Origin of the sequence: endosymbiont of Galathealinum brachiosum (genome assembly GCA_003349885.1) — a bacterium.
Taxonomy (GTDB): Bacteria; Pseudomonadota; Gammaproteobacteria; order SZUA-229; family SZUA-229; genus SZUA-229.
On the sequence record QFXC01000003.1, the window covers coordinates 115,344 to 173,014 of the forward strand.

At 39.7% G+C, this 57,671-nt stretch carries 41 protein-coding genes (2 of these 41 cut by a window edge); 22 read left to right on the plus strand and 19 right to left on the minus strand.

Going from position 1 to position 57,671, the window contains the following annotated elements:
* The 7 genes from DIZ80_01915 to DIZ80_01945 all read right to left on the minus strand — a co-directional run.
* Window positions 1-575: the 5' portion of a hypothetical protein gene (locus DIZ80_01915; protein ID RDH85706.1), read on the minus strand. The gene continues 124 nt to the left of window position 1, outside the view; 575 of the gene's 699 nt are visible here — the first part of the coding sequence; it begins with the start codon at window positions 573-575; the stop codon falls past the left edge of the window.
* A gap of 236 nt (window positions 576-811) precedes the next feature.
* Entirely contained in the window at window positions 812-1,387 is a 576-nt protein-coding gene (locus DIZ80_01920) for a hypothetical protein (GenBank protein ID RDH85707.1), read from the minus strand.
* 16 nt (window positions 1,388-1,403) lie between these two features.
* The gene (locus tag DIZ80_01925; protein ID RDH85708.1) at window positions 1,404-1,970 is read right to left on the minus strand and encodes a nucleotidyltransferase family protein; all 567 of its coding nucleotides are present in this window, start codon (window positions 1,968-1,970) and stop codon (window positions 1,404-1,406) included.
* A complete protein-coding gene (locus DIZ80_01930; protein RDH85709.1) occupies window positions 1,967-2,977 on the minus strand; it encodes a hypothetical protein in 1,011 nt (336 codons plus the stop codon). Before DIZ80_01930 ends, DIZ80_01925 begins: the two co-directional genes overlap by 4 nt.
* A gap of 10 nt (window positions 2,978-2,987) precedes the next feature.
* On the minus strand, window positions 2,988-5,204 hold the full coding sequence (locus tag DIZ80_01935) for a twin-arginine translocation pathway signal protein (protein ID RDH85710.1): 2,217 nt from the start codon (window positions 5,202-5,204) through the stop codon (window positions 2,988-2,990).
* A 12-nt stretch (window positions 5,205-5,216) separates the two neighbouring features.
* The gene (locus DIZ80_01940; GenBank protein ID RDH85711.1) at window positions 5,217-5,672 is read right to left on the minus strand and encodes a hypothetical protein; all 456 of its coding nucleotides are present in this window, start codon (window positions 5,670-5,672) and stop codon (window positions 5,217-5,219) included.
* Window positions 5,673-5,852: 180 nt separating this feature from the next.
* Window positions 5,853-6,767, minus strand: a complete 915-nt coding sequence (locus tag DIZ80_01945) for a hypothetical protein (protein RDH85712.1) — start codon at window positions 6,765-6,767, stop codon at window positions 5,853-5,855.
* Between the two features lie 153 nt (window positions 6,768-6,920).
* On the opposite strand from DIZ80_01945, the gene DIZ80_01950 reads away from it, so the two are divergent.
* From DIZ80_01950 to DIZ80_01960, 3 genes are all read left to right on the plus strand, one after another.
* The gene (locus DIZ80_01950) at window positions 6,921-8,621 is read left to right on the plus strand and encodes a methyl-accepting chemotaxis protein (protein ID RDH85713.1); all 1,701 of its coding nucleotides are present in this window, start codon (window positions 6,921-6,923) and stop codon (window positions 8,619-8,621) included.
* Window positions 8,622-8,832: 211 nt separating this feature from the next.
* Entirely contained in the window at window positions 8,833-9,921 is a 1,089-nt protein-coding gene (locus DIZ80_01955; protein RDH85714.1) for a two-component system response regulator, read from the plus strand.
* Between the two features lie 50 nt (window positions 9,922-9,971).
* Complete coding sequence (locus DIZ80_01960) at window positions 9,972-14,750, plus strand: hypothetical protein (GenBank protein ID RDH85715.1); 4,779 nt, start codon at window positions 9,972-9,974, stop codon at window positions 14,748-14,750.
* 80 nt (window positions 14,751-14,830) lie between these two features.
* Here the strand turns inward: DIZ80_01960 and DIZ80_01965 are convergent, their stop codons facing one another.
* The 3 genes from DIZ80_01965 to DIZ80_01975 all read right to left on the minus strand — a co-directional run bounded on the left by DIZ80_01965 (window position 14,831) and on the right by DIZ80_01975 (window position 19,035).
* On the minus strand, window positions 14,831-15,538 hold the full coding sequence (locus DIZ80_01965) for a hypothetical protein (protein ID RDH85716.1): 708 nt from the start codon (window positions 15,536-15,538) through the stop codon (window positions 14,831-14,833).
* A gap of 74 nt (window positions 15,539-15,612) precedes the next feature.
* On the minus strand, window positions 15,613-16,437 hold the full coding sequence (locus DIZ80_01970; protein RDH85717.1) for a Stp1/IreP family PP2C-type Ser/Thr phosphatase: 825 nt from the start codon (window positions 16,435-16,437) through the stop codon (window positions 15,613-15,615).
* Between the two features lie 12 nt (window positions 16,438-16,449).
* Window positions 16,450-19,035 (minus strand): serine/threonine protein kinase, encoded by a 2,586-nt coding sequence (locus DIZ80_01975; protein RDH85718.1) that lies wholly within the window; start codon window positions 19,033-19,035, stop codon window positions 16,450-16,452.
* A gap of 592 nt (window positions 19,036-19,627) precedes the next feature.
* On the opposite strand from DIZ80_01975, the gene DIZ80_01980 reads away from it, so the two are divergent.
* The 6 genes from DIZ80_01980 to DIZ80_02005 all read left to right on the plus strand — a co-directional run bounded on the left by DIZ80_01980 (window position 19,628) and on the right by DIZ80_02005 (window position 28,285).
* On the plus strand, window positions 19,628-20,887 hold the full coding sequence (locus DIZ80_01980; protein RDH85719.1) for a hypothetical protein: 1,260 nt from the start codon (window positions 19,628-19,630) through the stop codon (window positions 20,885-20,887).
* A 129-nt stretch (window positions 20,888-21,016) separates the two neighbouring features.
* The gene (locus tag DIZ80_01985; protein RDH85720.1) at window positions 21,017-21,826 is read left to right on the plus strand and encodes a hypothetical protein; all 810 of its coding nucleotides are present in this window, start codon (window positions 21,017-21,019) and stop codon (window positions 21,824-21,826) included.
* Window positions 21,823-23,286 carry a hypothetical protein gene (locus DIZ80_01990; GenBank protein RDH85721.1) on the plus strand — a complete coding sequence of 488 codons (1,464 nt, stop codon included), beginning with the start codon at window positions 21,823-21,825 and terminating at the stop codon, window positions 23,284-23,286. Before DIZ80_01985 ends, DIZ80_01990 begins: the two co-directional genes overlap by 4 nt.
* Before the next feature lie 296 nt (window positions 23,287-23,582).
* Window positions 23,583-24,884, plus strand: coding sequence for a porin (locus tag DIZ80_01995; GenBank protein ID RDH85722.1), 1,302 nt, complete (start codon window positions 23,583-23,585; stop codon window positions 24,882-24,884).
* Between the two features lie 30 nt (window positions 24,885-24,914).
* A complete protein-coding gene (locus DIZ80_02000; protein RDH85723.1) occupies window positions 24,915-25,649 on the plus strand; it encodes a hypothetical protein in 735 nt (244 codons plus the stop codon).
* A gap of 17 nt (window positions 25,650-25,666) precedes the next feature.
* Window positions 25,667-28,285: a hypothetical protein gene (locus DIZ80_02005; protein RDH85724.1), complete on the plus strand. Its 2,619-nt coding sequence runs from the start codon at window positions 25,667-25,669 to the stop codon at window positions 28,283-28,285.
* 162 nt (window positions 28,286-28,447) lie between these two features.
* On the opposite strand, the gene DIZ80_02010 is transcribed toward DIZ80_02005, so the two are convergent.
* From DIZ80_02010 to DIZ80_02035, 6 genes are all read right to left on the minus strand, one after another.
* The gene (locus DIZ80_02010) at window positions 28,448-29,320 is read right to left on the minus strand and encodes a MipA/OmpV family protein (protein RDH85725.1); all 873 of its coding nucleotides are present in this window, start codon (window positions 29,318-29,320) and stop codon (window positions 28,448-28,450) included.
* 42 nt (window positions 29,321-29,362) lie between these two features.
* On the minus strand, window positions 29,363-31,420 hold the full coding sequence (locus DIZ80_02015) for a hypothetical protein (GenBank protein ID RDH85726.1): 2,058 nt from the start codon (window positions 31,418-31,420) through the stop codon (window positions 29,363-29,365).
* Window positions 31,414-31,698, minus strand: a complete 285-nt coding sequence (locus DIZ80_02020) for a hypothetical protein (protein ID RDH85727.1) — start codon at window positions 31,696-31,698, stop codon at window positions 31,414-31,416. The genes DIZ80_02015 and DIZ80_02020 overlap by 7 nt, the downstream gene beginning before the upstream one ends.
* Window positions 31,699-32,366: 668 nt before the next feature.
* Complete coding sequence (locus DIZ80_02025) at window positions 32,367-32,621, minus strand: hypothetical protein (GenBank protein ID RDH85728.1); 255 nt, start codon at window positions 32,619-32,621, stop codon at window positions 32,367-32,369.
* 105 nt (window positions 32,622-32,726) lie between these two features.
* Entirely contained in the window at window positions 32,727-34,304 is a 1,578-nt protein-coding gene (locus DIZ80_02030; protein RDH85729.1) for a cytochrome C, read from the minus strand.
* A gap of 18 nt (window positions 34,305-34,322) precedes the next feature.
* Window positions 34,323-35,213, minus strand: a complete 891-nt coding sequence (locus DIZ80_02035; protein ID RDH85730.1) for a pyridine nucleotide-disulfide oxidoreductase — start codon at window positions 35,211-35,213, stop codon at window positions 34,323-34,325.
* A 202-nt stretch (window positions 35,214-35,415) separates the two neighbouring features.
* Between DIZ80_02035 and DIZ80_02040 the strand changes: the two genes are divergently transcribed.
* The 6 genes from DIZ80_02040 (at window position 35,416) to DIZ80_02065 (ending at window position 42,512) form a co-directional block, all read left to right on the plus strand.
* Window positions 35,416-36,720, plus strand: a complete 1,305-nt coding sequence (locus tag DIZ80_02040) for a 4Fe-4S ferredoxin (GenBank protein RDH85731.1) — start codon at window positions 35,416-35,418, stop codon at window positions 36,718-36,720.
* Window positions 36,721-36,729: 9 nt separating this feature from the next.
* Window positions 36,730-38,718, plus strand: a complete 1,989-nt coding sequence (locus DIZ80_02045) for a hypothetical protein (protein RDH85732.1) — start codon at window positions 36,730-36,732, stop codon at window positions 38,716-38,718.
* A gap of 140 nt (window positions 38,719-38,858) precedes the next feature.
* Complete coding sequence (locus tag DIZ80_02050) at window positions 38,859-39,971, plus strand: hypothetical protein (GenBank protein RDH85733.1); 1,113 nt, start codon at window positions 38,859-38,861, stop codon at window positions 39,969-39,971.
* A 47-nt stretch (window positions 39,972-40,018) separates the two neighbouring features.
* Window positions 40,019-40,414 (plus strand): hypothetical protein, encoded by a 396-nt coding sequence (locus DIZ80_02055; protein RDH85734.1) that lies wholly within the window; start codon window positions 40,019-40,021, stop codon window positions 40,412-40,414.
* On the plus strand, window positions 40,399-41,922 hold the full coding sequence (locus DIZ80_02060) for a hypothetical protein (GenBank protein RDH85735.1): 1,524 nt from the start codon (window positions 40,399-40,401) through the stop codon (window positions 41,920-41,922). The genes DIZ80_02055 and DIZ80_02060 overlap by 16 nt, the downstream gene beginning before the upstream one ends.
* Window positions 41,923-42,110: 188 nt before the next feature.
* The gene (locus tag DIZ80_02065; GenBank protein RDH85756.1) at window positions 42,111-42,512 is read left to right on the plus strand and encodes a response regulator; all 402 of its coding nucleotides are present in this window, start codon (window positions 42,111-42,113) and stop codon (window positions 42,510-42,512) included.
* A 41-nt stretch (window positions 42,513-42,553) separates the two neighbouring features.
* On the opposite strand, the gene DIZ80_02070 is transcribed toward DIZ80_02065, so the two are convergent.
* A complete protein-coding gene (locus DIZ80_02070; protein ID RDH85757.1) occupies window positions 42,554-43,192 on the minus strand; it encodes a DNA-binding response regulator in 639 nt (212 codons plus the stop codon).
* Between the two features lie 391 nt (window positions 43,193-43,583).
* On the opposite strand from DIZ80_02070, the gene DIZ80_02075 reads away from it, so the two are divergent.
* Complete coding sequence (locus DIZ80_02075; GenBank protein RDH85736.1) at window positions 43,584-43,967, plus strand: response regulator; 384 nt, start codon at window positions 43,584-43,586, stop codon at window positions 43,965-43,967.
* 62 nt (window positions 43,968-44,029) lie between these two features.
* Here the strand turns inward: DIZ80_02075 and DIZ80_02080 are convergent, their stop codons facing one another.
* Window positions 44,030-44,674: an SCO family protein gene (locus DIZ80_02080; protein RDH85737.1), complete on the minus strand. Its 645-nt coding sequence runs from the start codon at window positions 44,672-44,674 to the stop codon at window positions 44,030-44,032.
* A 33-nt stretch (window positions 44,675-44,707) separates the two neighbouring features.
* A complete protein-coding gene (locus DIZ80_02085; protein ID RDH85738.1) occupies window positions 44,708-46,399 on the minus strand; it encodes an amino acid ABC transporter substrate-binding protein in 1,692 nt (563 codons plus the stop codon).
* Window positions 46,400-46,705: 306 nt separating this feature from the next.
* Between DIZ80_02085 and DIZ80_02090 the strand changes: the two genes are divergently transcribed.
* From DIZ80_02090 to DIZ80_02115, 6 genes are all read left to right on the plus strand, one after another.
* A complete protein-coding gene (locus DIZ80_02090; GenBank protein ID RDH85739.1) occupies window positions 46,706-51,919 on the plus strand; it encodes a hypothetical protein in 5,214 nt (1,737 codons plus the stop codon).
* 75 nt (window positions 51,920-51,994) lie between these two features.
* Window positions 51,995-53,257, plus strand: coding sequence for a hypothetical protein (locus tag DIZ80_02095; GenBank protein RDH85740.1), 1,263 nt, complete (start codon window positions 51,995-51,997; stop codon window positions 53,255-53,257).
* Between the two features lie 22 nt (window positions 53,258-53,279).
* On the plus strand, window positions 53,280-54,659 hold the full coding sequence (locus DIZ80_02100) for a hypothetical protein (GenBank protein RDH85741.1): 1,380 nt from the start codon (window positions 53,280-53,282) through the stop codon (window positions 54,657-54,659).
* Window positions 54,660-54,677: 18 nt separating this feature from the next.
* Entirely contained in the window at window positions 54,678-56,477 is a 1,800-nt protein-coding gene (locus tag DIZ80_02105) for a hypothetical protein (GenBank protein ID RDH85742.1), read from the plus strand.
* A 109-nt stretch (window positions 56,478-56,586) separates the two neighbouring features.
* Window positions 56,587-57,081: a hypothetical protein gene (locus DIZ80_02110; GenBank protein RDH85743.1), complete on the plus strand. Its 495-nt coding sequence runs from the start codon at window positions 56,587-56,589 to the stop codon at window positions 57,079-57,081.
* Window position 57,082: 1 nt separating this feature from the next.
* On the plus strand, window positions 57,083-57,671 hold the start of the coding sequence (locus tag DIZ80_02115) for a hypothetical protein (protein ID RDH85744.1). It continues 1,115 nt past the right edge of the window; the window shows 589 of its 1,704 coding nt (coding positions 1-589); its start codon is at window positions 57,083-57,085; its stop codon lies beyond the right edge, outside the window.

A 57,671-nucleotide genomic window follows, 5' to 3' on the forward strand; every position in this document is an offset into this window, starting at 1 on the left:
GTATTGTTTTCAGTATTTGCAACACCAGATGCACCTGTACCACTTTGACCAAGTGGGTCGCCGGGAATACCGGGTGCTCCTGGAGCACCGCCACCATTAACTATTTCATCATTCACTTCTGTGCCAGCATCATATCCGTTGAGGTAGTAAGTGTAAGTGCCAGCTTCAACTGGAATTGCTAATGAATCCAGCCCGACAAACCCGTCATTAGTGGGTAAAATCATGGCGGCTACAGAAAGATGAGTATTAATTTCCTGAGTAGATAATTCTAAACTAACGCTTTGTCCTGGCGCCATCAAACCATCAGCCGGGTTCGCATTAATATCAGCAGTAACTGCGGTTAAATCACTTACCAGACCGGAAATATCACCCCCTTCAGCCATTGCTTGAAGACTCGCGGAAGCAGATGTATTGATTTCAAATATATGCTGGTCAGAAGCGTGCGCGCTAAAAATAAGTGGTGTAAAATGATTACCGTGAGTCAGGTTTGTAAAGGTAATGTTTAAGTCCTGTGCCGATGCATTGCCAATTGAGACGGCAGTTACTGCCATGGCTAGAAGTAGTTTCTTGTTCATATCGATTCCTTGTTATAGTTAGATAGTTACAGCAAGGATATGTTGCACTTGAAATATCAACCCAAAATCACAGAAATCTCACGAAAGTTTAACATTTGATGTTTATCTGGATTTTATATAATCGACTGATATCTGATTGAAAATGAGCCGGTAATGATGAGGTGTAGAGATACTCTAGAAATTCAGACTATATAATGGTTCGGGAATAGATAATATTATTGAATCAGGTCAGTAAATTAATCACAGCGTGGGTCACTATTTTGTGTCCAACGAATTAAAAAATCTGGAACAGGTAGTGAATCACAGCCATGGTCCTGTTCGCAAATCATATCCCATTCAGGTTCGGCTTTCTGGTGACATTCGAAACAGTTTCCTCCAAATTTATTAATTACCTGAGTTGTTCCCCTGACTTTTATTTTCGAACCCTCTTCTGAAACATCCAGTTCAAAGAACTCCCAGTCATTTGTTTTTGGGCTCCAGCCATTATGATGTTTGATCATAACTTCGGCAGGAATTAACTGTACGATAGAGCCGGGTGGATATTTGGCTCCATTTTTAGAATTTGCAGCTATTATGGTTGCGTCTAAATTACCCAGAATGTTTCCAACAAAAAAACCGCGGACAGGCTGCATTTTTTTCAGGCAAACAAACGTATCTTTAGTAACTGTAATAGCTTTTTTAGGGTCAGTTATATTTTTTTCTACATAAGCGGGTGTTTCGTTTTCAGCACTAAAAATAGCGCAACCTGCATAACTTAATGGCCATAAGAAAATCAGTAATATGGTTGTCTGCTTAATAAAGTGTTCAATCATATAATCTTGCCTGTTATCAATTTATATCGCTTATTGTATCTATATCTTTGATTATGCCTGCGTCATTGACATCAATAAGCTTCAGATATTTCTTATTATTTTTTATTATGTCCCTTGCTCCTTTATCATTACATAATTCAGCCAGTTCAGGAAAAAAATGTTTGCTGAATAAAACAGGGTGACCTCTCTTTCCCTTATAAGTTGGAGCAATGATGCATTTATTGTTATTTAACTGTTGAGATATGCTGTTAATCGTTTCAACTTTAATAAAGGGCATATCGGCCAGAGCAATTAAGCAGGCGTCTGTTTTTTTTATTTCATTAATAGCGCAGGCAATGCTGCTACCCATGCCATTATGAGATCGGGTATTTGTTATAACGGTATAATGGTTGTTAGTAAATAATTTTAGTAGTCTGGTTGAGTCTGGACTAATGACAGCAATGCTATGCGGGCAGGCCTGTAATAATGTTTCTGCTGCCTGTAATGCGATGGTTTTACCATTATCCAGAACGTGTATTAGTTTGTTTGTGCCAAACCGGGTGCTCTGACCTGCCGCTAGTAGAATGCCGGTTATTTTACTCATGCAACATTAATATTATTTTGTGCAATCTGGCTTTTGCCATCATTCGATATATTTACAGATAAATTTCTGTTAGCAGTAATATCCGCCATAATTGAAACAGCAATTTCTGCAGGTGTGTGGCTACCTATTGGTAAACCAACTGGAGCGTGTAACTGTTTTATCTGCAGTGGTGAGAGCTCCAGTTCTGCCAGACGTTTACGACGATTATCATTATTGCGTTTTGAGCCAAGTGAGCCTACATAAAAACAGTTAAGCGTTAAGGCTTCTAATAGAGCCATATCATCAAGTTTCGGATCGTGAGTGAGGGTTAATACGATTGAGCGTTGGTGGTTACTTATTTCTTTAACGGCATCATCAGGCATTATTTTAATTAGTTCTATTTCTTTTAACGGCCAGGCTATTTGATATTCTTCTCTCGGGTCACATACAATAATATGATAATTGAGCATCAAACCAATTTGTGCCACGTATTGTGATAAATGACCCGCACCAATTAGTAGTATTGTCCAGGCAGGGCCAAATACTTTTTTAATCGTATTGTCGTGATAACTAAACTCATCTGTAGCACTGGCCGGGTGCAGGCTAACTTCACCTGTGTTTAAACATACACGTCGACAAACCAGCTGACCTTTGTTTATTTTATTTATAATCGTTTCAAGTTGTAATCTGTTTTCTAACTGCTCAACTAATAATTCGATCCTGCCACCACAGGGCAAACCTGAGCGTTCAGCCAGCTGGTTATTGCTACCATAGGCAAGGGTAGTGGGGTGGTTGTTTTTTTCGTTATTTGTTAGTTGGTTTTGTTTAACTCTACTGAGTAAATCTTCTTCAATACAACCACCAGAGACAGAACCGGCGTGTAGTCCATCACTACGTATAATCATTAGTGAGCCGACCGGTCTGGGTGATGAACCCCATGTTTTCAAAACAGTGATGAGTGTGATCTGGTGACCCTGTTTCAGCCAGTTGAGAGCGGTTTGTAATATTTCCTGATCACTGTCGAGCATTTTCTCTTTCCTAAACGTTTTGAGGTAACGGAAGTTGATAATATCGTTTACCCGTAACAGCATACAATGCATTGGCTACTGCTGGTGCAATAACTGGAGTAGCGGGTTCACCTACACCACTGGGTGGCAGTGATGATTTTATAATATGTACTTCAACAGAAGGCATCTGATTTAAACGTAATACAGTGTAATCATGAAAGTTAGACTGTTCAACCAGACCGTCCTTTAATGTTATTTTACTCGTAAGGGCCGCGGACAAGCCATAACCCATTCCACCTTCCATCTGTGCACGAATCACATCAGGGTTAACCGCTACACCGCAGTCAACTGCAATAATGACCCGGTCAACACTAAAACTACTGTCATCATGCACGGTAACTTCAGCTACCTGAGCAACAAATGTATTAAACGATTCGTGTACTGCTATACCGCGGCCACGACCTTTTTTAAGCGTTTTATTCCAGCCCGCTTTTTCTGCGGCCAGTTCCATTACCGCCAGATGACGGGGGTGCTTTTTCAGCAATTCACGCCGAAAGGAAAATGCATCCTGTTTTGCTGCACTGGCAAGTTCATCAATAAATGTTTCAACAGAAAATGCTGTGTGCGTTGAACCTACTGAGCGCCACCACTGAACCGGTACGGGTAATACGGGAGTATGTAAATCAACCTTTATGTTATCAATGGTATAGGGAATGTTCGCAGCACCTTCTACTGATGTTCCATCAATGCCATCTTTAATTAACCCGCCTTCAAATGCGGTGCCAGCTATAATTGATTGCCCGACAATGCGGTGTTGCCATGCAACAGGATTACCTTTTTTGTCGAGCGCCGCTTTTAGTGTGTGGTAATAAAGCGGGCGATAATAACCATTTTGCGTATCATCTTCCCTTGACCAGACTAACTTAACAGGGGCTTTACCATTTATTGCTTTAGCAATAGTAGCCGCTTCTACAATATAATCAGAGTGAGGGTTTCCACGTCGGCCAAATGAGCCACCGGCGAAGAGCATATTGATTTTTACCTGTTCAGGTTTAATGCCAAGTGTTTTAGCGACTGCAAGCTGATCCAGTGTCTGTATCTGAGCACCATTCCATATTTCTACGCCATTATCATTAATCTGAATAACACAGTTCATTGGTTCCATTGTGCCATGGGCAAGATACGGGTATTCATAACTTGCTTCTAAAACTGTCGCGGCATTTTTAAAAGCCAGTTTTATATCACCATCTGCCCTTGCAGACAGACCTTCTTTTTTTGCCAGTTGTTTATAGTTGTCGAGAATTTCATCACTACTCTTTTTAAATGCCTGAGTGTTGTCCCATTCAATCGTTAAAGCGTCACGGCCTTTTTTAGCGTTCCAGTAATTATCTGCAAGCACAGCTATGCCATTAGGTATCTGTACTACATCAGATACACCTTTTGTTTTTCTGGCTTTATCTGCATTAAAAGATTTTACGTTTGCGCCAAAGCGGGGTGGGTGAGCGACCACTGCGGTTAGCATTCCGGGTAATTTTATATCCTGTGTATAAATAGCTTTACCATTCGTTTTTCCCCGGCTGTCTTTTCTGTGTAGTTTGCTACCAATAAGAACAAAATCGTCCGGATCTTTTAACAGTACATCTTCTGGAACGGTCTGATGTGATGCGGCTTTAGCTAACTCGCCAAAACTGGCAGACTGGTTTGAGGTGTTATGAATGACACGCCCCTGTTTAACGTCAATATCATTTTCTTCAACCTGCCATTGCTGAGCGGCCGCACTCACTAACATGTGACGTGCAGTAGCACCGGCTTTGCGCATTTGTGTATAGGCATTTGCAATGGCAGTACTACCACCTGTGCCCTGAGTCGGGCCCCAGAATAAATTGTTATAGAGTTTGGCATCAGCCGGAGCGGCTTCATATTTAATCTGACTCCAGTCTGCATCCAGTTCTTCTGCAACCAGTGTGGCCAGGCCCGTGTGGCTTCCCTGACCCATTTCAAGATGTTTCATTATTACCGTAACCGTATTGTCTGTGCCAATGCGTACAAATGCATTTACATCAAATTCTTCGGTTACATCAACAGCAATTTTGTCACCCGCAATTCCCGGGCCGGCTTCTACGTTACTGCCTGATTTGTCATTACATCCGCCCAGATACACTCCTAGAGTTAAACCTGCACTAACGGTTGCGCCTTTAATTAAAAAGTTACGACGACTTACATTAATTACATGATTATCTTTACTCATTTCAGCGATCCTTTATGCGAGAGTTTTAGCGGCCTGATGTATGGCAGCACGAATACGTACATAGGTATTACATCTACATATATTGCCAGACATGGCAGCATCAATGTCTTTATCGCTGGGGCTGGGGTTATGGGTAAGTAAATCGATGGCCTGCATAACCTGACCGGACTGACAATAGCCGCACTGGGCAACATCAAGGTCTTGCCATGCATCCTGAACAGCTTTGGCAGGGCTGGAGCTTACACCTTCTATGGTTGTTATTTTTTTGTTCTCTACTGCACTGACAGGGGTAACACAGGAACGAGTTGCAATGCCATCCACATGCACCGTACAGGCTCCGCACTGTGACATTCCGCAACCAAACTTGGTGCCGGTTAGATTAACTACATCACGAATAGCCCAGAGCAATGGCATGTCGGGCTCGACATCCAGAGTATGGCTTTTGTTATTGATAGTGAGTTTGATCATTTCCAGCTCCTTTGTCATTTGATGCGTTTGAGTTTAGCAGGTAATTAAGTTGATTGTGATGAGTTGAGACAGGGCATGGAGCTTTTAACAATAATACTGTCGATTAATACAGGTTTAAATATGGTATTTTCAGGTTATTATCTGATGCTGAAGGTGTTTAATACATGAGGTAAGAAATAACTATTCGGTATCTTTCCAGCCTTTATCCCAGGGGGCTTTTAACCAGTTCATAAAATGTTTGAAGAAACCGGCTTTTTTCTTTTTGGCTTCAGTTTCATTTTCTATATTTTCAACAGTTTCTTCTTTAGGTGGATTGATAATTACTTCCACTTCTTCAACCACCTGTGGGGCACCGGATAATTCAATGCTTTCATACATGATAGGCATTTCTTCAAGAGACTTTCCAGATTCGAAATGATCTGAATTATTTTTTAATTCAGATTTTATTTCGGATAGAATTTTTTTAACTTCTTCAGGGCAGTCATCCTGTTTTAATAAAACATTAACGTCAGACTGTAAACTACTCATATCTTTTTTAATTAAATTACGACATTCACCTTCTTTAACTTCCAGCGACATTATCTGATTTTTAATGAACGATTCAGGTACCGGCAGGTTGAAAGCATTTACCAGCGCTTTACGGGTTTTAAGTGTAATACGTAGCGTAATGGATGCCTGTGATTTCTTTTTGAAACTATTTACAAAATCATGGTAGTCATCTTTTAAGGCATCTGTCAGTTTAGTACCTGTCGCACCCAGTTCCTGCTCAAGTAACTCATTACTCTTTTGTGAAATTTCCAGCACATGTTTAATATCACGATCTATTTTTACATCTGTTGCAGACAGGGTGTTTTTAAGTGTTGTAGTGGGTTTTTCTTTCAGACTTTCCGTAAGTGTTTTGAATTTTGTAACTATCTTTTCAGGAATTTGAGCTGCTGATTTGCCCATTAGAATAACGGATTGTAATCCCTGATGCAGTTGATGAAGCATACTGGTGAGTTTGACCAGTTTCTGTAATGCAGCACGTTTCTGCTTGATGATTTCAAGGTCGGTAGTATGGCTTTGACGGTTAATACCACCCTGTAATTGTGACATGTATAAAAGCTCTTAAATTAATCGATAATATGAATATAGTTGATAGTTATCATAAAATGAGTCAGTTCCTGAGAATACGGCAGTTTGTTGTCATTTCTTAATAAATAACACCTATAATACACAAGATATAGATAAAATTAAATCGAGAAATTTATGGCTGTTTTAAATAAAAATAGTATTTTCTGGCGTTTATTTATTCCATTTATTGTTATTTATATAATCGGTATTCTCATTGCTTTTATTTATATTCCCCGCCTTCTTGAACAGAATGTTATACAGAATGCAGTAGTGACTGCTGAGAATAATGTCAAACAATTCAAAGTGCTACGTAAGTATTATGTCAATAACGTTATAAAAAAAGTACTTAAGGGTTCAGATTTAAAACCTTCTTTTAATCATCAGGAAGATCCTGGTGCTGTTCCATTACCAGCCACTTTGATTCATGATCTGAGTGAGTTATTAACAGAGGCCGGTACCAGTCTTAAATTATATAGTGCATATCCATTTCCAAACCGGGCTGGCAGAGAAAATGACCAGTTTGGCAATGATGCATGGGCTGCTTTATCCATTGATACGGGGCAATCATTTGTAAAAGTGGAAAATATTGCTGGCATTACAAATGTCAGGGTGGGTATTGCAGATACTATGGTGAGTAGTGCCTGTGTCAGTTGTCATAACAGTCATCCACTAACACCAAAAAATGACTGGCAACTGGATGATTTGCGCGGTGTTCTTGAGATTAATATACCTATTGATGATCAACTGGCCGCAGTCAATCAGGTAAGTATGCTGGTTGTAAGCGGAATCATTATTGCAGCACTTATGTTTATGGGAATCTTTTTCTTTACTTACCAGATGTTTATTCAGAAAAAGCTAACCGATATCAATGAAGCATTATCGGATATTGCTGAGGGGGATGGTGATTTAACCAAGCGGATAAAAGTAGAAGGTAAGGATGAAGTTAGTTTAATCGCTGGATCATTTAATCTATTTATTGAGAAGCTACAAATTATTATTAGAGATCTTAATAGTTATACCCTGAATTTATCTGCAGCAGCAGAACAGGTGTCGATAATATCAGAACAAACGAACACAAGTTTGCAGGATCAGCATATGCAAACAGATCAATTGGCAACAGCGATGAATGAAATGACCGCAACCGTACAGGAAGTGGCCCTGAATGCTCAAACTGCATCCCACAGTGCAGAAACAGCTAAAACTCAGACATCAGAAGGCTTCAACATAGTTAAACAGAGTATTACGCAAATTGATTCACTTGCGACTAATATTACAACAGCAGCGGAAGCAATTAAGCAGCTTGAGAAAGACTCTGAAATCATAGGTGGCGTATTAGATGTTATTAAGGGTATTGCAGAACAAACTAATTTGTTGGCTTTAAATGCTGCTATAGAAGCTGCAAGAGCTGGTGAACAGGGCAGAGGTTTTGCGGTTGTTGCAGATGAAGTGCGAACCCTTGCTTCAAGAACTCAGGAATCAACCAGTGAAATTGAACGTATGATTCAGCAACTGCAATCGGCATCAAAAAATGCGGTCGTTGAAATGGGAAATAGCCAGGAAAGCTCAAGTGCTGGAAAGCAAAAAATGGCAGAGGCGGGTTCCGCATTATCAAAAATTCAGGATGCGGTTGATTCTATTTCCGAACAGAACTTACTGATAGCAAGTGCGGCGGAGGAGCAGAATAATGTAGCAGAAGAAATTAACCGTAATGTGGTAACAATCAATACGGTTGGTGAGTCTACTGCCGAAGGGGCCAAACAAACGTCAGCATCAAGTATTGATCTGGCTGATATTGCAAATAAGTTACAGCAATTAGTTCAGCAGTTTAAGGTTTAATTGTTAAGCTAGAAATAGTTAGTTTATTGAAAAGATCTGCTTTTAACGAGAGTCAGAGTGATGAGTTCTGGATTATCAAGGGGGAGCTCTGATGTGTCTGATTCCTCAGGTTGAGTATCATAGAATGCCCTGTCATTGTCGCAGATCAGTCACAAATAAGTGAAATTTAACCTAAAATACCTGTATACCTTTAAATAAGCAGACATTTTGTATGGGTGATAAAACAATACTGATTGTTGATGATGAATCCACTAACTTAACAGTTCTAAACATGACTCTTGACAGTCATTACCGTGTTCGCGCTGCCAATTCGGGCGAACGGGCATTGCAGATTGTTAATTCAGATCCTCGCCCTGATTTAATACTGCTTGATATTATGATGCCGAAAATGGACGGTTATGCGGTGTTACAGAAATTAAAGTCGGATGAAACGACTCGTGATATTCCGGTTATTTTCTTTACTGCCATGGATAGTGAAGAAGAGGAAGAAAAAGGTCTGGCCATGGGTGCAGTTGATTATATTACCAAGCCAATCAAACCAGCAATATTACTTGCCCGTGTTAAAACACACTTAATGCTCAAACAGGCTCAGGATTTTCTCAATGACAAGAATGATTATCTTGAGGCGGAAGTTTCTCGTCGTATGCAGGAAAATCAACTTATTCAGAATGTGAGTATTCGGGCGCTGGCGCACCTGGCCGAGATTAGAGACCCGGAAACCGGTGACCATATATTACGTACCCAGTCATATGTGAAGGTACTGGCAAAACAGTTACAGGGAAATTTTCGCTTTAGCAATACCATTACTGATCATTACATTGAACTATTAACCAAATCGGCTCCACTGCATGATATTGGTAAGGTGGGTATTCCGGATAATGTATTGCTTAAACCCGGCTCACTGAATGAAAAAGAGTGGGCCATTATGAAAACCCATGCTGAGATGGGTGCACGTGCGATTGAACATGCAGAAAAAGATGTTGATGAGTCGGTTGAATTCCTGGGGTTGGCGAAAGAAATTGCGCATTGGCATCATGAACATTGGGACGGTAATGGTTACCCCGATGGACTGGCAGGAAATGATGTGCCATTGTCCGCAAGAATTATGGCACTGGCAGATGTGTTTGATGCACTTATAACCGTACGTGTTTACAAACCCGCCATGTCATTTGAAGAAGCCAGAGATATTATTATCGAAGAACGTAATCATCAGTTTGATCCAGACATAACTGATGCTTTTCTTATTTGCTTCGATGAATTTGTATCAATTGCGCGTAAATATCAAAGTGAAAACCAGTAATGAGCTGGTATTAAATAAGTCATGAATCAAAAAATAAAAAATCGAGTCCGATGAAAAAAAATCTATCATTTAACCGAAATACTCGATTACTGGGTTTGTCTGTATTTATTATTCTAATATTAATATTTTTATTGGGTGTCATATTATCTAAAAAATTATCTGTACGACATGAAACAACCAATATTGCTCAGATGAGAGCTATTGCTTTACTCAAGGCAAATCAAATCAGTGACTGGATAGCAGAACATAATCGGGACGCTGAGATGTTAAGAACGTCTAACTTGATCAGTAAAGCTTTATTACAATGGCGCACTACGGGTGATCTTAATGCAAGAGATCAAATTATTCAGCGTTTTAAAACATTACAGAAGGTAATGGATTATAAGGAAATACTGGTAATTGATAAACAGGGTAATTCCTTATTTGACACCGCTGATCACGGCCACATTTCATCGATATTGAACTCTACTGTACAACGTGTTTTTAATATGCATGAAGTTCAGTTTACCGATTTATATCATGAATACGATGGAACGAAAGGTCACTTAGAGCTAGGTTTTGTTATTCCTATCGAAGGTGTTACTGATATTGCAGTGGTTATACTGGTTGATAATAATACATTTTTATTTCCGTTTTTAAAAAACTGGCCATTGCCCAGTGAAAGTGCTGAGACGCTTTTATTTAAACAGCACGGGGAAAATATTCTCTTTTTAAATGAATTACGGCATAAAAGAGAATCTGCTTTAAAACTGTATGTGCCAATGAGTGAGCGTAACGTGTTAGCTGTGCAGGTTGCAGAGGGTCGAATTCTACCTGGTGAGCCTATTTATGGTATTGATTACCGAAAAGAACCCGTGGTGGGGATTGCACAAAGGGTAGTAGGTACACCCTGGTATTTAATAGCAAAAATGGATTCGAATGAGTTTTATGGTGAATTAAGACGTGATTTATTCTGGGTGAGGTTGTCTCTGATTCTGTCTATGATTGCAGTATTGATAGGAGGCGTTTTAATACAACAAAGAAGAAAACTTCAGTTGATTACGCAGGGACAGCGTGATCAGGCAGAGTACTCACTTGATACGATTTTTCATGCATTACCTGATCTCTTTTTTCGCTTGACAGAAGACGGTGTAATTCTTGATTATCGTGCGCAGAATAAATCTGACCTTTATGTTCCAGAGCAAGAATTTATTGGTAAACGCATGCAGGATGTTTTGCCTGGCGAACTAGCAGAAAAATTCAGAGATAAAATGCAATTAGCCTGGCGTAGTGGTGAAGTGATTACTTATGAATATGCTTTAGAATTGTCACAGAGAGAGACTATTTTTGAAGCACGTCTGGTTAGGGTTAATAAAATAAACCAGTTAATTGTTCTTGTGCGAAATATCACAGAACGTAAATTATCTGACAGAAAGAATATTCGTTTTACTCGTGTACTTGAAAGTTCATTAAATGAAATATATGTTTTTGATAGTGAAGATTTACATTTTATTGATGTGAATAAAGCCGCTCGCGATAATCTTGGTTATTCAATGGACGAGTTAAGGGTAATGACACCATTCGATATTAAACCCGATCTAACGAGTGAATCATTTGCAGAGCTGATTGCACCACTACGCAGTGGAGAAAAGCAAAAAATCATGTTTACAAGCAATCATAAACGTAAAGATAATAGTCTGTATCCAACTGAAATTCATCTAGAGTTAACAGATGAATATCCGAAAGTTTTTATTGCCGTTATTATCGATATAACCAAACGGAAACAGGAAGAGGATGATTTACTGCAGGCAAATTTAATTATTGAAAATAGTTTGATTGTATTGTTTCGCTGGAAAGCAGTTGAAGGATGGCCAGTTGAATTAGTATCAAATAATATAAGCCAGTTTGGTTATACAGCAGATGAATTTATTTCAGGCGACGTGCCTTACGTATCTATTATTCATCCTGATGATGTTGCAAAGGTAGCCAGTGAAATTATTCATTATTCCACCAGTGGAGAAGTTGTCTTCCATCAGGTTTATAGAATTTTGACAAAACAGGGTGAAGCACGCTGGATTGATGATCGAACAATGGTTGAGCGAAATGAATCAGGTGAGGTTATATATTATCAGGGTGTAATCACTGATATTACAGAACGTAAAATTACTGAGAAAAAATTATCAGAGAGTGAGGAGCGATTCAGAACTATTTTTGAAGAAGCGCCATTAGGTGTCGCTGTTATTGATTCATTAACAGGTGAAATTTATCATGTTAACCAGCAATTTGCAGATATTGCAGGTAGAACGAAAAAAGAAATGGAAAATATTGACTGGATTGAAATTACACACCCGGATGATGTGCAGGAAGATCTTGATAATATGGCATTAATGAATTCAGGTAAAACCACCGGTTTTAATATGAATAAACGTTATGTACAGCCAGATGGAACTTATGTCTGGATTAACATGACGATAACTCCTATGACGGTTGATGACAGAACTCACCCCAGACATCTATGCATGATAGAAAACATTACAGAGCGAAAAGAAATAGAAGAAAAATTAAATAAGTTAGCTCAAGCGGTAGAGCAAAGCCCGGAGAGTATTGTTATTTCAAATACAAATGCAGAAATTGAATATGTTAATACTGCATTTACGATTAATTCCGGCTACAGTGCTGATGAGGTGGTTGGTGAAAATCCTCGTATGCTTCAATCCGGTAATACGTCACCAGAACAATACGAAAAGATGTGGGCGAATTTAACCCAGGGTCGAGTCTGGAAAGGCGAGTTTAATAATAAACGTAAAGATGGAACGGAGTATATTGAGTTTGCACATATTAGTCCTATTGTTCAGTCTGATGGAAAAATTAGTCATTATGTTGGCGTAAAAGAAGATATTACAGAAAAGAAAAAGATGGCAAAAGAGCTGGACGAGCATAGAAATAATCTTGAGAAATTAGTTGCTCTACGTACTCGAGAATTGGCTGAATCGCAACGAAAAGCAGAATCAGCTAATATGGCAAAGAGTGCTTTTCTGGCAAATATGAGTCATGAAATTCGCACACCAATGAATGCGATTATCGGACTTACTCATTTATTGCAGCGTGCAAATCCGAACATTGAGCAAAAACAAAGACTGAGCAAAATAGATACATCGGCGCTTCATTTATTATCAATTATAAATGATATTTTAGATTTATCAAAAATTGAATCGGGTAAGCTTGTTATAGAAAACACAAATTTTCATCTGAATGTCATATTTGATCATGTGCAATCCATGTTGAGAGAACAGGTTGAAAATAAAGGTTTGAAAATTGAGTTTGATAAAAATAGTGTTCCTATCTGGTTAACCGGTGACCCGACACGAATTCGTCAGGCTTTACTAAATTATGCTGTCAATGCGGTTAAATTTACAGAACAGGGTAGTATTTTTTTACGCGCTATAAAACTTGAAGAGCAGGATGCAAAAGTATTGGTACGTTTTGAAGTAGAAGATACGGGTATTGGAATCGATCCGGATATTTTACCCGGTTTGTTTGATGCATTCGAACAGGCTGATGTATCAACCACACGTAATTATGGTGGTACGGGTTTAGGGCTGGCGATTACTCAGCATCTGGCTGAATTGATGGGCGGGGAAGCAGGTGCCATAAGTGAACCCGGTAAAGGTAGTACGTTCTGGTTTACTGCCTCGTTAGGTCGTGGGTACGGTGTGTTACCTGATGAAAAGAGTGTAAAAGAGCTGGATTCAGAAACTGAGTTACAAACCTATTATTACGGTTCTTCAGTATTACTTGTAGAAGATAATGATATTAATCGTGAAGTGGCAACAGAATTATTAAATGCTGCTCGGCTGGATGTAGATTCAGCCGAAGATGGTCAACAGGCTGTCGATAAAGTTCGTGCCAGAGATTATGATCTGGTGTTAATGGATTTGCAAATGCCCGTAATGGATGGCATTGAAGCAACGACTATTATTCGTTCAATGAATGATAAAAAAGAAATTCCCATTCTTGCTATGACAGCTAATATTTTTGAAGAAGATCGTCTCGCCTGTGAAAAAGCTGGCATGAATGATTTCATTGCTAAACCGATTGAACTGGATAATCTTTTTTCAACTATTATTAAATGGTTACCTAATCGTAAAGAGGCCTTGGTTTATAACTCAATGGAAGCTAAGCATCAAGACGGAGATGTAACTGAAGAATTAGTTTATAAAGAATTTGAAAAGTTTGAAGGCATGAATGTTTCTAAAGGACTTAAAAATATGCGAGGTGATTTATCGGCATACCTGCGTCAATTGAAACATTTTGATGTTATACATGGTGCTGATATTCATAAAATTAATCAGGAACTTGATAACAAAGAATATGATTTGGCTAGAAATCTGGTGCATTCAATAAAAGGCGCAGCAGGAACACTAGGCTTGATTGATTTGCAGGGGGCAGCAAGTTCACTTGAAGATAAACTGAAACATCATGATGCACAGAGTCAAAAGACGTATTCAAAAGAGATGAAAGTTTTAAACGCCAGACAACAAGAATTTCATGGCTTACTGAAAAATATTACTATAGAAGATAAGCGTGAGTTGGATAAACTTATATCTCATGAGGAGATTATAAAAACACTAAAGAACCTGGAGTCTCTTTTATTACACGATGATGCATCTGTTAATGAACAGTTTTTTAAGGTAGAGAAGATATTAAAACAGGTGTTTGGTGGTAAAGTTGATTTTCTGGCAGAACAAATATCGGAGTTTAATTATCCGGCTGCGTTGAAAACACTTAATTCAATATCGGTTTCTGATATTGAGCAGGTGATTGCTGAATTACGAAATGATAATAAATAGAGATAAGTTCTGAGAAATAGTTAGAAATAAAAAAAGCCTCCATCTGGAGGCTTTTTTTATCGTTAATTTAAAGTCGGTTTTTATTCAAAAAAGAACGACATTTTAACACCGGCAACTTCAAGCACATCATTATTATTAAGCGGGTGAGCCCGTGAGCCTATTTGCTCGTCATTAACTTTAGGGCGATCTCCGTTGTCTCCACCATCTATATGTATCAGAAAGTATCCTGTAGGTCGGCGTGTAATTGCAGCAACCTGTACACCGGGTTTACCCAATGTGGTTAGTACTTTTGTAAGTGCGAGTTCCTTGCCGCTATTTGCACCGCTTACCAGGCGTATTTTTGCATTTTGATTGCTGGATTTTCCTGAATCGGAAGAAGCAATTTCGGCAACAATAGCACCAACTGATTTATCTATTTCCTTACTGCCTTCTGTTTCCTGCATACCATCCGAATCCGGATTGATGATCATGGTCTTTTCAAAATCATCACCTGAACTGGCATTTTCATTGATATATTTAATTTCATGTTTACCAATTTTTACAACATCACCATCTGACAGAGCGCTCTTTTTAACGAGGGAACCATTCAGGTAAGTGCCATTGGTACTATTCATATCTTCAATGAATGAGTCATTGAGAATGGTGAGTATTTTGGCATGGTGCCCGCTTACAGCCAGATTATCCAGATGGATATCATTGTCACTTTTACGGCCAATGGTCATGGTTTCTTTATCCAGCTGAAGTTCGTTTTCTACTCCACCGTTGAAACATATTTGTATAGTTGCCATTCTGCTACCTGTTTTTTGTAACTATTCATCTTAAGCCCTGAATAGCTATATTTGTTTACAAAAAATACTCTATATTAAGAGAATATATCAAAAAATTTAGAAAACCAGCCTGAATTAGCCGGGAATTCTTTTAAAACCTGCGCCAGCATAACTGACACATTATCTTTGCCGCCATGATCCTTGGCCTGTTTTATTAATTCTTTATTCATTTTGTTCTGGTTGTCACGGTAATTCAATTCGATATCTTCGATAAGATCATCGGGAATCATATCGGTTAAACCATCTGAACAAAGTAAATAATTGTCACCCACCAGTGCAATGTCTTCGAGCAGGTCAACATCTACGGTCGGGCTTACCCCAACTGCACGTGTAACCAGATTTTTATTTAAAGATTCACGTGCTTCTTTTTGCGTGTAGAAACCACGGTCAACCAGTTCCTGTAACAGGGTATGGTCTCGTGTCATCTGTTCTAATGTGCGATCTCTGAAACGGTACAGTCTTGAATCACCAACATGGGCAACGGTAATACGATTATCATAAAGTAATAAAACAACAACCGTTGTTCCCATGCCTTCGTAGTTTTTATTGTTTTGCGCCGCGGTATATATTTTTAAATTTGCATCTTTGATCGCTTTTTCAATCAACATGCTTTCAATGCTGTAACCTGTGTTTTCGTCCGTAGTGCCAGTTGTTATCTGGGGCAGGGCTTTACTTAAATCCTGCATAATAGAATCAACTGCAATTGCACTGGCAACTTCACCGCCTTTATGACCACCCATACCATCAGCGAGCACCAGTAAACCAAGATCTGCATCACTGGCGATGCTATCTTCGTTATGGTCACGTACCAGACCTTCGTCTGTTATCCCTGTGATGTTGATTTTATCTTTTAGGCTCATGAAATATTCTATCTATGACTTTGGTTTAGCTTGTGCTTTGTTTTTGTTCTGCGCAATTATCTGTAAACACTTACGTAAATCACCCGCCATTTGTGCACCGGTTTGATAACGTTTTGTCGGATCTTTAGCCAGTGACCGGTTGATGATTACCGAAACACAGCGAGGTAATTCAGGTCGGATACTATCGGGTTTAGGATGCGCTTCATTAGCAATTTTATACATCAGTGTAGCCATTGAATCACCGGTGAAGGGTAAACGCCCGGTCATAAACTGGAACATCATGACACCCAGTGAGAACAGGTCTGATTTACCATCGACTTTTTTACCGGCTAATTGTTCAGGTGACATGTAAGAAGGTGTGCCTAATACCATGCCTGTTTTTGTTTTGCTTGAATCGGTAATACGTGCAATACCAAAATCGGTGATCTTTAAAGTATCGGATTCAATTTCATACATTATATTGGCGGGTTTAATATCCCGGTGAACAACGTTTGCTTTATGTGCATAATCCAGGCCTTCAGCGCAGCGACGTATAATATCCAGTACTTTGGTCACCGGCAGTAATTTATCGGCTTTACCGTACTGCACCATATCACCGCCTTTAAGAAATTCCATTGCGATGTATGCCAGATCGTGTTCTTCACCTGCATCGTATATGGTAACGATATTGGGATGGCTTAAACGACCAGCTGTTTCAGCTTCACGGAAGAAGCGATCTTTAACATCCTGTAATTCGTCTTCTTCAAACTCCTGTGAAAGCGCCATGGTTTTAATTGCCACAACACGTGAAATTTTTGGATCTTTACCCAGATAAACAGCACCCATTGCGCCTTTACCCAGTTCTTTTTCAACTTCATAACGACCCAGCATGGGTTTTTCAACACCACCGCCATCAAGCATTAATGTGCCACCTGGTGAGCTGTTAGTACCACCAAGAATAACGGTTTCTTCCATTGCGCTTGCACGGTTAATGCGTTGTTTGATATCACGGAATTTAGGATCAATATCTTTCATTACCTGATATACAGAGCCGGCTTTATTAAACTGACGTTTACGCTCAAAATCCAGTGCCAGGTTATATAGTAATTCCAGTGCTTCAGGTGATTTGGGCAGGCGACGGAATTTATCAAATGCTGCATCCAGTTGTCCCTGTCCCTGTAGTGATAATCCCAGCATGCGATTAGATTCCGCAGATTCTGCATCCAGTGCCAGTTTGCCTTTTTCAGTTGAAAGGTAACGTTTGGTGGTTAATAGTAAATGACCTACTACGAGCAGGATAGATGGATTAACCAGCTGTAACCACAGGCCGCTATCTGTCATTAATATGTAATGGGTAATAAATAAAGTAATAAACAGGAATAGGGTAATAAAGGCAGAGAGTCCGGCTTTGAGACGCGGTAGCAGTATAATAATGTAAAGTGCTACGAATAACGTTATACCTGCAATAGCAGACATGCTCCATTCAGGCTCGATAAAAAAGTCTTCATTCAGTATGCTGGAAACAGAATGTGCCAGAGTTAATACCGGGGCCATATTCGCATCAATTGGCGTTACCTGAGTATCACCAACACCGGTGGCGGTTGCACCGATCAGTACAATTTTACCCTTATATTTTGAAGCCGGGATTTTACCCTGCAAAACATCATAAAATGAATCAACCGTAAATGCGCTGTTATCATTGATGTCATTATAAAAGAAGGTATTCATTAACAGGTTTGGGCTGGTTTTAATGGATAAACGCCCTAGTTGCACGCTTTCACCCAGGTTAATGGTCACATCTTTGGCTGACAGGTTTAAGCTGCGTAAAGCCAGTTGAAGTGACAGGGAAGGGTACATTTGATCGAAATAATCAACAACCAGTGGCTCAGAGCGTATGCTGCCATCTGTATCCGGGTATGCTGCCAGAGCACCAATACTATCTGCCTGTGTGCCAACAATTTGAATAGGGTAGAGCACAAAAGCAACGGGTAGAGGTAATTCGTTATCGGGATTTGTTACCGGGTTGTTTTTTACATTGGTTAATTTGTTACGGGTGACATAATTGGGCATATCGTTATCAGGTTTACCATAACTTGCACCTATGCCCATATGCATTGCCAGCACAACATTACCAGTGTCTGTAAGGCTATCAGCCAGTTTCTGGTCAGTATTGAGGTCAAGTTCAGCTGCTAATAATTTTTTGCCGAGTTTTTCAATATCTGCATTGAGTGAAGGAGAGGTGTTCGGGCCAAGTTCAAGCAGACTGCTATTACCATAAAAAACCAGTAAGTCCTGTATATGACGCATGCCTGGATCCATCTGGGGATCAACAAAAAAGGTAGTCTGGCCAATAACCTTGGCGCCACCTTTTTTAAGTATTTTGTGCATTTCAGCATGAATATCACGAGGCCAGGGCCAGCGCCCTATATTTTCAATGCTGACATCATCAATGGAAATAACGGCAACTTTATCACTGGGTGCACGTTCTGATGAGCGTACGCCAAAGTCATAAGCATCGCGCTCAAGACTATCAAATAGGCCCAGGTTGCCGAGTGAAATAATCAGGATGCATATGGCAAGACCCGCAAACCAGTCTTTTTTCCAGAACGCCTGTTTCATTTATTCCCCAGCCTTTCTATTAGTAACCTAAAAGGAGCCATTACTATTTGTATTCCCCAGTTATTATAATTTTTATACCAATCTCATCTTGAGATCAGGTGTCCATTAGTAAGAATAGATCATAAACGCAACTCTTGCCCACTGCTAGTGTAAATTAGTGCTTTTTTAATAAAATCACAGTGTTGGGGTGATGTATTGAGGTGACGCTTGAATGATAAACAGGGTGATAAACGCGATACTTAAAAGTTAATCTAAGCATTGTATTTACTCTTTTTATTGTCTTTTTTGTGGTTTGTCTATATTGAGGATGAAAATGTACAAATCATCATAAATCGATTAATTCATATGATTCTTCGTAATGTGTATTTAAGGCACGGTTTTCATTAATTGCTTATAAATCATATTAAAGCTTTGAGTGTGATGTGGTTCTCAAAGTATAAAAAACTGACGGGCTTCTATTGATTTTATTTAAATTGGGAATATAATCCCAATTATGAAGAAATAAAAATCGTGGATGGCTGTTTATCAATTCTTGGGTGTTCATAAGAAAGATTCAGCTAATGTTATTTACAGAAAATGTTGGAGAAGTGTCATGAATAAAAAATCAGTTTTTAATAAAACAGTTCTTGCCGCATCTATCGCAATGTTAAGTGCATGTGGCGGTAGCAGTAGTCAGACATCAGGTTCTGGAACCACAGTGGGTGTGGTTACTGGATTCGGCAGTGTTTATGTTAATGGTGTTGAATATGAAACAGATTCTGCCTCAATTGATATTGATGGTTTAGAAAGCATTGAAACGTCACTTGGTATAGGTGATGTGGTTATTTTAAAGGGCAGTGTTAACGCAGATGGTGTTACAGGTAATGCCACATCAATATCCTGTACTGATGAGCTGGAAGGTTATGTTCTTGATCTGTCAGGTCTGGTTGATGGTGTCGGTACAATCAATATTATGGGGCAAAGCGTAACCATCAATATTGATACGGTATTTGACAGTGATACGCTGGCATCGATTAGTGAATTATCGGTTGATGATATTGTTGAGGTGAGTGGTTTTGCTGATGGTATTGGCAGCATACTGGCAACACGTATCGAAACTAAAAATGATACAGATGAAGATTTAGATGTAGAGCTTAAAGGCCTGATCAGCAATCTGGATACAACGGCACTTACATTCACTATTGGTGACTTAACAGTAGATTATAGTGAAGCATTAGAGGTTGATGCCGGCCTGGCTGATGGTGTACTCGTTGAAGTTAAAACGCAATCTGCAATCAGTGGAAATATCACAGATGGTTTCCTGATGTCTGCCAGCAAGGTTGAAATTGAAGATGACGGTGATATCGATTTTGACGGTGATGAAGGTGAAGATATAGAAATGCAGGGTATGGTATCGGGTATTACTGATACATCATTCCTGTTTAATGGTCAGTTAGTTGAGTTTGACTCTCTGGAAATAGATGATGATTTTGATATGGCTTCACTGGTTGACGGCATGATTATCACAGTTGAAGGGCATATTGCCGCTGATGGCAGTTTTGTTGTTGAGGAAATCGAGGAAGATCACGACTCAGATTTTGAGGTGGAAGGTTTTGTGACGGATAAAACCGACACAACGGTTACTATTTCACAGGGTGACAGCACACTCACATTTACCGTGAACAACGATACTCGCATGATTGATGAGCAGGATGAAGGTAGCAGCACGCCGCTGCATTTCTTTAGTCTGGCAGATGTCGCTATTGATGAGTTTGTTGAGATTAAGTACTACGTAGATGAAACCAGTGAAGAGAATATTGCAACCGAGCTGGAAAGGGAAGATGCACCATCGCCGGAACCTGTTCTTAATTAGTCTTTGTAATTATTACAGGATAGTCAGCCAGGGAAGGCTCCTTTAACAGAACCCCTGACCGGTTATAAAATCGGGATAAAGGGTAAGCTGTTTACTTGAAACTTAACGTTATGGGAATATAATCCCAGTATGAGTGATAATTTACTAACTATTCTTGAAAAGGCGGCCTGTAAGATTCTTGGGCCACTAGTGCGTGTGATGCTGAGAAACGGTGTTGCCTGCGGTAGTTTCGAGGAAATAGTCCGTAAAGTATACGTTGATGAGGCTTTCATACTGGCGGGTAAGGAAGGTAAAGCCACAATATCGGCAGTATCAGCTAAGACCGGTTTGTCACGTAAAGAAGTAAAACGTCTAACAGATAAAAAACTTGAATCAACTAATGACACGGCACAGAAGTATAATCGTGCAATTCGAGTGATTAGTGGCTGGATGAATGATGAACGTTTCAGTTCAGTAGATGGTGTGCCCCGTGTGCTGGATATGGAAGGAAATGAAAAAGCATTTTCTACATTGGTAAAAGATTACAGTGGTGACATACCCACCCGAGCCATGTTTGATTTGCTGGAAAAAAGTGGCTGCGTGGAAAAACATGATGGAAAAGTACACCTTGTCAGTCATGCTTATGTACCGGGAAATGATCCGGTGGATATTATAAATATTCTGGGCACTGATAGTCGTGAGTTAATGGAAACTGTTTTATATAATATGAGCAGTGATGCCGCACAGAGAAAATTTCAACGAAAAGTTTCAACACATAAGCTGGCTTCAGCTCATATCAGTGAATTTCAAAAATATGCCAGTAGACGGTCACAGTCTTTACTTGAAGAACTTGATGGCTGGTTAAGCGAACACGAGACCGGGAATAAAAATGACAGTCAGTATGTCAGCCTGGGTATTTACTATTATCAGAAAAATTCTGAATCTGAGGAAGAGTCATGAAAACCCGGATCAAACAACTTTATATATTTGTAACTGCATTAAGTGTTGCCATTCTCACGGCCTGTAGCGGTGGTGGCGGTCTGGCCGGTATTGGTGGTAGTGGTTTTATTTCAAGTGGAACAGTCACCGGTTTTGGTAGTGTGTTTATAAATGGTGTTGAGTATGAAACTGTTTCATCTACTTTTGATGTGGATGATGTCGAGGGTACTCAGGATGATTTACGTATTGGAATGGTGGTGCAGGTGCAGGGAAGTATTAACAGTGATGGTGTAACCGGCACGGCGACACATATTCAATATGCTGATGATCTGCAGGGGCCAGTGAGTAATATTATCACCAGTGCAGACTTTAAAACACTCACGGTGTTAGGTAAAACAGTGATTGTTTCAGCAACAGGCTCAGCATTTGAAGGTTTGAATTTTTCGTATGATTCAGTTGCGCAGAACAACGTCATAGAAGTAAGTGGTTTTTATGATGAGTTAGGGCATTTACAGGCAAGTTATGTTGAGCTTAAGTCCGTTACGTTTGATAGCTCCAATGTATTTGAAGTTAAGGGGGTAATTAGTAACCTGTCTGGTACAACGTTTGAGGTACAGGGCATAACGGTTGACGCATCCAGTGCTAGCATAACTGATCTATCGAATGGGTTACAAAATGATCTGCTTGTCGAAGTTAAGGGTTTTTATAATAGTGGCACATTTACTATTAATGCAACAGAAGTTGAAGCTGAAGATAATGAGTTAAGTGAAGATGGTAATAAAGTAGAAATAGAAGGTTTTATTACCCGTTACGTTTCTAACGGTGATTTTGATGTAAATGGTTATGCTGTAAATGCAAATAATGCAATTTTGACACCGGTAACGCTAGAGCTAAAAGTTGGCGTTAAAGTAGAAGCGGAAGGTGTGATAAGTAACGGTGTGTTAAATGCAAATGAAGTTGAGGCGCGTGGAGGAAATGCAGAAGTTAGCGGGATAGTTCAAAGTGCTAACCTGGATAATAATACTTTCACTGTTGAGCTTCACTCTTCTTTATCTCCGGTTACCGTGCAGCTAAGCACATCGACATTAATGGAAGATGAAGTGGGTGATGATGATCAGCTCTCACTATTAGAGTTAAGGGATGAAGGTGGTTTTGTCAGTGTACGTGGTTTTGAAGGTGACACCAGCGCCAGTACGATTAATGCAACCCGAGTTAAACGTGAATCAGAAGTTAAAGACGTTGAGTTGCAGGGTATTGTTACTGCGCAGGAAACAGATGTTTCTATTACCGTATTAGGTGTCGTTTTTCCTGTTAGTGCAGTTAGCACATCGTATGAAGATCAGAATGAAATTACCGTTGATACACATGCTGAGTTTGAAGCAATTACAGGTATCAACTCAACGGTAGTGAGTATTGTAGATAAAATTGAGGGTGATGGTAATGCGACAGGTATTGCCGATGAGGTTGAAATAGAGGATTGATTTAAAGGGTTAATTTCAATTTAGAGTGTAGCTGTTTCCATTGCAGCTACATTAAGTCGCTTTCATTATCTTATCGTCACTATGCGATTTCTAATCAGGTGTTTGATGAGCTCGTTCCTTGTTATACAAAAAACCGTGTCAGAGAGTAATTTTTAATAATGTCCAGGGAGAATTTATTCTCAATATTCTTTTAGCCTGATCATCATATCAACTTTGTTTTTCATAATATTCATTACTATACTCGTCTAAAGCTGTTCAAATTAATCAAAATCACCTGATTTAATCGAGGGTAGCAAATGAAAAGAGCCTTCTATCTACTTGCTTTCGTATTATTCTGCATATTTTCACTATCTAAACCTGTATTTGCCGCAAATTGGGTTGAGTTACAGGGTGTCGAAAAAAAAGGTTCTGAGCCTACATTGAAAATAATTGGTTTTATTCAGCCAGAATGGCAAAAAACAGATGGTACTAAAATTCAGGATGGTCCGTGGCAGGGGCAGAATGCGGTCTTTAATGTTATCAGGCCACGCCTGGAGGATAATAGTGATGGTTCGTTGTTTAGGGCCAGGCTTGCAGCAAAAGGCAGAATCAATCAGTACATTAATTATTTTACAATGGTGGATGCGGGTAACAATGCATTAACCCGTAATGTGGATACACTCTTAATTATCACAGATGCCAGTTTAACATTTGATTATATTGGTCCCAAAATCCGTATAGGTCAATTCAAGACGCCCGGAAGTGAAGAGGCGATGCAGAGTAAATATGATTATATTAATTTTGCATTATCTACCAATCAGTTAGTGCTTGAAAGGTATTACGATGGGGACGGCTCAGACCCGCAAAATAAAAATGCACCCAATGGTGCATTTGGTGCATTTAGAGACATAGGTATTGAGCTATTTGATACCTATAAGCGTGATGAGTGGGAGCATACCTGGGCAGCAATGGTGGGTAATGGCAATGGTATTGCCAGAAGTGACAATGATAGTCATAAAGATAAGTATCTGTACTGGTCATCTGAATGGGTGTTTTCGGGCAAGGGCCCGCAACGGGATGGCTGGAAGTTATTTGGCTGGTGGCAGGATGGCAAACGAACACTAACGGAGGCTGGTGCCGGCACATATGATCGGACCAGACACGGTTTAGGAACAACATTTAAAAAGGAAAAATGGCGCTCTACAATTGAGTGGATAAATGCGGGTGGTATGATTTTATCAGGAACAGATGGTGCTGCCGTTCCCGGGTCTTCAAATAATGCTAATACGGCAATTTCATCTTTTAATTTAGCGACAGATGATAAAGCAGAAGGCTGGTGGGCCGATGTATCATATCGGTTAACAAAAAATACAGAGCTCTTGCTGAGGTATGATGTATTAAATCGCACTACGAATATAGCTGCAAATGAACGCCAGTCTAATAATATAACACTAGGTTATAACTGGTTTTTTGATAAGAAAAGTAAAGTCATGTTTAATTATGAATACTTAAATAGTGACGCTCCAAATTTAGACAGTCAAAGTGTAGCTAATAATATACTTGATGGTGTTGATAACAGATTATCAGTACAAGTGTTTTATTTTTTCAGATTGCATTAAATGTAAAAAGACCACTGGGAAATTGATGTGATGATTAAGTGTAAACGATTTATATGCTTTTTTTTAATAAGCTTCTTCCTGTTATATATGAAACCGGTATATTCAGGTGAGCACTTTGTTTTAAATTCTGGTGGTTTCCCTCCGTTTTCAAATAGCGAACGTAATGGTTTCGAAGACTTATTATCGAAAGAGATGTACAAGCGAGCGGGTATCTCAATTACTATTAATCAATTGCCCTCTGAACGTGGCCTGAGAATAGCAAATGAAGGTCTGGAGGATGGTATTCATTCAAGAGTAAAGGCGATTAATAAAAAATATAAAAATCTTCTCCCTTTAGAAGAGCCCACTATGGAGAGGCAGTATGTGGCATATGCAAAAGATGCTTCAATAAAAATAGATGGATGGAAAAGCCTTTCTAAATATAATATTGCAATTATAACCGGCTGGAAAATATTAGAATGGAATATTATAAATTCTAAATCATTAATAAAGGTAAGAAATTCAGATCAGCTGTTTAAACTTCTGGAAAATGGAAGAGTTGATGTTATTGTGTTTACAAAATGGGGCGGTTTGCAAAAGATTAAAGATTTAAATATCCAGGGTATATACTTATTAGATAAGCCTTTAGCCAAGAAAGATATGTATTTTTTTCTGCATAAAAAACACAGAGAATTGGTTCCCAGGTTGAGTGCTATCTTGCGGGAGATAAAAAAAGACGGTACTTATAAAGCTATCTTTGATGAAACTATGGATGAATTAAAATAAATGTACTGGTGTTTTAAATGAGTTTTAGTGTTTTTAATAGAGAATCTCCTTTAGCAAGGCGAATAATAGTATTAACGATTTTGTTTAGTGCGTTTATAAGTTTAATTACAACAGGGTTTCAGCTTTATCGTGTTTACATCGATGATATGTCAGAAGTAGAATCGGCGTTTAAGCAGATTAAATCAAGTTATCTAGGGAGTATTCGTAATAGTCTATGGTCGTATGATATTGAGCAGTTACAGGAAGTTATGGACGGTATTTCACATCTACAGGAAGTTGAATATGTAGAGGTTTATGATGATAGTAATCGAGTAATAAGTGCTGGAAATCTTGGTGATGGAAGTCATATTACATCTGAAGAAGATATTTTGTACGAATACAATCAGAAAACGATGAGTGTGGGTAAGTTTAAGATTTATTCTGGTTTGAGTAGAATTTATAAAAAATTATGGATAGAAGGTTGGTATATTCTGCTTGCAAATATGATAAAAACATTTTTTGTTGCACTTTTCATGCTGTTTTTATTCTATAAATATATTTCAAGACACTTGTATGATATGTCTAACTTTGCAAAAAATATAACGATCGACAATCTTCAGGAAAAGATGCATCTAAAAAGAATTAATAATGAAAGTGATGAGTTAGATGATGTTGTAAATGCAATAAACTTAATGTGTAGCAATCTTGATAAGTCACTTAAAAAACGAAAACAGATAGAGATTAAATTAAAGATAAATGAAACCAATCTATTAAATGCACAGTCGATGGCCCATCTTGGGAGCTGGGAATATGATGTTCATACAAGATCATTGAGCTGGTCTGATGAAGTTTATAATATTTTTGGTGTAGAAAAAGGAAAAGTCGTTAATTACAGTTCATTTCTTGAGTATGTCCATCCTGATGACCGGGCATCTGTTGATAGCGCTTATATTAAATCTTTAGAAGATAAAAAAGATGGTTACGTAATTGAGCATCGTATTATACAGGCGTCATCAGGAAAAATACGTTATGTAATTGAAAAGTGTAGTCATATAAAAGACGACATGGGAAATGTGATTTCATCGCTTGGAATGGTGCATGATATTACTGAACTAAAACTATCAGCTTTAAAAATACAAGAGCAAAGTGTTGAGTTACAACAAATTCTTGATTCAATGCTTGATGCAGTTATTACATTTGATGGCTCGGGTGCTATAACCTCGTGTAATGAATCAGCTGTAGAAATATTTGGCCGTCAACGTGAAAATATATTAAGTCTAAATATTGATGAATTGATTCCTGAAAAACAGGTTGATCTAAATATACCCGACCTTATAAAATCGATCGGTTCTGATGATGTTGCTGGAATTAATAATCATGATTTTATTGCGATGCGTCAAAATAATAAAGAATTTCCAATTCAGCTTTCTTTAGCGGAATTGCCCAGACTGGATAATATTAATCGACTGTTTGTTGTGACCTGTCATGATACAGAAATAGAGCTAATGCAAAAGAAGCAGTTGCAACGCTCTCAAAAAATGGATGCGCTTGGTAAGTTAACGGGTGGTGTTGCGCATGATTATAATAATATGTTAGGTGTTATATTAGGTTACGCAGAATTACTCAAAGAAGCATTGTCTGATCAACCTAAACTATATGAGTATGTAGAGCAGATCGATTATGCGGGTAAGCGCGGAGCTAATCTTACAAAAAAATTGTTAACCTTTTCACGCCATGAACCGACTGCATTAGACAAGTTAGATATCAATGAGTTATTAACAAATCAATATGATATGTTGCAAAAATTACTTACGGTACGTATTAAATTAAGATTTGAACTAGAAGAAGGCTTATGGCCCGTTCTACTTGATAATAGTGAACTGGAAGATGTTGTTCTTAATATGTGTATTAATTCAATGCATGCTATGAGTAATAAGGCGTCGGGTTCAGAACTGGTAATTAGTACACGTAATGTCCATTCTAATCATTTAGATGATCAGATACCCGGTTTGAAAGCAGGTGATTATATAGAGTTAAGTATTGTAGATAACGGAACTGGAATGGAGGATATATTAAAGGAAAGAATTTTTGAACCATTTTTCTCAACAAAAGGGGATAAAGGGACCGGTTTAGGTTTGTCACAGGTATACGGCTTTGTCAAACGATCCAATGGTGTTATTAAAGTAGATTCTAAAATAGGTGAAGGTACAAAATTCTTACTTTATTTTCCTCGTTATTCAGGTTTAAATTTAGAGCAAACCGCACCGCTAAGTGAGGATGATGTTGATGTAAAAGGTAATGAAACAATACTCGTGGTTGATGATGAGCCATCATTAATGATGTTAACTACTGAACGATTAAAGGGGCAGGGGTATAAGGTTTTGTGTGCTGAAAATGGTAAGCAGGCATTAGCTGTTCTTGAACTTGAACACGTCGATTTGATTTTATCAGATGTTATTATGCCAGAAATGAATGGCAATGAACTGGCTACAATTGTACAGGAGAAATATCCTGATATTAAGATTCAGATGGCAAGTGGTTATACGAATGATAAATTAAATAACCTCAGTGATGAAAGTTTACGTCAGAATTTATTACATAAACCATATGAGTCTAATAAGTTGTTTCATAATTTACGTGTATTACTGAGTCAATAATATAAAAATAAAGGGGGCGGAGGGATTAAAAAATAATCCCTCCGTCCCCTTTATTTCATAATCTACGTGTATTACTGAATTAATAATTTATACCAGAAAAAATATTAATTTTTACTATATCTACGTGTATTACTGAATTAATAATTTATACCAGAAAAAATATTAATTTTTACTATGGGCAAATATCCACATTATACCGACACCCATAGAAAAATAATTTGTATCGTCAACTAGAGGGCTGTCTTCGTAGGCAGCACCACTTAAATTCTGGTATCTGACAAAAGCAAAATAGATTAAATCATCCTGACGCCAGTTACCTACCAGATCTACAAAAGCACCGCTATAACCTCCATCTGCATGATATTCATTACGTTCAGTTGTGGCGAATGCAGCGGGTACATCATAATAATATGCATGATAATCGTCTGAAGCGTAACGCAGCCCGGTACTTACCTGATATGCCCAGCCGGTTTTAAATGGTCGTAATGTTTCATAGGTCAAACGTGGCTCAATAAGCCAGCCTGCATTGTCAGCTGATTTTAAATCGGTAGAAAAAGCCGTGCGCAAGGGTAACTCAAGTCGGAATTCATGGGGCTTTTTTCTTCCCCCTGAAAAAATTAGTTCCAGTGAAGGTCCAATTTCTAAAATGGTATCAAGGTCAGGCATGCCACTGCGTGCAGTACTGTCTTCACTGTTTACCGGCACGCCTAGGCCGCCGCTAATGTTGATGCGTAAATCTGGTGATTCGAATAAAAAACCGCGTATACCATCATCAATTTCAAAGTTATCTGATTGAATGCGAAAATAGGGGAAAGGGATGACGAAGTTTTTGTCTTCATCTGAACCCGGATAAAGTGCTGTATTTAATGCGGTTACACCTGCACCTAATTCCCAGTATGTTTTATCGGCAAATGCATTGTTACAAATTAGAAGAATAAAAATTATTAAGCTTTTTTTCATGGTGAATATTGATCTTGATATAAATTTTGTTACTTTATTATATAGCCTATAAATAAAAACGTTATAGTTTTTCATGTTAGATGTTTGTTGAGTTGTATTTTCGGGATAACTGTGTGACTAAAAGTTCCATCGGTAACCCAGAGTAAAAAACAGATTGTTACTACCCAGAGATTCACTGCTATTATCTTCATCCGTCTTATCGTAGCCAATTTCAAAATCAAAACGTGCTTTGTTCAGGTAGTTGTAGTCGGTTCTAAATATTGCGCGTAATTTATTTTGTGAACGTCCACCAGTCAGGCTGCGAATATCGTATTGTAATCTGGGGTTGATTCTCCAGTTACGGGTAATGGGGAATCTTGTATTTGCAATTAATGATGTAGTGTTTGAGAATTGAGTATTGCTGTACCTTAATCCCAGTACTCCCGTATCTCTTGCAATTAAAAGGCTGTTGCCGACTATTTGTGTACTAACAAAATAATCAGTACCTGTTCCAGGTGTTGCTGGCACACCACCTGACGCGATGGTCTCTTCAACACGGGAAAAAGTCAGGTCTGCATTGGCCTGATAGGTTGAGTTCATTCTTTGAGAGCCACCGAGGGTAATGGTCTGGCTATCAGCTGTTCTATCTTCTGCTAATTGATAAATTTGCTCGATATTTAAGGTGTTACCTAGTTCTTCCAGGCTGATTTCCTGACGACCAATTAAAGCGTTACTGGTTGATAGAATCGGGGCTTTACGCATGAATGCATTCATATAAGCTGTTCGGCCCTGATCGAGCAGTATATTAGCATTAAACTGTAAGATGTTTATCTCATCATAAAGTAGATCATAATCAATCATACCGAATAGTGATTTAGTTTTATCGCGATAATAGATTTCTGTGCCGGTACTGGTTCGATCATCAAAACCATTAAACTCCTGATCAAAATAAAACAGGTTCATATTCCAGTTGTTCAGGAAGGTCCCGGTTTCAAATGTCAGTCCGTAGAAAGTTCTGTTCTCATTTATTGAAGTTTTATTATCAATTTCAACCGGGTATCCACCAAGAATATTTAAACGCATGTCCGGGTTGAACTGATATCCAGCGGAGATACCATCAAATCTGTTTAGTAATCCACCTATTCTAAGCGATTGTCGGCCAATCTTTCCTGATGTACCGGTTTTGCGATAACTTAATTCGTAATATGTTTCAACAAAACGAAATTCACTATTGTCTTTGTCATTAATAAAGTCATATATATGATCAGCAGTAAACTGGTAACGGTGATCATATTTTCCGCTTCGTTGCAGTGTGGTTACATCAGCAAATGTGATAAGTTGAGATAATGTTTTTATTGAATCAGTATTGTCTGTTTCTGCCTGATTACTACGATAAAACTGTGAAAAACTACCGTAAGTAGTTACTTCATCCAGATCCTGAGTTGTTGTCAGGCGTATTTTCTTTTTCGGGCCGCTGGCTGCTGTTAATAATCCGGCAAGGCGTTGCCGAACTCTGTCACTGCCTTCGCTGTCCGGATACAGCTTAAGGTATTTTGTGTAAAGAGTAACAGCATGTGTTTTTTGGCCTTTACGTTGTCTTGCCAGACCTAAAAGCTCTAATGCTGATATGGAATATTTATGCGTACCTGCACTGACCAGTGCATTCAGGTAACGAATAGCGCTTGAGTAGTTTTTATATCTTAAATCCGTTTTAGCTCTTCTCATCAGGTTGTTTAGTTGCTTATCTGATAATGAACTTGTGTTTTTGATACTGGTTAATTTTGCCTGAGAAGGTACTGTAAAAATTATAGACTTTTCTGCTTTTGGTGGCGTTTTTATAACCCATGATCCCGGGTAAAACGCTTTTATTTTTGATTGTGCTGCAATGGCCTGTTTTCGATTGTTGAAAAAACCCAGCTGAAGCCTTTCCCACGGCTTACTTTTAATGTTTACTTTTGAAACGTAAAAGCTTAAACCGGGAAATGGAATATTCTTCTTAGGTACCCATTTTAAATTTTGACCGGGTGATGACGCCAGAACAATTGAATAGGTACTAGATGCAGTTGCAGCTTCCACAGTGGTTGTTATAAACAGCCACTGTAGAAGAAGCGTATAAATAATCGAATTAATATAGTTTAAACGTAACATATTATTTTTTAAATATTTATGATTAATGGTCTGGTGCTTTTCTACCATTCGCCACCACTTGCTCTGTGCTCATTACTTCTTATGCCATCTTTTAAGTGACAACTTCCACTACAATCCTGAACTTCATTAATTGGTAGTGGTATATCGCCTGCACCCTTATGCGAGTCTGATTTATAATCGTTAGCATGGCATCCGGCACAGTCAGGTTTATAAGCTGTAAAAGGCCATGCGATGGTTTGATTATTAGTCGGATGACAGTCAACACAAAGTGTTGCTGTTCTGTGGTCACCAGGGTAATCAGGTGAGTCGTGACGAAACAGTGCCATTGGAGTCCAGCGATCTGTGGTATGGCATCGGTCACAATCTAAAGTAGTAACAAAGTGAGTTGTATTTTTACCCGTAGCGGTTGAGCCATTGTGGCAACTCAGGCAGAGACCGGTAATATTATTATGGTTAAATATCGCGCCACTCCAGGTCGTTGTGTTATGGCAGGTATCACATTCAGCAGTAGTAAAAATATGCGTCGCGTGTTTACCTGTTGCAGTAATGCCGTTGTGGCAACTTGAGCAGACTCCGGTAACGGAAGCATGATCAAAGCCGGCACCTATCCAGGTGTTTGTGGTATGACAATTATCACACTCTGCGGTAGTTTGAATATGCGCCGGGTGTTTTCCAATAGCAGTTAAACCATTATGACAACTGCTGCATGCAGCAGTGATATTACTATGATCAAATCTTGCGTTACTCCACGTAATCGTACTATGGCAAGCATCACACTGTTCATTAGTGGTTATATGTTGAGGTGTTTTTCCTGTTGCGGTGAAACCATTGTGGCAGGAGTTACAGGTTCCTAAAACAGAAGCATGATCTACATTGCCTACACGACTGAATGTTATAGTGTTATGGCAGTCATCACACTGATCAGTAGAGAGAATATGAGAAGGGTTTTTACCCGTTGCGATTACATTATTGTGACAAGTTTGACATGGCCCGCTTATATCGCCATGGTCAAACCTTGCTCCTTTCCATGAGTCTTCAGTATGGCAGTCATCACAAAAATTACTGCTCGGAAAATGTTGAGGGTGCTTGCCAGGTGCACGGCTACCGTTATGGCATAAGTTGCAACTAAGAGGTGTGCCTTTAAACTGACCTGCGATATGGCAGCTAGAGCAATCGATAAATGCATGTTTACCCGTGAGAGGAAAGCCGGTTGAAAAATGATCGAAACCGCCCTTTGCTGTCTCAGCATGGGCTGAAGTATTTGAAAATAGTAAAACTGCAAGCAGCAGAGTATAAAGCGTTTTTATAAATAAATTCGAATTTATCTGTTTACTATTAGCCATGTCGATTCCCATTAGCGTTTTATGTTGATTTCTCTGAAATTGCTGGTGTTATGGCAATTACCACATTGTCGACCAAACGACCGGTTGTGAATATCACGACTTCGATGGCAGGAGATGCAATCCTTAGATGCTTTTAATTTGCCATTTGATTTTGTTTGATGGCAGTCGTAACACCCGAGTTTTTTATGTTTGCCATCAAGTTTGAAACTGGTGTCTTTATCATGTTTGAATAGCCAGGTGAACCATGAGTTGGGGTTATGGCAGGCATTGCAGTTGGTACCTAGTCTGGTTTTATGGACGTCATCGCCAGCATGGCAGGTATTACAGTCTGATTTTACATCCGCATAGTCATTTGTAAGATGACACTCTTCACATTGGGTGGTGGCATGCATTCCAATTAGCGGGAAGTGGGATAAATCATGATCAAAAACAACTTCATTATTCCAGCCTTTTTCATTGTGGCAGTCATTGCATTTTTTACCCTGTTTGCCTCTATGTACATCATTTTTTTTATGGCAGGAGTAGCAATCATTTTTTAGTTTGTGTTTATAGAGATCACCTGTATGACATTGATTGCAGCTTGTAGTTTTATGTTTGCCAATTAGTGAGAACTTTGTTTTTTTATCGTGATTAAATATCTGTTTAGACCATGAAGATGATGTATGGCAACTATTGCATTTTTTTCCGTATCGGCCTTTATGTTCATCGTTATTTTTATGGCAGGAATAGCATTTTTTAGGTAATTCTTTTTTCAGGTCAGATGAAGTGTGGCAGCTATTGCAATCAGCAGTTTTATGTTTTCCGTATAAAGGGAAATCAGTTTTTTTGTTGTGATTAAATTTAATCTGGTTCCATTTTTTAGTGTTATGGCAACTGTTACATTTTTTTCCGAAACTACCAGTATGGATGTCATTTATTTTATGGCAGTTGATACATAATTTTGGTGTGTCTTTGTATTTGTTGTTTATGTGGCAAACGGTGCAACGAGTTTTCTTATGAGCGCCTTTTAATGGGAAGTCAGTTTTAGAGTGATCGAATTTTGTTTTCTTCCAGTTTGTTTCATTGTGACAGTTATTACATTTTTTCCCCTGTTTTCCCTTGTGTACATCTGAGTTTTTATGGCAGTCAATACATTTCTCAGGTGCTTCTGAGTATTTTTTTTCAGATTTATGACAGGCGGAGCAGGCTGCCTTTTTATGTGTGCCTTTTAACTTAAAATCTGTTTGTTGGTGGTTAAAGGTTGCAAGGTTAAGTAATACAATGTTTTTTTCTCTACCTTTATGCTCGGTATGGCAATGTTTGCAGTCTGTTTTTAACTGTGTTGGCAGGCGCCCATGAAAGCCCTTTTTATTGCTAATATCAGCGCTAATATCTTCATGTGCGTGGCATTGAATACAAAGTTCCCCCTGTTTTTCTTTGTCTGATGTGTCATGGCACTGTTCGCAGTCCTCTTCATACTTTTGATGTGACGTAATGACTTTTCCTGGCATTAAAAGAGATTTTAATGAGTCGCTACTGGCTACGCCTGAATTCATTAAAAGAAGAATGAAAAAAGTAAAACGAAGAATGACAGCGTGAAGGTGATGCATTGGCGTATTGTTTATTGCCTAGTAAATATGCACAGCAAATATATGAATTACCGCTGTAATAATCATCATAATAAATAGCGGTAGGTGCAAGATATGCCACAGTGAGAAAAGTCGTTCATATAGCTTGAAAGCGGCTATATGACGTAATGCAAGTGTGTAGCGATTAACTGAATCTATAACCATTTTTTTATCAGCTGGCTGATTGTTTTTTAGAGAGTAAATTATCTTCACTAAAAGATGTTTTGCATTTACACCAAGATAGATAACATCCATAAAACTCGCCAGTATACCTGTATAGGGTTTTAGTGCTTTTTCTTCCATTATTTTTAGCTGGCTATCAAGCACATCATCCATATTCACCATACTGAGTAGATGAGTGTGATTATTTTCAGTGTCCAGTTTAAGCTCTTTTAGTGTTATGCGTGTGCCATAGAGACCATGATGAATATGGGTATAGATATAACGGCCTATTAAACCACTTGCCGCTACCAGTAACATGCTAAAAAGAGCGATGGAGCTATTGGTCGATCCGAGTTGAAAATTAGAATGGAATAAAATCAGGGTAGGACCAATGATGCCAAATAACATGTGAATACCAAACCAGTAACGTATAGGTATCCAACGAGTTAATACTTTTAGTCGCTTACTGAGCGGATACAGTAAAAGTATTAGCATCATGCTGCCACCAACAATACCCAGCAGGTAGCCAGTGCCTGTTTCTGCACTCAGGTAGTTATTATCCCTTTGAGACCAGCCAAAAATAATCGTAATTAACAAGCCTATAATAAACATGTGAGCATATAGAAATTTAAATGATTTCAGTATCAGATTATTTAGCATAGGTAACGTACTTGAATTCTTGTTTAACTTTTTATTTAAGGTCTCAATATGTGTCTGGGTTACTGCCATGGTAAGTTAATCTCGCATCAATCATCACGTATGAAAGGATGATACAGAATGCACCTGATATATTTTGGGAATTAGATCACAAATAATAACGTATTTAATGGTTACTATCTATACAGTAAACACTGTAATTACTACTCAGTAATCCCGTATGTGCTTATATTGAAATAATCTATATAATCAGTTAGTTAGAGGTCCTTTTTTTATGTTTTCCATAATTTGGCTATATAGCCTGCCGTTGATCGTTATTTTCCTGTTTTATTTCTGGAAACGAGCCAGTGGGCACAAAAATAGTCAACTTGTTTATGACGAGGCGGTGGCCTCGGGTATGACCGAACCTGCATCGATGCATCCGGTTATAAATCATGCATTGTGTCTTGGATGTGCCAGTTGTGTTAATGCCTGCCCTGAAAAAAATAAAAATGTTCTGGGAGTGATTAAAGGTAAAGCGCATTTAATTAACCCCACACATTGTATCGGGCACGGGGCATGTAAAACGGCCTGTCCATTTGATGCGATTGAATTAGTGTTTGGTACCGAGAAAAGAGGCATCGATATACCTGAGGTAGATGAAACCTTTCAAAGCAATGTGCCTGGAATATTTATATCGGGTGAATTAGGTGGTATGGGGTTAATTCGTAACGCGGTTACTCAGGGTGTGCAGGCGGTTGATTCTATTCGAAAGTTAGATGGCACTGGCAGTGCTCAGCAGCTTGATCTTGTCATTGTTGGTGCAGGTCCATCCGGTATAGCGGCGGCACTGTCTGCTATGTCGCATAAGTTAAAATTTGTAATTCTTGAACAGGATTCTCTAGGGGGAACTGTGTCGCATTACCCGAGAGGAAAAATTGTTATGACTGCACCGGTGGATTTACCGATGATTGGTAAAATGCAGTTTAAAGAAACGACAAAAGAAGCGTTAATGGCATTCTGGGAAGATGTAGTGAAAAAAACCGGTTTGAAAATAAATGATCGAGCCAGGGTGGAAAGTATAAGTTCAGAAGGTAATGGCTTTCTGGTTAAAACAGCAACAGAGGAGTATCGTAGCAGGGCGATATTACTGGCTATTGGCCGTCGTGGTACTCCACGTAAACTTGGGGTGCCCGGAGAAGAGCAAACAAAAGTAGTGTATAGACTCATTGATCCTGAGCAATACCGAAATCAACATGTTCTTATTGTTGGTGGTGGTGATAGCGCGCTTGAAGCAGCTGTCAGTATTTCAGAAGAAGCGGGTACAACTGTGACAATTGCTTATCGTAGTGCAGCTTTTTCAAGGGCTAAGGAAAAAAATAGAAATAAAATTTCTGAAGCTGAAAAATCTGGAAAAATACAGGTTTTGATGAACTCTACCGTTAAGCAAATTGAATCGCATAAAGTAGTAATAAATACAGAAAATGATGAGCTTTGTATTGAAAATGATGCAGTAATAGTTTGCGCGGGTGGTATATTACCTACCGCGTTTTTAAAAGATAGTGGTATTGATGTGGTTACAAAATATGGCACGGCATAAGGTGTATTAATGAAAAAGTTGATATTGATATTATGTTTGTTTTTTCAATTACAGCAGACTGCTTTTTCAGCAACATTGGCCGATGCTAATATTGCTATTCGCACACAAAATTTTGAAAAAGCGGCAAAAATTTTAAAAGCCCTGTCAAGAAAAGGTGATAAAAAGGCTCAGTATCAGCTGGCTGTACTCTATCGTAATGGCCAGGGTGTAAAACAGAGTCCAGAAAAATCAGTTTATTGGGTGAAAAAATCAGCTAAACAGAATTATAAACGTGCGCAATATGTATTGGGTGTTAGTTATGAGAATGGAACGGGTGTAAAGAAAAATAATAAAAAGGCGATACGCTGGTATTCTGCTGCAGCCAAACAAGGGCATAGAAACTCTAAAAAACGTTTGAAAATTTTACAGTCAGGTCGGTTAGATACAAATACAGTTGTAAATAACATGCAACCAGGCGAGGCGCTTTTTTTTGCGGTTAATGCTAATGATCTAAGTACAGTTAAGAAGCTTCTGGATAGAGGTGTGTCGGTTAATACTCGGAATAAATTTAATCGCCCTGTGATTTTTGATGCAATTGAAATGAAAAATCACGCTACGGTTGATTTGCTTCTAAAATATGGTGCAAAAGTAAATGTGGTTGATAAATATAGTGATAGACCATTGCATCTTGCTTCTGCTTTAGGTGAAAAACGTATAGTGCATGACCTGCTAAAGAGAGGTGCAAAGCTAAATTACAAGGATGCTAATGGTAACACGGCATTAATCCTGGCTGCGATGAAAGGGAATATGTCGACTGTTGAGATTTTATTAAAGAATAAATCATTAGTAAATTTGAAAAACAGGAATGGCGATACAGCTATTGTGCTTGCACATAAAGGAAAGCATAAATCAACGGTTAAACTTTTGAAAAAATACGGAGGTAAGTTGCCTGTTACGAGTAAGGAGCAGCTAAGCGTAAATCAGAAAATAGCTGCAATAAATAAAAGCTCTACAGGCGTATATAAAAACTGGACTGCACTGATGATAGCAACATGGAGAGGTCAGCAAGATGTGGTTTCCTCATTGTTAAAAAAAGGGGCTAATCCTGATCAGGTAGATGCGGAAGGGTTAACGCCATTGATGCGAGCTGCAATACAGGGGCAGGATAAAATTGTTGGCCTGTTAGTCGTTTCAGGTGCGAATATTAATAAAGTTAGTGGTTCCGGTAAAACAGCATTAATGGTGTCAGCAGAACAGAATGAAGAAAAAGTTTTTGAGATGCTTGTTGCTGCTGGAGCATCTGTGAATATGACGGATAAAAGTAATAGAAGTGCATTGTCATATGCAATTTTAAATAAAAACGAAAAATTAGTTAAAAATCTACTTGATAAGAATGTAAAAGTTAATAATGAACTCGTAAATGGTAAAAGTGATTTTATGAGGGCAGTTACTTCAATGTCTTTGCCTGTTGTTAAACGCTTGCTTAAGGCTGGTTCAGATCTTATGAAAAAAGATACGTCTGGTCGTGATGCTTTATGGTACGCAGTCGATGGTCAGAAATACGCTACTGTAAAATATTTGATTCGTTATCATAATGATATTAATCGTAAGGATGATAGTGGGCAATCTCTACTTCATCAGGCAGCGATTGTTAACAATACTAAAATTATAATTTTGTTGATTAATAGTGGGATAGTTGTCGATATAAAAGCAACTGATGGGAATACGCCATTAATGCTTGCTGCGAGCCGACAACAAACTGAGGCTATTGGTATTTTTATTTTAAAAGGTGCTGATGTTAATAGTAAAAACAATGTTGGAAATACAGCATTGAATCTTTCTGTGTTAGCAAATAAAGTTGAGTCTGTTAAGTTGTTATTAGATGCAGGAGCTGATTTAAGCATAAGAAATGATAAGCGAGAAAAGGCAATTAATCTGGCTGAAATGGTTGGTAATAAATTGATTCTGGACCAGTTGCATCAATATCAGGAAAAAACAAAACTATTCGGCGTGTTTTAAACTGACATATCAATATAATTAATTATTAAATTAAGCACATGTGACTTGCTAATATTTCATGCTTTTTATGGAGTGCTGGTGCTTTATATTTCTAATATTGTTATTCATAATCTCCGCTATACTAAAGTAAATATGAATAAATGAGTGTAATAGGGGAAGTTGATTTTATGGCTGTTTGTATACGATACGGGATTTTAAGTGTAATTTTATTGATATTTTCAATTAAGGCTGTGCAGGCCGAATCCGATGCACAGCAAGATCTATTGTTCTTTTTGAATGCTGGTCCTGTTTATCACCAGATTACATCTGAAGACGGCATTGAAGAAAATGATTTTACTTTTGGAGCCGGTATTTTATACAGTTACCTTGAGACGGATCTACGGTTTCTTGCAGAATATTTTATATCAACTGAGGAGTCGGAGTTAGAGAGACTTCAAATGGGCTGGCAAGTGGATGATGACGTTATAGGGTGGTTAGGTCGTTTTCATTCTCCGAGTTTATACTGGAATTCAGTTTATCATCACGGTCGGTACTTGCAGACAAGTATTTCACGGCCATTAGCTGAGAAGTTTGAAGATGAAGGAGGTGTGTTTCCAACGCATGTTTCAGGTTTTATGTTTGAAGGCGGATATAAGCTTCAGGGTATGTCGGCTATTCAATCAACGTTATCATTTGGTTTGACATCAGTTATTGATGATCATGGACTTGTTCCTTTTGATTTATTAGATGCTAACAATAAGAGCAAAAATGCAGTCGATGTGCGTATTGCTTATCTGACTGATCAGTTAGGTGAAAATCAGTTTGGCCTAACAATGAGCTGGGCCAGCCTGGTTGTTGGTGATAATGATGTGGCTGTGCAACAGGGCTTGCAACGAGTTGATCAAAGTAAAGTGGGTGCTTATGTAGACTGGAGTATGCAGGAGTGGAGAATTTTATCTAACCTGACATATATTAATAACCAGATGATAAATCAGTTACAAAATAAGACTGACTCTTTTTCTACTGCTTATTTTCAGGCTGAGTATAAAGTTGATCATGACTGGATATTTTTTGGACGAGTTGAAGATACGTATAGCGCGGATAACTCTGATTATCTTCAACTTTTTCCCAGTGCGATAGTAGAAAGGGAAATGCTGGGCCTTCGGTTTGATTTTTATAAAAATCATGCATTGACAGTAGAATTTTCAAATATAAAATTACAATCAGGTGACTTTGGTCAGGCATGGCTGCAGTGGAGTGCTGTTTTTCCATGAGTTCAGTAAGGAGTATATTGTTTTGTTGCATTGGACTTATGCTGAGTATGGATGCATTAAGTTCTGAAAAACAGGTTGTTCTGGTTGTATCATCAGCGAGCCCCCTTGTGAATCTTGATTCACTTGAGTTACGTAAAATTTATCTTGGCTTCAATGTCAGACGGAACGGAAATGTCATAAGGGGTTTCCGTAATACTGAAGATAAAGTACTTAACGGGGTTTTTCTTCAATATGTGGTGGCTATGTCAGCCAAGTCGTATAATAAAAGGTTACTGTCGTTGACTCTCAGGCAGGGTATACCGCGTTCATCAGAATATAATTCGATTGAAAAGTTACAGGATGCTTTATCAGAAAGACCCTACTCAGTGAGTTATATGTGGAAAGAAGATGCTGAGCGTTCAACTAAAGTAAAAGCGTTAAGGGTATTATGGTACCAAAATTAAATACATTACCTGCACGAATTATTTTAATTGGTTTGTTAATTCATGCGGTGCTTCTACCTATATTGTTTTTTGGCGTCCTGTATATCATTGAGCAAAGTCATGAGGAACGATTTATCAATGATGTGCGTAAGTATAGTCGATTTGTTGCAGACGTTTTTGAATTAGAAGAGGGTGAAATAAATGAACAGCGCACAGTGCATTTGCTGGACAGTTCTATTCTGGGTAGTGGAGGTTATTTTGCTGAATTAATAGAAGGTGATACCCGTATACAAAGTAGCCTGTTAGATAGTGACTCAGCAAGCCTGTTTAAGGAAGATTTTTACTTTGGGCAACATGGAGATGATATTTATTTTATTTCATTAACGTTAGATATGGTTGGGCGACGGGTAGTCTTACATATGGGCTTTAATGAGCAAACTACGATTGAACAGATTGAATTAGCCAGAGAACGATTGTTATCTGTTCTTGTTCTGTATTTGCTGGTATCAATAATTGTACTGGTTTTACTTAGTGTGCGAATGATTCGGCCATTGAAGGCTTTGCAACAGGCTTCGCGTCAGATTGCTAAGGGCGAGTATGAGGAGCAACTGTACGTTGATAGTGAAATCACTGAGATCAAGGAACTGGCAAGTGATCTTGAATCCATGCGTTGTGAACTGGTGGGTATTAATGTTTATTTATTACGTGAAATTGCTGAAAAAGAAGCAGCAGATGAAAAACGAGAAGAACTGGAAAGTAAACTTAGGCAAACACAAAAATTAGAAACGGTTGGGGTGCTGGCAGGGGGAATTTCACACGAATTTAATAATATTTTGTTGCCCATATTTCTATACACAGAACAGGCAATACATGATTTGCCGGTAGATAGCCCGACTCGTGATCGCCTCAAACGTGTATTAAAGTTATCAAAACGTGCTAAAGGCCTGATACAGCAAATACTGACATTTAGCCGACAGAGTTCTAAGCAGGAGTATCAAGCAGTAAACTTAAAACCGATTATCAATGAAGCACTTGAGTTGTTTCGGGCGTTGATACCTTCGACAGTAGAGTTGCATGAAGTGCTTGCAGATGATACTTATATGGTACTAGCTGACCGAGATCAGATTCATCAGTTAATTATGAATCTTTGCGGTAATGCCTATCAGGCACTAGAAGATAGTGGCGGCTCTATTACGGTTATTCTTGAGTATTTCACAGTTGATAAGCGGTTTCCTCGAGATCGTCGTCATCTTCAGGTAGGAAAATATATAAGGCTTAGTGTTCAGGATACCGGGCATGGTATCGATCAGCGTCACCTTGAACGTATTTTTGAGCCGTTTTTTACTACGCGTACGGTTGGTCAGGGAACGGGTTTGGGGTTGTCCGTTGCTCATGGAATCGTTATGTCACATAAGGGTGATATTTCTGTCAAAAGTGAAGTAGGTAAAGGCTCCACCTTCTATGTTTATTTACCACAGTTAGAACTGAATGCTGAAGATACGGTTGTTCAAGATGAAAGAGGTGTGTGAAATTAAACGTAGGTGTGTGATCAGTCGAGCAGGATGTCATTGCAAAAACATATTGAATGTAGTTAAGATGGTGTTAAATTTTAATAGATAATTTGATACTGTCGTCCAGTTGAATAAATGGGGCGGTATGTTACGAACTTTAAAAGTTTCAGGCTTGAATAACAGGTATAAAGTGGGAGTTTAATATGGTGCGCATTTTGATTATTGACGATGAAGAAGATATTCGAGATGTATTACAGTTAATACTGGAAAGTGTCGGTTATGATGTGAGGATTGCATCAAATGGGGATATGGCTATAGAGTTTCAGCGTGAAGAGCCAGCAGACTTAATCATCACTGATATAATTATGCCAGGTAAAAATGGTGTGGATATCATTACTGAAATTAAAAAAGAATTTCCTGATATTAAGGTTATTGCAATTTCAGGCGGTGGGGGGGTTCAACCGGTTGAATATACACCTGAAGCTATATCAACTACGGCCTATCTTGCGGCTGCCCAAAAAGCCGGTGCAAAAAAGATTTTCACCAAACCTTTTGAGCGGGATGACTTGATAAAGGCCGTTGAGGATCTAGTCGGAAAGCCGCATTAATAAATATTATCAGGCTTTTTATGGGAATATATCTATAGGGGTTACTCTACAGCAACGCCATTTCTTATTGCATAACGTGTGATGCTGCTTGCGCTATGCAGATCCAGTTTTTTCATCAGGTTAGAGCGGTGTTTTTCAACTGTCTTCAGACTAATTGACAGGTATTCAGCAGTATCTTTGTTTCGATACCCCTCTGCGATAAGTTTCATGACTTCTAGTTCACGCGTAGTTAAAAGATCAATGCTGGAAGTGGGGGATTCCTTTATGTTATCAGATAAATATCCTGTAACCACTTCATTGCATATGCTGGGGCTTAAATAGCTTTTACCTGACAAAATACTGTTAATGCCATTAATAAGCTCTTCACTGGTATCATTTTTTAATAAATAGCCATCAGCGCCTGCCTTCAGTGCAGCGTGAACATGTTCTTCAGTTTTGTGTACAGTCAGTACAAGAACTTTTATATTTGGGTAGCGGTTTTTAATGCGATGAATAGCTTCTGTGCCATTTGTTTTAGGCATAGACAGGTCACTGAGTAGTAAATCAGGTTCTAATTGACCTGCAAGGAGAATGGCGTCTTTACCATTGTCTGCTTCCCCGATTACCTGAAAGTTAGGTTCATTATCAAGTAACAGGCGTATTCCGGACCTAAGAATAGTATGGTCATCAGCAATTAGAATATGAACTGGTGAATTTTTCACTATTATCTCTAGGTCCCTTGATGCTTTCTTTAAATATATAAAAATATTTGTGTTAAATCAAATTAAGTTTCAAGAATACACTCATGTGTAGTTTTTAGATATAGCTTATATAAAAAATACGGTCTTTACTTTATAGGATAAAATCATGTTTTGGGTGAGAATGGTGTTTTACGAATAGTGTTTAATATATATTTCAGCTTATATTTAAATATAGGTAGATTGATTTCTTGTTTAATTTTATATGGATTTTTGGAGTTGTTAGCGGTTGGTCACATGTTAGTTAAGTGAATTATATTTATTTAATGAGGTACAGGGGGAAAGTAAAGATATTTTACTTCTAATAATAGAGTTGTTATTTGGAGCCAATTAAATGTTTAAAACGCTGCTTGTCGAAGATAATCTTATATATAGAGAAGAATTAAAAAATGCCCTGCAAAAAAAATTCGTTAATCTGGAAACCAAAGAAAGCGTAGGTGAAAGTGATACATTGGATATAGTGAATACATTTGATCCGGATTTGGTGATTATGGATATTGATTTACACAGTGGTATCAATGGGTTGGTGCTGACTAAAAAATTAAAAGATGAATGCCCAGAAGCAGTTGTCGTTATTCTTAGTCAGCATGATTTTCCGGAATACCGTTCAGTTGCCAAACAAAACGGTGCTGATTTTTTTATTTCTAAAAGTTCAAAACTCGAAAATATTTTTGATTATGTAAGTTCGGTTATTGATCGTAAACATGAGCACCATTAATTGATGCTTTAATTGTTTTACTTCATGTTTTTATTGATCTACCTACTTTCTGTCTGTTAATTTTAATTTGATAACTGTAAACGATGTTCGGCTAAAACTTCGGCTGCACTGGTAAATCCTTCCAGTCTGATCCATGGGCTATTCGGTGTTTTACTGCGTAAAAAAGTTAACGGAATATGGTTCATCTTGTCACCTTTGTATGCGTCAAAAGCTTTTTGTGTGGTAATAATATCATCGATAGAGCCTGTTAAAAAATGCCAGTCAGCTCCGGCCTTGAATTTGCTCGCATAGTCTTTTAAACGTTCAGGTGTATCCTGTTCCGGGTCAATTGTAATCGATATCATTTTTACGTTTTGTGCATCATCACCAAGCTTCTGCTTTACCTGGGACAGGGTGGCGCTGAGAACAGGGCATATTGTAGTGCAGGTAGTGAAAATGAAATTTAATATGACGGGTTTTTCTGTATTAATTATTTCTGTGAAAGAGAGCTTGTTGTTATGTGTATCAATTAGAGAAAGTTCTGGAATTTCATAACGGTGTGATGAACTGGTATAACCGGTTTGTTTCATCATGTGTTTATGATGTGCATGGGGATCATCCTGAGCTTGCTGGGAGCCTGCTACGGTACCTGATGCTAGCATGAGGTTTACTCCAATAATACTCGCTAAAGGAAGTGCAATACTATTTAATAATGATTTTACGGACATGTGATATCTCTCATTTTGTAAGGTGTTTGGTTATTAGTGAATGATCCATTCGCTCTTTTTTACCAGGTTTTGTTGTTCGTCTTTATCAAGTTTTACAATATAACTGCCTTTGGATGCATAACGTTGGCCAGGCCCGAATGTTAAACGAGGGAAAACAGGTATTGCGTAATCCTGATCATGCATCATATCGAAATTTTCAATAAAATAATCTCTGAAAAATTCACTGCGCATATGTGAAATAGCACCCGGCAACATCCATCCAAGAAAATACATCTGTGACTGAATGTCCAGATTAGTGACAGGGATTTTACGGTTATTAAGCCAGCGTTTTACTATTTTAATTTTTCTTAAATTATCTTCAGGCAGGTCTCGGGGGTAGGTAAAATAAGTTTTATCATGTAATTTTTCTGCAATTACTGATGTGTTACCTTCCAGTTGTTTCCAGGATGCGAATAACACTCCGGGTGGTTGGGGTTGTTTTTCAAACCATTTCGTTGCAGCGCTCATATCATTGCTTTCGAGCCACAACAATATCGTATCTGTTGTCTGAACTTTAAAGGGGAGCTGCAACAGTTTTTCCTCAATTGAATCGCCCTCGTTGAGTATTACCTCTGTTATTTTAATCATCCCTTTTTTTGTCAGGTTTTCTCTGAAGCCTTGCGCCAGCATAGCTCCTTTACCTTCTTCTTTTCTATAGATTTGTATTACGTTAGTAATCTCATTGTTTTTGATAGCGGAGCGTAAATAACGTGCAGTTGTATTCCCTTCCTGATAATAACCTTTTGAAAGATAGAGTGTGTACCAGTCAGTACTAGAAATAACAGGCTGATCAGTAATCGGGAATATACAGGGAATTTTTTTTGTTTCACAGAAGTGGTGAATTGGATCCCAGCTTCCCTTTGCTATTCCACCTAGCATGGCAAAAACTGGTGCGTTCTGATAATAAGTCTTAAGTTGTGAGTGCCAGGTGTTCCGTGGTCCACTTAGCTCCCAGATATCAAGCTCAAACTGACGGTAGGCACCATATTGCTCGGTTTTATAGAAAGGGCCTGAGTTAGCCCTGCGTTTATGAGGGCGAGTCTGAATGTTATGGGTGTCAATATGGGCTTTTAATACGTCTAACATTGCATTTTTATCTTCGGCTGATACTCCTTCAGTGATAACAGTGGCAAATCGAATCTTTTTTTCGTCAACTCCCGGATCATTCTCAATGGAGAGATTTTTCAGATACTCAATCAGTATTTCCATATTGCTGTCATCGATCTGGTAGCGTGGCATAGCACGACTAAGTATTCTTCCGTCCGGGGCAATGCCCTCACGTAATAATTTCGCAAGTGTTTCACTGGTATATGAAGGTCGTGCATCTGCAGCCTGGTATTGAGTTGGAAGAGACCAGCGTTGCGTCGCACCTGGTCCCTGTTTCTGCTTGGCTGCGTGCCAGGCACCGGTTCGTCTTCGAGGTGTAAATAATTCTTTGCCATTGATGGGCCAGGTAATAACAGAGCCCTCTATTGAACCCAGTCCACTTCTCTGGTGGCAATTCACACAGGTAAACATCCTGCCATCAACTGGAACGTCCGCAGAAACCATGGACTGTATAGGTTTCCCATTTGGCAGAATGCCTTCCCGATACATGCGCTCGCCAGATGCCTGTATTTCTTTTGATGTGATTAAGGTTTCAGCAAAGACAACTGCCTGAGAGGGGGCAAATAGAATCATCAGCATGATAGAAATTCGAAACACAGTTGTAATTACTCCAGGTAAAAATAGATCCGATGTTTTATTTTCTAATCATGTGCGTAGATAAGTCAAGGTTTTGGGAGGGGGGTGTTTTTTACAGCGTAAATGCTTAAGAGTGTTGGTGGATGGCGTTTTCAGAGAAAAGAAGGATTAATTCTGAGAGCATGAGTAGGGAAAACCCTACCATCATTATACGGGGTTGACCCACTAATCTTGATATCAATTAAACGATTTAATCAGAATCGTTAATAAAAGTAATTGATAAATGATAAATGAGGTGAGGGATATTCCATGGAATACAAAAAACTGAAAATACAGTCTCATAATCCGAAGACACTAACAAGCGCACTATTTTTGTTCGTGTCTTCGGCATTAATGATTCCGAGTGTGAATGCTCTTACACTCACGGTAACAGGTGCTGATAATGCTGTTAATCCAGTGGTAGAAACACCACTTACTGGTTATCGCTGGTTGATTGAGGAGGATGGTACTTATCATGTTCCTTTAAATGCAGATGGTACTGTGCAGAGAGCTGCTGGTGTTCCCGTGATCGACCCTAACTGGCAGGTAGGTGCTGATGGTGTTACAGGAACGGCTGATGACCGTAATACGGTATCGGTGAGTTTTCATCAAAGTTATGCGCCAGTCGTAGCCAAGGGAACGGAAGGTGTTGATGAATTTCCACCAACCTGTTCGGCTGATGTAACAGGTCCCTGCCTTGATTCTACAAAAAATTATTTCATTTCAGTGTTGCCAGCAGATGGTTATTCAATCGGTGGTGCACCGCTTAAAGCGGGTAAAGAGGAGGTAACGGTTTTTGTTAATAGAAATCCTATTCCGACTACACAGATTACCGTTTTTGTGCATGCGGATACTGCGCCAATTAATAATGTCTGGGATCTTGGTGAGCAGGGCCTTTCCGGTTTTGCAATCATTCTTGAGGATGCGGGCGGAAAGTATGGTGCTTCAGCAGGTATACAAAGTCTTGATGCTTTCGGTAACCCGCTATGTACCAGTTATGAATATACAGATGCAAATAACAATGGTACCCATGATGCGGGCGAACAGTTTGTAGCGGATGCGACTACGGGTGAGCCTGTAGTCGCAGTTGCCGGTGCAGGTTGCTTAACCGGTTCAGATGGTCGAGTGACCGTTCGTAATCTGGCGCCAGGAAAATACGGTGTGATAGTAGTGCCGCCTAATGCTGTTGAAACACCTGCTGACTCGGGTAATTTCGTAAGTTCTAACTGGGTTCAAACCTCAACTATTGAGGGTACAAAGTTAATAGATGCATGGGTTAAGGCTAATGAGCCAGCTTACTTTGGTGAGTTTGGACCTCCAGGACCTCACGTTTCGGTTGGTTTTGTTCCAGCGGGTGCAAATAAGCCATATATTGATGCGACCGTATTGACTGGTGGATCTACTATCAGTGGTCAGGTAGTTAATCTGCATCTTTCTGCGCCACCTGATACGGCTTTTTATAATGGCGGTCCTTTTCCTCATACGACTCCCTGGGTTGGTTTAAATCTGGGTGCGGCAGGCCTTGGTAAAGGCGTTTATGCTGCTCGCGCGAATGAAGATGGAACGTTTGCTATTCCTAATGTGCCTCCAGGAAGTTATCAGTTAGTCGTGTGGGACGATAATCTTGATTTACTGTTTTCCAAGAATACAGTTGTTGTAAATTCTGATGCAGCAACTCAGGCAGTTGCCGATGGCACCTGTAATGCACTTACGAGTTGTAATTTAGGTGATGTGCCTGTGTTCCAGTGGTTTGCACGTATGGAACACTATGTTTACAACGATGAAAATGAAAATGGAATCTGGGATAGTGGCGAACAGCCCATGATTGAGCAAAACGTTAATTTACGTTTTCGTGATGGTACTGTGTATCAGGCCTTTGCTACTGATGGTGAAGGTGTAGCGCCTTTTGATCAGATATTCCCATTCTTCTCATGGTTAGTTGCAGAAGTTGACTTTGCTCGCTTTAAAGCAACAGGCATGACAAGTATTGTTGATGATGGTGGCCAGATTAACTTTGGTGACCCGCTAACTTTCGGTGATGTTCTAAATCCACAGTTACAGGCTGATGGTGAATATACACGTACCGAACTTGGCCCTGTTCTTTCTCAGGGGTTTCAGGCATTCCTTGGTCAGACTAATGTTATTCAATGGGGTAAGAAAGCTTATGCCCCAGGTGAGAACGGCGGTATTTCAGGTATGGTTATGTATGCTGTAACCCGCGCTGAAAATGATCCAGAGCTGGCTGCGGCTGAGCCATGGGAGCCGGGTATTCCACGTGTTACGGTTAATCTATACGACATCACGGGTACTACGTTACTGGCGACAACAGAAACAGATAGTTGGGACGATAGTTTACCTACGGATTGTCAGCCAGGTGCAAACCGGGATATTTATGTTTTCCGTGATGCCCCAGCCGATTGTTATGATGGTATGCGTGTATGGAACCAGGTTCGTCCTGGTGTATTTGATGGCGGATATGCTTTCACAGATATTTGTGAAGCGGGACTGGTTGATGGTGCTTGTGCTGCAGAGTCAGTAATAATGCCAGCAGGCCAGTATATGGTAGAAGTTGTTCCTCCATATGGTTATGAAGTTATTAAGTCACAGGATCGTAATGTTGATTTTGGTGATACTTACTTCCCTAGCCCTGAATTGTTACCCGCTGTTTGTTCAGGTGCTGACTACGTGGTGCCAGCTGAGTTAAGTCTGTTTCCAGGTGAGCCAGCTCCTTTAGCGGGTACAACCTTAAAGAACTGTGATCGTAAGACGGTTGTATTGACTGATGGTGCGAATGCAGCAGCTGATTTCTTCCTGTTTACAGAAGTGCCTATTGCAGGGCATTTCGTTGGCTTTATCCTTGATGATACAGCGAATGAATTTGATCCAGCTTCACCACAGTTTGGTGAAAAATATGCACCTCCATTCTTACCGGTATCAATTCGTGACTGGACTGGTCGTGAAATTTCACGCACGGTTTCGGATGAGTATGGTGTTTACAATGCACTGATTCCTTCTACATTCACTGAAAATCTGGGTCAGCCAAGTGGTATCTCGCCAAACATGCTGACTACCTGCATGAATGCGAAGACATTACCCAATGGTGCAGATGATCCATTGCACAATCCACAATACAGTCAGTTCTGTTATACATTCCAGTATATGCCGGGTTCTACGACGTACTTAGATACGCCTGTTGTTCCTGTTGCTGCTTTTGCTGGCTCTGATCAGAATCCGCTTGATTGTGAATATATTGCAGGCACACCAAAAATTAATAGTGTGAGTGTACCTGCTAATGGTGAAGGTGGTGGTCCATATATTCCTTTAGATCAGCAGGGCAATATTGTTGCCGGCGGTATCGTTATTGACTCTATGGGATCACGTCAAGTTCCAAACCCGGCTTATGGTGGTGTTGGTAGCCTGGCTCCCAAGACTGTTGTTCGAGATTATGGTTTTGGTGGAACACAGGGCACAGTAACAATCGGTGGTGTTTCAGTTGCTATCGACAACTGGAGTGATGGCAAAATTGATGCAACGGTTGCAGGTGTTCCTGCAGGTGCTCATCAGTTAGTTGTTACTAAAGCAGATGGCACTTCTACTATTACCGGTATTACGGTACAGGTTGGTCTTCGTAATGGATCAAATGTAATTGCAGTCACTGAAGGTCCTGGAGCAATTCAGGATGCGATAAATGCTGCTGCTGCTAATGATCTTATTCTGATAGCACCGGGTACATACAATGAAATGGTTGTTATGTGGAAACCTGTTCAGCTTCAGGGCTGGGGTGAAGGTTCTGTAACGATTGATGCTATCAAGACTCCATTTGAAAAACTGGCTGCCTGGAGAAGGCTGGTTGAAAACCTTGAAAGCAGAAATGTTATTACTCGTGCACCTGGTCAGGAATTAGGCTTTGGCGGTATTGAGCCAGAAACATTCTTTACTGAAGAAGGTGCGGGTGTATTTGTACTGGCTAGAAGTAATGGTAATAGCAGTTATAGTTCACCTAGAAACAGGGGTTCACGTATTGATGGCATGACTATCACCGGTGCAGATACTGGTGGCGGTGTTGTTGTTAATGGATATGCTGACTTCCTGGATATTTCCAATCTTCGAGTTGTTAATAACAGTGCCTTCTTTGCTGGTGGTGTGCGTGTTGGTCATCCAATGCTATCAGTTCAGCAAAACGGTAACTTCTCTTACTCTGATTCAAGTAATGATAATGTGCGTATTCATCACAATACCATTACTCAGAACGGTGGACTTGATGGTGCTGGTGGCGGTGTTGCTCTACATACGGGTTCAGATAACTACCAGGTTACTGATAACTTTGTTTGTGGCAACTTTACCAATGCAAGTGGTGCCGGTATTGCTCATTTTGGATTAAGCGAAGATGGTTTAATTCAGAACAATACGGTGTTGTTTAATGAGAACTTCAACCAGGGTAAATCTGTAAATGGTGGCGGTATTCTGATTGCGGGTTTACCTGCTTTTGGTTGCCCAATAAATCCAGATACGGGTTTACAGGATACAGCCTGTCTAACGGATCCTGACCAGATATTAAGTCCTGGTGCAGGTTCTGTAGAAATCAACGGTAATCTGATTAAGGGTAACTCTGCGGGTGCCGGTGATGGTGCAGGTATTCGTCTGAGTCGTATCAACGGACAGGATGTAAGTGTTAGTAATCAGGGTGCTGTAAGTTTTGACTATACGGTTAATGTAACTAACAACATTATTGTTAATAATGTTGCCGCCCTGTCGGGTGGTGGTATCTCAATACAGGATGCTATGGGCGTTAATATCGTTCATAACACGATTGCAAATAATGATATTACATCTACAGCGAGTGGCGCGTTTGTGCCAGGTGCGCCTGAAATATCAGTAGCGCAGCCAGGTGCAGGTATTATTTCACGTGCTCATAGTGCAGATCTTGCGGGTTATCTTGTAAGCGAAGAGGCCGTTGCAGGACTTGCAGCAACAAATCTGGTTGACAATATTATCTGGCACAACAGACAGTTTTTCTGGATGAGTGATACATCTCAGACTCCTTCTGTTAATGGTTTATGTCCTGATATAAATGGTGACTCGGGTCTGACCTGTGCGGGTGGTAATGCACCGGTTTATGATGATCTTGCAGTGGGGGCATTACCATGCACTGACTGTATATCGAGTACTACTACAGGTGCTAATCCTGGCTTCGTATCCGAGTATGTTAACGGTAATCGTAATACCACTACGCTCATTCTTGAGGGTACAACTTCCATGCAGGCTCCTCCTGCCTTTGATGAGGGTGGTAACTTCATTCGCCTTCGTTATGGGCCGTTGACACAGACAGATACAGAGTCTGGTGTATTGCTAGGTGATTACCATATTCAGAGTAGTTCAACTGCGCTGGATGCAGGATCAGATGCTGGAATTCTTAATGATATTGATGGCGAGCCACGAGCAGCAGGTATTGGCTTCGATATTGGTGCGGATGAGCTTCAATAACCTGGAGTCGTTTACATGGACAAATCCCGCCGGCATTGATCGGCGGGAGATTGCTCAAACTAGAGGTAAATACAAATGAAAAAAGATCATATTAAAATAGCGTTGCTTCCTCTGGCCATTGGCCTGATTTTTGGATCATCACATCTTTCTGCTGCGGTGCAGGTACAGTGCCCAGGTGACAGAGATGGTAGCGCAGTTATAGGGGATGCAGGAGGCGAGACAGCCAACCCTGATATCAAGTGCATGCATCTGTCTGCAGGAGATGGTTATGCAACCATGGGTGACGGCACGTCGAGTTATATTTTTAGTTTCGCTGATGTAACAGGTTTGCCTACGAAGACAAAAGCTCAGAAGGACGCCATGATTCAAGCGGGTATGCTAGCGCATGAATGGCCGGCGCCTACCATTGAGCTTGAAGAAGGGCAGGAATTTTATCTTAGCCTGACTAACGTTGGTATGTTGATGCGACCTGATTTATTTGATCCGCATTCAGCTCACTTTCATGGCTTCCCACAATCGTCTACTGTTTTTGATGGCTTACCTGAAAGTGCGTTATCTATCGGTATGGGAGCTACATTAACTTACTATTACAAACTTAATGATCCCGGTACCTATATGTACCACTGTCATGTTGAAGCAACTGAACATATGCAGATGGGAATGTTAGGTAACCTTTATATTAAAGCTGGACAGAATAAATTAGCAGCGGGTACTGATCTAAATGGATTTATCCATCAGACAGGTAATCAGTATGCTTATAATGATGGTGATGGCTCAACTTATTATGATGTTGAGTTTCCTATTCAGTTGGGCTCTTTTGATGGCGCTTTTCATGATGCCAGTGAAAGTACGCAGCCTCTACCTTTTGCTCTAATGAAAGATAACTACCCGATGATTAATGGTCGTGGTTATCCTCATACAGTGGATGCCAGAACAGATACTTTCCCACCAACCCCAGGCAGTTTTGCAGGACCTGATAATCCTATCGTTCCAACGAGTCAGCCGGTTAGCTCTTTGATTACGGCAACGGCTGGCCAAAAAGTACTACTTCGTATATCTAATCTGGCAATTACACGTTTCTACACATTACAGAGTCTGGGTATTCCGATGAAGGTTGTGGGTAAAGATGCTAAACAGCTACGCACAGCAAATGGTGTAACTAATCTTTATTACGATACCAATTCGGTGACCGTCGGTGGCGGTGAGTCATTTGACGTTATTCTGGATACTGCCGGTGTGGCAGCAGGTACTTACTATCTTTACAGTTCAAACCTCAACTACCTCAGTAACGATTCTGAAGAGTTTGGCGGCATGATGACTGAGATAATTATTAACTGAGCGAAACGGCGAGGAATATAAAATGAACAGGAAAATGAATAAAAAAGTTTTACGAGGAGCGAAAGTTTCTGCCGTGTTCGCGGGGGTGTTAATGGCCCTGGGAAATACCGGTGTTAACGCTGCTATTGATGGTATTACGGGAACAACTTTTAATATGACAGCCAAAGTTGATCATATTAGTACAGCGGATGGTGGCAGTGTGCTGCTCTGGGGTTATGCAGATGATAATAATCTGTCTGGTTTTGGAACGCGCGCCCAGTATCCGGCACCTACATTGATTGTTAACCAGGGTGATACGGTTACGATTAATTTGAAAAATAACCTGAGTGTGACAACCGGTAATGTACCGAATGTGTCTATGGTTTTTCCAGGGCAGGATGTTTCTGCATCCTGTACAACGGGAGCTTGCCCGCAGGGTACTCTGGCTATGGAAGCTGAAGCAGACGGTGACGTGGTGAGTTATACCTTTACTGCCAGTCACGCGGGTACCTATACATATCACAGTGGTACAAACCCGGGTCTACAGGTTGAAATGGGTTTAACGGGTGCAATGATTGTCCGTCCTGCAACCAGTGGGCAGGCTTATAATCATGCAGATACCGCTTATGATTATGAAGAGTTATTTTTCCTCACGGAAATGGATCCACGTATCCATACTGAAGTTGAAATGAATGGTGTAGATACACCTGCGCTACAGGCTCTTCTCGATAATTACTTCTCAAACTACTGGTTTATTAATGGCCGAACTGCACCGGATAACTTTAGTGAAAGCTATGTTAACTGGTTACCAACTCAGCCATATAAATCCGTACCTCGCATGCATCCCGGCGATAAGTTGTTGATGCGCGTAGTGGGAGCTGGACGTGATATGCATCCGTTCCACCATCATGGTGAGCATGCTCGCATTATTGCTAATGATGGTCGTATGTTAGAAAGTGCACCGGGCATGGGTCCTGATCTTTCTACGGAAGTATTTACCACAAAAGCGATTCCTGGCAAGACCAGTGATGGCATATTTGAGTGGACTGGTGAAGGTCTTAACTGGGATGTTTATGGTGGTTCGGATGTGTGGCCAGAAATGGCACATACCTGTAATGGCCTGACTACAGCATCTCCTGGCTTCGATCCTGTGACCAATGAGTATTGCCCTGATCACGGTAAACCTTTCCCTGTTGTTCTACCTGAGAAACAGGACCTGGCATTTGGTGGCTGGTGGAGTGGTAGCCCATATCTGGGTAGCCTCGCTGCTTTACCACCCGGTGAAGGTGGTCTTAATCCTAATGGTGGCTTTAGTTTTATGTGGCATTCCCACACTGAAAAAGAGCTGGCTAATTACGATATCTTCCCTGGCGGCATGATGACCATGATGATCATCGAAGCCTATAACGTGCCAATTGATTGATCATAGGAGAACAATGAGATGAATAAAAAGACATTCAAAATTAAACCGATCAGTCTGGCGTTGTTATTAGCAGGTCTTGGTGTAGCACCGGCCTCATATGCAGTTGATCTTATGGCGGTTGAAGGAACATGGACACCGGCAGGTGGAGCACCCATTACGATGTGGGGGTTTTCAGCTGATACAGGTACCTGTCCGGCAGCACCAGTTAGCTGGAATACCGGTCCTCAATTGACAGATGCAGACCTGGTCGCAGGAAACCTGACGATTAACTTACGTAACTGTTTAAGTGAGTCGGTTTCTATTGTTATTCCTGGTCAGCCCGCAAGTTTTACTCCGGTAAGAAATGCAAGTGGAAGGGTGACTGCATTTACTACAGAGGCTGCGGCTAATGGTGGTATTGCAACTTATAACTGGGCAGGTGTTAAATCGGGTACCTATCTTTATCAAAGTGGTAGTCATCCGGCTAAACAGGTACAGATGGGTTTATATGGCGCACTTACCGTGGGTGATTACGCTGGAACCAGTGGTGATGTGACATTACTGTACAGTGAAATTGACCCCGCTCTACATAACCCACCGGCTGCTGCGACACCATTAGGTTATAACCCAAGACATTATCTGGTTAATGGTTCGGATACTCAGTCTGTTATTTCAGCAGGTGATACCAACCAGCCAACCATATTACGCTTCCTGAATGCAGGTCTGGATTTTCATGTGCCCGCACTTAATGGTGGTTACATGACGCTGATTGCTGAAGATGGTAATGCTTATCCATTTGTTAAACAGCAGTACTCTGTCAATCTGGCAGCGGGTAAAACGATTGATTCAATGTGGCAGGCTGCAACTGCGGGTGACCACGTTATCTATGATCGCCGCGGCAATGGCATGGCTACTTCATTAAATGTAACGGCAGGGGTTGGCGCACCAGTCGCTACTGCTGATGTTTATAGTACGGATGAAGATACTGCATTTGTGGTTGCGGCACCGGGTGTGCTTGGTAACGATGGTTCTGGCTTAAGTGCTATTCTGGTGAGTGCTCCGTCTAGTGGTGCACTCAGTTCAGGGCTGGCAAGTGATGGTTCCTTCACCTATACGCCTAATGCAAATTTCAATGGTCAGGATAGTTTTACTTACAAAGTAAATGATGGTTCTCTGGATAGTAATGTTGTGAGTGCTTCTATTACTGTTAATGCAGTGAATGATGCACCGGTAGCTGTTGATAATGTTTACGATGTTATTGAGGGTGCTGTACTGAATGTGACAGAAATCAACGGAGTGTGCAGTAACGACACAGATGTTGATGGTGATGCAGTTAGCGCAATTCTGGATACGTCTCTGTTACAGGGTACATTAACGTCATTAAACAGTAATGGCTCTTTTGATTATGATCCTGGACTTACACCTGCTGGTAGCTCAGTGAGTTTCACTTATTATGCAAATGATGGCACTGAAAATAGTGCGATTCCTGCAACAGTGACACTTAATATTATTTCCCAGCCTAATAGTGCGCCGGTAGCACTCGAAGATTCGACTACTGTTCAAAGAAATAGCCCGGCTAGCTTTATTAATCTGACTAATAACGACACAGATGCCGACGGTAATCTTAAAGATTCCCTGGGTAATGTAGCGGCTGCTCAGATCACGGTTACCACGGGATCAATATCAACTCGTGGTGGTTCGGTAACTGTAGTGACCAATGGTGTTAACTATTCTCCTAAGCGTAACTTCCGTGGAACGGATACCTTTAACTATACCGTTACAGATGCTGATGGTGCGGTATCAAATGAAGTGACTGTAAGAGTGAATGTAGTTAGATAGTAGAGAAGAGACGTCTTTATCTATATAACGGCAATTTCCTTTTAGTTAATAACTGAAAGGGAGTTAGCCGTTAGGAGATGGAGGACGAAATGAAAAAAGGAATAAGATTATGAGTTTTAACACATCCATTGCTGAGATTATGGTTAAAAATAAGGTAATTACAGCTACTTGTTTATTGCTTTTTGCGATTGCTATGGGCACACCTTTTGTCACCGATGCAATTGTTACTGATAAGAATGAAATTAGTTATCAAAGTAATAATCAAAAACAGGCCTTAAATGAAAAATGGGGTATTGAGCTGGTAGCTATGCGCAGTGTTGCATCAGGCCACATGGTCGATTTTCGTTATCGTGTGCTGGATGCTGTTAAATCGGCGCCACTATTTGTAAGACAAACCAAGCCTTATCTGATTCATCAGGAGACGGGTAAATCATTGGGCGTTCCTAATACCGCAAAGCTTGGGTCCCTGCGTAATTCCAATACACCACAGGAAGGAAGAACTTACTGGATGTTTTTTGGTAATCACCATCGACTGGTTCATAAAGGCGATAAAGTCACTGTGGCAATTGGTGATTTTCGAGTTACGGATATAGAGGTTGAATAAAATGAGCAGACGATTTTCGGGTAAATTATCTTTACTGGCAGCTGCCTGTTGTGTATCTGCTTTATCAATATCATCAGTAAATGCAGGTGTGATTGGAGCTGATTTAAAGCAGGCCATGCAAGCCGGTGATGATGTTCAGTTTATTGTTAAATTTACTGACCAGCTTGATCTGAGTTCATTTCCAGGTAGAGGAAAAGGAAAAGGCGTAGAGCTTTCAAGTATGCTCTGGGCGTTACGGAATCAGGCTGATTCAAGCCAGGCAGAAGCGGTTAAATTATTAAGAGGCAAAGGTGCCGGGCGCCTGATTCAGCTCTGGTCAATTAATGCACTAGCTGTTACAGCAAGTCCAGATGCAATACAGGCTTTAGCAAACCTGTCTGAGGTTGATAGTATTCAGCTTGACGACACACTTGCAGCACCCACTCCTGAACTAGCTGCTGTAGCGACACCGGAGTGGAATCTGAATAGTATTCGCGCAACCGAATTATGGAATGCAGGTTTTGATGGATCAGGAACTGTTGTTGCCAATATGGATACAGGTGTAGATGTTGATCATCCTGACTTAGCGGCTTCATGGCGTGCAGGAAATA

Bases quoted from the DNA above. Each gene is read 5' to 3' on its own strand.
- DIZ80_02095 (RDH85740.1), top strand. From the start codon at position 51,995: ATGAAAAAAGATCATATTAAAATAGCGTTGCTTCCTCTGGCCATTGGC.
- DIZ80_02050 (RDH85733.1), top strand. From the start codon at position 38,859: ATGAGTGTAATAGGGGAAGTTGATTTTATGGCTGTTTGTATACGATAC.
- DIZ80_02035 (RDH85730.1), bottom strand. From the start codon at position 35,213: ATGGCAGTAACCCAGACACATATTGAGACCTTAAATAAAAAGTTAAAC.
- DIZ80_01970 (RDH85717.1), bottom strand. From the start codon at position 16,437: ATGAGCCTAAAAGATAAAATCAACATCACAGGGATAACAGACGAAGGT.
- DIZ80_01930 (RDH85709.1), bottom strand. From the start codon at position 2,977: ATGCTCGACAGTGATCAGGAAATATTACAAACCGCTCTCAACTGGCTG.
- DIZ80_02000 (RDH85723.1), top strand. From the start codon at position 24,915: ATGATTAAGTGTAAACGATTTATATGCTTTTTTTTAATAAGCTTCTTC.
- DIZ80_02075 (RDH85736.1), top strand. From the start codon at position 43,584: ATGTTTAAAACGCTGCTTGTCGAAGATAATCTTATATATAGAGAAGAA.
- DIZ80_01985 (RDH85720.1), top strand. From the start codon at position 21,017: ATGAGTGATAATTTACTAACTATTCTTGAAAAGGCGGCCTGTAAGATT.
- DIZ80_01990 (RDH85721.1), top strand. From the start codon at position 21,823: ATGAAAACCCGGATCAAACAACTTTATATATTTGTAACTGCATTAAGT.
- DIZ80_02025 (RDH85728.1), bottom strand. From the start codon at position 32,621: ATGCTGAGACAGCAAAGGGCGGTTTCGATCATTTTTCAACCGGCTTTC.
- DIZ80_02015 (RDH85726.1), bottom strand. From the start codon at position 31,420: ATGGTAGAAAAGCACCAGACCATTAATCATAAATATTTAAAAAATAAT.
- DIZ80_02110 (RDH85743.1), top strand. From the start codon at position 56,587: ATGAGTTTTAACACATCCATTGCTGAGATTATGGTTAAAAATAAGGTA.
- DIZ80_01935 (RDH85710.1), bottom strand. From the start codon at position 5,204: ATGAGTAAAGATAATCATGTAATTAATGTAAGTCGTCGTAACTTTTTA.
- DIZ80_01955 (RDH85714.1), top strand. From the start codon at position 8,833: ATGGGTGATAAAACAATACTGATTGTTGATGATGAATCCACTAACTTA.
- DIZ80_01945 (RDH85712.1), bottom strand. From the start codon at position 6,767: ATGTCACAATTACAGGGTGGTATTAACCGTCAAAGCCATACTACCGAC.
- DIZ80_02105 (RDH85742.1), top strand. From the start codon at position 54,678: ATGAATAAAAAGACATTCAAAATTAAACCGATCAGTCTGGCGTTGTTA.
- DIZ80_02100 (RDH85741.1), top strand. From the start codon at position 53,280: ATGAACAGGAAAATGAATAAAAAAGTTTTACGAGGAGCGAAAGTTTCT.
- DIZ80_02030 (RDH85729.1), bottom strand. From the start codon at position 34,304: ATGCATCACCTTCACGCTGTCATTCTTCGTTTTACTTTTTTCATTCTT.
- DIZ80_01960 (RDH85715.1), top strand. From the start codon at position 9,972: ATGAAAAAAAATCTATCATTTAACCGAAATACTCGATTACTGGGTTTG.
- DIZ80_02045 (RDH85732.1), top strand. From the start codon at position 36,730: ATGAAAAAGTTGATATTGATATTATGTTTGTTTTTTCAATTACAGCAG.
- DIZ80_02010 (RDH85725.1), bottom strand. From the start codon at position 29,320: ATGAAAAACTATAACGTTTTTATTTATAGGCTATATAATAAAGTAACA.
- DIZ80_02090 (RDH85739.1), top strand. From the start codon at position 46,706: ATGGAATACAAAAAACTGAAAATACAGTCTCATAATCCGAAGACACTA.
- DIZ80_01940 (RDH85711.1), bottom strand. From the start codon at position 5,672: ATGATCAAACTCACTATCAATAACAAAAGCCATACTCTGGATGTCGAG.
- DIZ80_01980 (RDH85719.1), top strand. From the start codon at position 19,628: ATGAATAAAAAATCAGTTTTTAATAAAACAGTTCTTGCCGCATCTATC.
- DIZ80_02085 (RDH85738.1), bottom strand. From the start codon at position 46,399: ATGCTGATGATTCTATTTGCCCCCTCTCAGGCAGTTGTCTTTGCTGAA.
- DIZ80_02020 (RDH85727.1), bottom strand. From the start codon at position 31,698: ATGGCACTGTTTCGTCACGACTCACCTGATTACCCTGGTGACCACAGA.
- DIZ80_02005 (RDH85724.1), top strand. From the start codon at position 25,667: ATGAGTTTTAGTGTTTTTAATAGAGAATCTCCTTTAGCAAGGCGAATA.
- DIZ80_01920 (RDH85707.1), bottom strand. From the start codon at position 1,387: ATGATTGAACACTTTATTAAGCAGACAACCATATTACTGATTTTCTTA.
- DIZ80_02080 (RDH85737.1), bottom strand. From the start codon at position 44,674: ATGTCCGTAAAATCATTATTAAATAGTATTGCACTTCCTTTAGCGAGT.
- DIZ80_01995 (RDH85722.1), top strand. From the start codon at position 23,583: ATGAAAAGAGCCTTCTATCTACTTGCTTTCGTATTATTCTGCATATTT.
- DIZ80_02040 (RDH85731.1), top strand. From the start codon at position 35,416: ATGTTTTCCATAATTTGGCTATATAGCCTGCCGTTGATCGTTATTTTC.
- DIZ80_01925 (RDH85708.1), bottom strand. From the start codon at position 1,970: ATGAGTAAAATAACCGGCATTCTACTAGCGGCAGGTCAGAGCACCCGG.
- DIZ80_01950 (RDH85713.1), top strand. From the start codon at position 6,921: ATGGCTGTTTTAAATAAAAATAGTATTTTCTGGCGTTTATTTATTCCA.
- DIZ80_02060 (RDH85735.1), top strand. From the start codon at position 40,399: ATGGTACCAAAATTAAATACATTACCTGCACGAATTATTTTAATTGGT.
- DIZ80_01975 (RDH85718.1), bottom strand. From the start codon at position 19,035: ATGAAACAGGCGTTCTGGAAAAAAGACTGGTTTGCGGGTCTTGCCATA.
- DIZ80_01965 (RDH85716.1), bottom strand. From the start codon at position 15,538: ATGGCAACTATACAAATATGTTTCAACGGTGGAGTAGAAAACGAACTT.
- DIZ80_02055 (RDH85734.1), top strand. From the start codon at position 40,019: ATGGATGCATTAAGTTCTGAAAAACAGGTTGTTCTGGTTGTATCATCA.